General features: G+C 55.9%; 51 protein-coding genes and 6 pseudogenes (1 of these 57 running past the window's edge). 26 read left to right on the forward strand and 31 right to left on the reverse strand.

The genetic code is table 11. From position 1 onward, the window contains the following. Positions 1-166 precede the first annotated feature (166 nt). From BLS41_RS35570 to BLS41_RS35590, 5 genes are read right to left on the reverse strand one after another with little or no spacing between them, the layout of a single operon-like run. On the reverse strand, positions 167-694 hold the full coding sequence (locus BLS41_RS35570) for a cupin domain-containing protein (RefSeq protein ID WP_074773562.1): 528 nt from the start codon (positions 692-694) through the stop codon (positions 167-169). 26 nt (positions 695-720) lie between these two features. After that, on the reverse strand, positions 721-1,488 hold the full coding sequence (locus BLS41_RS35575; RefSeq protein WP_074770850.1) for an SDR family oxidoreductase: 768 nt from the start codon (positions 1,486-1,488) through the stop codon (positions 721-723). Then, entirely contained in the window at positions 1,481-2,578 is a 1,098-nt protein-coding gene (locus tag BLS41_RS35580; protein ID WP_074773565.1) for an aromatic ring-hydroxylating oxygenase subunit alpha, read from the reverse strand. Before BLS41_RS35580 ends, BLS41_RS35575 begins: the two co-directional genes overlap by 8 nt. A gap of 58 nt (positions 2,579-2,636) precedes the next feature. Further along, complete coding sequence (locus tag BLS41_RS35585) at positions 2,637-2,948, reverse strand: recombinase-like helix-turn-helix domain-containing protein (RefSeq protein ID WP_074773568.1); 312 nt, start codon at positions 2,946-2,948, stop codon at positions 2,637-2,639. A gap of 1 nt (position 2,949) precedes the next feature. Further along, complete coding sequence (locus BLS41_RS35590) at positions 2,950-3,264, reverse strand: non-heme iron oxygenase ferredoxin subunit (RefSeq protein WP_074773571.1); 315 nt, start codon at positions 3,262-3,264, stop codon at positions 2,950-2,952. Positions 3,265-4,219: 955 nt separating this feature from the next. Here BLS41_RS35590 and BLS41_RS35595 point away from each other — a divergent pair. After that, positions 4,220-4,417, forward strand: coding sequence for a hypothetical protein (locus BLS41_RS35595; protein ID WP_074773574.1), 198 nt, complete (start codon positions 4,220-4,222; stop codon positions 4,415-4,417). 621 nt (positions 4,418-5,038) lie between these two features. Here BLS41_RS35595 and BLS41_RS35600 read toward each other — a convergent pair. Then, positions 5,039-5,746 (reverse strand): FCD domain-containing protein, encoded by a 708-nt coding sequence (locus tag BLS41_RS35600; RefSeq protein ID WP_074773577.1) that lies wholly within the window; start codon positions 5,744-5,746, stop codon positions 5,039-5,041. Between the two features lie 190 nt (positions 5,747-5,936). Here BLS41_RS35600 and BLS41_RS35605 point away from each other — a divergent pair, with 190 nt between their 5' ends. The 4 genes from BLS41_RS35605 to BLS41_RS35620 all read left to right on the forward strand — a co-directional run bounded on the left by BLS41_RS35605 (position 5,937) and on the right by BLS41_RS35620 (position 10,229). Continuing rightward, positions 5,937-7,046, forward strand: coding sequence for a porin (locus BLS41_RS35605; RefSeq protein ID WP_074773580.1), 1,110 nt, complete (start codon positions 5,937-5,939; stop codon positions 7,044-7,046). A 20-nt stretch (positions 7,047-7,066) separates the two neighbouring features. Then, positions 7,067-7,948, forward strand: a complete 882-nt coding sequence (locus BLS41_RS35610; protein WP_083380279.1) for an alpha/beta hydrolase — start codon at positions 7,067-7,069, stop codon at positions 7,946-7,948. A gap of 132 nt (positions 7,949-8,080) precedes the next feature. Continuing rightward, entirely contained in the window at positions 8,081-8,833 is a 753-nt protein-coding gene (locus tag BLS41_RS35615) for an SDR family NAD(P)-dependent oxidoreductase (RefSeq protein WP_074773586.1), read from the forward strand. An 82-nt stretch (positions 8,834-8,915) separates the two neighbouring features. Further along, complete coding sequence (locus BLS41_RS35620; RefSeq protein ID WP_253189910.1) at positions 8,916-10,229, forward strand: MFS transporter; 1,314 nt, start codon at positions 8,916-8,918, stop codon at positions 10,227-10,229. 444 nt (positions 10,230-10,673) lie between these two features. Here BLS41_RS35620 and BLS41_RS40210 read toward each other — a convergent pair whose 3' ends face one another. Together BLS41_RS40210 and BLS41_RS35635 are read right to left on the reverse strand one after the other, a co-directional pair. After that, complete coding sequence (locus BLS41_RS40210) at positions 10,674-10,832, reverse strand: thiamine pyrophosphate-dependent enzyme (protein WP_366487268.1); 159 nt, start codon at positions 10,830-10,832, stop codon at positions 10,674-10,676. A 1,111-nt stretch (positions 10,833-11,943) separates the two neighbouring features. Further along, positions 11,944-12,330, reverse strand: a complete 387-nt coding sequence (locus tag BLS41_RS35635; RefSeq protein WP_074773596.1) for a winged helix-turn-helix transcriptional regulator — start codon at positions 12,328-12,330, stop codon at positions 11,944-11,946. Positions 12,331-12,531: 201 nt separating this feature from the next. Between BLS41_RS35635 and BLS41_RS35640 the strand changes: the two genes are divergently transcribed. Next, on the forward strand, positions 12,532-13,401 hold the full coding sequence (locus BLS41_RS35640; protein ID WP_074773599.1) for an SDR family oxidoreductase: 870 nt from the start codon (positions 12,532-12,534) through the stop codon (positions 13,399-13,401). 68 nt (positions 13,402-13,469) lie between these two features. Next, positions 13,470-14,632: pseudogene (locus BLS41_RS35650) on the forward strand (IS3 family transposase). A 38-nt stretch (positions 14,633-14,670) separates the two neighbouring features. Here BLS41_RS35650 and BLS41_RS35655 read toward each other — a convergent pair. The 7 genes and pseudogenes from BLS41_RS35655 to BLS41_RS39820 form a co-directional block, all read right to left on the reverse strand. Next, positions 14,671-14,997, reverse strand: coding sequence for a hypothetical protein (locus BLS41_RS35655; RefSeq protein ID WP_074773608.1), 327 nt, complete (start codon positions 14,995-14,997; stop codon positions 14,671-14,673). 39 nt (positions 14,998-15,036) lie between these two features. Then, positions 15,037-15,477: a MarR family winged helix-turn-helix transcriptional regulator gene (locus tag BLS41_RS40045; RefSeq protein ID WP_074773612.1), complete on the reverse strand. Its 441-nt coding sequence runs from the start codon at positions 15,475-15,477 to the stop codon at positions 15,037-15,039. 245 nt (positions 15,478-15,722) lie between these two features. Then, positions 15,723-15,943 (reverse strand): annotated as a pseudogene (locus BLS41_RS35665) (IS3 family transposase); the annotation flags it as partial. 337 nt (positions 15,944-16,280) lie between these two features. Continuing rightward, on the reverse strand, positions 16,281-16,556 hold the full coding sequence (locus BLS41_RS40050) for a transposase (RefSeq protein WP_366487182.1): 276 nt from the start codon (positions 16,554-16,556) through the stop codon (positions 16,281-16,283). Between the two features lie 223 nt (positions 16,557-16,779). Then, a pseudogene (istB, locus tag BLS41_RS35675) lies at positions 16,780-17,564 on the reverse strand (IS21-like element helper ATPase IstB). Then, positions 17,561-18,525: pseudogene (gene istA / locus BLS41_RS35680) on the reverse strand (IS21 family transposase). The pseudogenes istB and istA overlap by 4 nt, the downstream one beginning before the upstream one ends. 57 nt (positions 18,526-18,582) lie before the next feature. Then, a complete protein-coding gene (locus tag BLS41_RS39820) occupies positions 18,583-18,924 on the reverse strand; it encodes a hypothetical protein (protein WP_253189911.1) in 342 nt (113 codons plus the stop codon). Positions 18,925-19,443: 519 nt separating this feature from the next. Here BLS41_RS39820 and BLS41_RS38170 point away from each other — a divergent pair. Then, positions 19,444-20,429, forward strand: a pseudogene (locus BLS41_RS38170) (IS3 family transposase); the annotation flags it as partial. A gap of 271 nt (positions 20,430-20,700) precedes the next feature. On the opposite strand, the gene BLS41_RS35695 reads toward BLS41_RS38170, so the two are convergent. The 7 genes from BLS41_RS35695 to BLS41_RS35725 all read right to left on the reverse strand — a co-directional run bounded on the left by BLS41_RS35695 (position 20,701) and on the right by BLS41_RS35725 (position 29,859). Next, entirely contained in the window at positions 20,701-21,672 is a 972-nt protein-coding gene (locus tag BLS41_RS35695; RefSeq protein ID WP_074773621.1) for a WD40/YVTN/BNR-like repeat-containing protein, read from the reverse strand. A 32-nt stretch (positions 21,673-21,704) separates the two neighbouring features. Then, positions 21,705-24,065 (reverse strand): efflux RND transporter permease subunit, encoded by a 2,361-nt coding sequence (locus BLS41_RS35700; protein WP_074773624.1) that lies wholly within the window; start codon positions 24,063-24,065, stop codon positions 21,705-21,707. 62 nt (positions 24,066-24,127) lie between these two features. Next, on the reverse strand, positions 24,128-25,951 hold the full coding sequence (locus tag BLS41_RS35705) for a DUF1302 domain-containing protein (protein ID WP_074773629.1): 1,824 nt from the start codon (positions 25,949-25,951) through the stop codon (positions 24,128-24,130). A 67-nt stretch (positions 25,952-26,018) separates the two neighbouring features. Next, positions 26,019-27,377 (reverse strand): DUF1329 domain-containing protein, encoded by a 1,359-nt coding sequence (locus BLS41_RS35710; protein ID WP_074773632.1) that lies wholly within the window; start codon positions 27,375-27,377, stop codon positions 26,019-26,021. A 483-nt stretch (positions 27,378-27,860) separates the two neighbouring features. Continuing rightward, entirely contained in the window at positions 27,861-28,757 is an 897-nt protein-coding gene (locus BLS41_RS35715) for a phytanoyl-CoA dioxygenase family protein (RefSeq protein ID WP_216350654.1), read from the reverse strand. Between the two features lie 90 nt (positions 28,758-28,847). After that, a complete protein-coding gene (locus tag BLS41_RS35720) occupies positions 28,848-29,252 on the reverse strand; it encodes a Cif family virulence factor (protein ID WP_171910393.1) in 405 nt (134 codons plus the stop codon). A gap of 172 nt (positions 29,253-29,424) precedes the next feature. Continuing rightward, entirely contained in the window at positions 29,425-29,859 is a 435-nt protein-coding gene (locus BLS41_RS35725; protein WP_074773647.1) for a cupin domain-containing protein, read from the reverse strand. 476 nt (positions 29,860-30,335) lie between these two features. On the opposite strand from BLS41_RS35725, the gene BLS41_RS40055 reads away from it, so the two are divergent. Next, positions 30,336-31,307, forward strand: a complete 972-nt coding sequence (locus tag BLS41_RS40055) for a helix-turn-helix domain-containing protein (protein WP_074773652.1) — start codon at positions 30,336-30,338, stop codon at positions 31,305-31,307. A 185-nt stretch (positions 31,308-31,492) separates the two neighbouring features. Here BLS41_RS40055 and putA read toward each other — a convergent pair whose 3' ends face one another. The 3 genes from putA to BLS41_RS39305 all read right to left on the reverse strand — a co-directional run bounded on the left by putA (position 31,493) and on the right by BLS41_RS39305 (position 37,369). Further along, entirely contained in the window at positions 31,493-35,431 is a 3,939-nt protein-coding gene (gene putA, locus BLS41_RS35735; protein WP_074773657.1) for a trifunctional transcriptional regulator/proline dehydrogenase/L-glutamate gamma-semialdehyde dehydrogenase, read from the reverse strand. A gap of 203 nt (positions 35,432-35,634) precedes the next feature. Beyond that, a complete protein-coding gene (locus BLS41_RS35740) occupies positions 35,635-37,143 on the reverse strand; it encodes a cytosine permease (protein ID WP_216350655.1) in 1,509 nt (502 codons plus the stop codon). A 13-nt stretch (positions 37,144-37,156) separates the two neighbouring features. Beyond that, on the reverse strand, positions 37,157-37,369 hold the full coding sequence (locus BLS41_RS39305) for a hypothetical protein (protein ID WP_074773664.1): 213 nt from the start codon (positions 37,367-37,369) through the stop codon (positions 37,157-37,159). A 652-nt stretch (positions 37,370-38,021) separates the two neighbouring features. On the opposite strand from BLS41_RS39305, the gene BLS41_RS35750 reads away from it, so the two are divergent. The 3 genes from BLS41_RS35750 (at position 38,022) to BLS41_RS39830 (ending at position 39,781) form a co-directional block, all read left to right on the forward strand. Then, entirely contained in the window at positions 38,022-38,708 is a 687-nt protein-coding gene (locus tag BLS41_RS35750; RefSeq protein ID WP_074773668.1) for a type 1 glutamine amidotransferase domain-containing protein, read from the forward strand. A gap of 101 nt (positions 38,709-38,809) precedes the next feature. Next, entirely contained in the window at positions 38,810-39,139 is a 330-nt protein-coding gene (locus tag BLS41_RS40215) for a PilZ domain-containing protein (protein ID WP_366487270.1), read from the forward strand. Between the two features lie 351 nt (positions 39,140-39,490). Then, positions 39,491-39,781 carry a transposase gene (locus tag BLS41_RS39830; RefSeq protein WP_253189951.1) on the forward strand — a complete coding sequence of 97 codons (291 nt, stop codon included), beginning with the start codon at positions 39,491-39,493 and terminating at the stop codon, positions 39,779-39,781. Between the two features lie 324 nt (positions 39,782-40,105). Here the strand turns inward: BLS41_RS39830 and BLS41_RS35765 are convergent, their stop codons facing one another. Then, positions 40,106-41,005 carry a LysR family transcriptional regulator gene (locus BLS41_RS35765; RefSeq protein ID WP_074773676.1) on the reverse strand — a complete coding sequence of 300 codons (900 nt, stop codon included), beginning with the start codon at positions 41,003-41,005 and terminating at the stop codon, positions 40,106-40,108. A gap of 134 nt (positions 41,006-41,139) precedes the next feature. Here BLS41_RS35765 and BLS41_RS35770 point away from each other — a divergent pair, with 134 nt between their 5' ends. The 6 genes from BLS41_RS35770 to BLS41_RS38770 all read left to right on the forward strand — a co-directional run bounded on the left by BLS41_RS35770 (position 41,140) and on the right by BLS41_RS38770 (position 45,898). Continuing rightward, entirely contained in the window at positions 41,140-41,979 is an 840-nt protein-coding gene (locus BLS41_RS35770; RefSeq protein WP_074773679.1) for an inositol monophosphatase family protein, read from the forward strand. A gap of 48 nt (positions 41,980-42,027) precedes the next feature. Continuing rightward, positions 42,028-42,663 carry an NADPH-dependent F420 reductase gene (locus tag BLS41_RS35775; protein WP_074773682.1) on the forward strand — a complete coding sequence of 212 codons (636 nt, stop codon included), beginning with the start codon at positions 42,028-42,030 and terminating at the stop codon, positions 42,661-42,663. A 580-nt stretch (positions 42,664-43,243) separates the two neighbouring features. After that, the gene (locus tag BLS41_RS35785) at positions 43,244-43,672 is read left to right on the forward strand and encodes a hypothetical protein (protein WP_253189912.1); all 429 of its coding nucleotides are present in this window, start codon (positions 43,244-43,246) and stop codon (positions 43,670-43,672) included. A gap of 41 nt (positions 43,673-43,713) precedes the next feature. Next, positions 43,714-44,295, forward strand: a complete 582-nt coding sequence (locus tag BLS41_RS38765) for a hypothetical protein (RefSeq protein WP_143026491.1) — start codon at positions 43,714-43,716, stop codon at positions 44,293-44,295. A 516-nt stretch (positions 44,296-44,811) separates the two neighbouring features. Continuing rightward, positions 44,812-45,093, forward strand: coding sequence for a hypothetical protein (locus tag BLS41_RS35795; protein WP_074773700.1), 282 nt, complete (start codon positions 44,812-44,814; stop codon positions 45,091-45,093). A gap of 205 nt (positions 45,094-45,298) precedes the next feature. Next, a complete protein-coding gene (locus BLS41_RS38770) occupies positions 45,299-45,898 on the forward strand; it encodes a hypothetical protein (RefSeq protein ID WP_143026492.1) in 600 nt (199 codons plus the stop codon). 145 nt (positions 45,899-46,043) lie between these two features. Here the strand turns inward: BLS41_RS38770 and BLS41_RS35805 are convergent, their stop codons facing one another. From BLS41_RS35805 to BLS41_RS35820, 4 genes and pseudogenes are all read right to left on the reverse strand, one after another. Then, positions 46,044-46,649, reverse strand: coding sequence for an ATP dependent DNA ligase (locus tag BLS41_RS35805; protein ID WP_171910394.1), 606 nt, complete (start codon positions 46,647-46,649; stop codon positions 46,044-46,046). Next, positions 46,647-47,179: pseudogene (locus BLS41_RS35810) on the reverse strand (ATP-dependent DNA ligase); the annotation flags it as partial. The pseudogene BLS41_RS35810 and the gene BLS41_RS35805, both read right to left, overlap by 3 nt. A 639-nt stretch (positions 47,180-47,818) precedes the next feature. Next, entirely contained in the window at positions 47,819-48,298 is a 480-nt protein-coding gene (locus tag BLS41_RS35815) for a thioesterase family protein (protein ID WP_074773715.1), read from the reverse strand. A 34-nt stretch (positions 48,299-48,332) separates the two neighbouring features. Further along, positions 48,333-49,220 carry a LysR substrate-binding domain-containing protein gene (locus BLS41_RS35820; RefSeq protein ID WP_074773717.1) on the reverse strand — a complete coding sequence of 296 codons (888 nt, stop codon included), beginning with the start codon at positions 49,218-49,220 and terminating at the stop codon, positions 48,333-48,335. A gap of 212 nt (positions 49,221-49,432) precedes the next feature. Between BLS41_RS35820 and BLS41_RS35825 the strand changes: the two genes are divergently transcribed. From BLS41_RS35825 to BLS41_RS35860, 8 genes are all read left to right on the forward strand, one after another. Further along, positions 49,433-50,596 carry a thiolase C-terminal domain-containing protein gene (locus BLS41_RS35825; protein WP_074773720.1) on the forward strand — a complete coding sequence of 388 codons (1,164 nt, stop codon included), beginning with the start codon at positions 49,433-49,435 and terminating at the stop codon, positions 50,594-50,596. Positions 50,597-50,610: 14 nt separating this feature from the next. After that, complete coding sequence (locus BLS41_RS35830) at positions 50,611-51,009, forward strand: Zn-ribbon domain-containing OB-fold protein (protein WP_074773723.1); 399 nt, start codon at positions 50,611-50,613, stop codon at positions 51,007-51,009. Beyond that, positions 51,006-51,458: a MaoC/PaaZ C-terminal domain-containing protein gene (locus BLS41_RS35835; RefSeq protein ID WP_074773726.1), complete on the forward strand. Its 453-nt coding sequence runs from the start codon at positions 51,006-51,008 to the stop codon at positions 51,456-51,458. The genes BLS41_RS35830 and BLS41_RS35835 overlap by 4 nt, the downstream gene beginning before the upstream one ends. After that, positions 51,458-52,231, forward strand: coding sequence for an SDR family oxidoreductase (locus BLS41_RS35840; RefSeq protein ID WP_074773729.1), 774 nt, complete (start codon positions 51,458-51,460; stop codon positions 52,229-52,231). The genes BLS41_RS35835 and BLS41_RS35840 overlap by 1 nt, the downstream gene beginning before the upstream one ends. Before the next feature lie 57 nt (positions 52,232-52,288). Beyond that, the gene (locus BLS41_RS35845) at positions 52,289-53,338 is read left to right on the forward strand and encodes an ABC transporter substrate-binding protein (RefSeq protein WP_074773732.1); all 1,050 of its coding nucleotides are present in this window, start codon (positions 52,289-52,291) and stop codon (positions 53,336-53,338) included. 116 nt (positions 53,339-53,454) lie between these two features. Then, the gene (locus BLS41_RS35850; protein WP_253189914.1) at positions 53,455-55,161 is read left to right on the forward strand and encodes an ABC transporter permease; all 1,707 of its coding nucleotides are present in this window, start codon (positions 53,455-53,457) and stop codon (positions 55,159-55,161) included. Continuing rightward, positions 55,158-56,231: an ABC transporter ATP-binding protein gene (locus BLS41_RS35855; protein ID WP_074773740.1), complete on the forward strand. Its 1,074-nt coding sequence runs from the start codon at positions 55,158-55,160 to the stop codon at positions 56,229-56,231. The genes BLS41_RS35850 and BLS41_RS35855 overlap by 4 nt, the downstream gene beginning before the upstream one ends. A gap of 12 nt (positions 56,232-56,243) precedes the next feature. Continuing rightward, positions 56,244-57,038: an enoyl-CoA hydratase gene (locus tag BLS41_RS35860; protein WP_253189915.1), complete on the forward strand. Its 795-nt coding sequence runs from the start codon at positions 56,244-56,246 to the stop codon at positions 57,036-57,038. Positions 57,039-57,120: 82 nt separating this feature from the next. Here the strand turns inward: BLS41_RS35860 and BLS41_RS35865 are convergent, their stop codons facing one another. After that, positions 57,121-57,671, reverse strand: the 3' portion of a protein-coding gene (locus tag BLS41_RS35865) for a CaiB/BaiF CoA transferase family protein (protein WP_074773745.1). The gene runs 646 nt beyond the window's last position; only the last 551 of its 1,197 coding nucleotides appear in the window; its start codon lies beyond the right edge, outside the window — the gene reads right to left on this strand; its stop codon occupies positions 57,121-57,123.

Below are 57,671 nucleotides of genomic sequence, written 5' to 3' on the forward strand. Positions count from 1 at the left end.
TTTCGGGACAGAGGAGAGCATGCGGCATCTGCAGAGTTGTATCGCGTGAATTGACGTAGGCGTAAGCGGCTTTTGGCCCTTCCCGAGTCTCGAACCCTGTGATTAGGACTGGGCGGCAAGGTTACACATTCGAACAGCATCCACAGTTCCTCCTCGGGTACTTCGCTCAGCGCTTCAACTTCGCCAGCGGCGAATCCGGTGGATACGTCGGCGTGACCGGCTTCGGCGAACCGAGCATCACGCACATCAGCGCGTCTTCTTCGCCAATGTTGATTTCCGTGCGATACACGCCGGGCGGCACCGAAATCAGGTCGCGCTCGCCGAGTTCTGCTTCCCACGTTTCGCCGTCTTTCTCGCAGATCACTTTCATCTTGCCGCGCAGCACGAAGAAAATTTCTTCGACATCCATATGAATATGGCTCGGGCCGATGTTGCCAGCCGGGATCACCATCGTCGAAAACGTGAAGCCGCCTGCGGGCACCGTGTTCATGTCTTTCGCGACGCCCGTGCCGCCCGTGCCGACATAGCGCATTTGCGCGCGGCGATATTTCGGGTCGTAGTCGGCCTGGAACTTCAACGCGTCCCAGTCGTAGCGACGCGTTTCAAGGCGCGCTACGCGGCTGTCCAGCCATTGTCCAAAGCTCGCTTCCGCGGGTTGTTCCCACGATTTGCGTTCGATATCGGCATCCGCCATCTCTTTCTCCTTTCGATTCGACAAGATCAATTCATCACGAAGCCGCCGTTCACCGGCAGCAACTGGCCGGTTACGAAGCGCGCGGCATCGGACAACAGGAACAACACGGGCCCGGTCACATCGTCGGGCACCTGAGCGCGCGTCAAAGCGCGGCCTTGCAGGTAATACTGATGACGCTCGGCGGGCACGTAAGCGGTCGCTTCGACTTCGGTCAGGCCCGGCGCGATCGCATTCACCGTCACCTGATGCGCGCCGAATTCACGCGCCAGCGAGCGGGTCATCGAGATCACCGCGCCCTTGCTCGCGACATACGCGAGCAGTTTCGGCGCGCCCCACATCGCCGTATCCGACGCGATATTGACGATGCTGCCGCGGCCCGATTCGCGCAGAAACGGCAGCGCGGCGGTGCTCATCAACCAGACGCCGCGCACGTTGACGTTCATCACGGCGTCCCATGTGTCGACCGACAACTCGTCCGCGAACTTGCCGCCGGAGTTGGTGATTGCGGCGTTGTTGATCAGCGCGTCGAGGCCGCCGAGTTGCGCCGCGCCCTGCTCCGCGAATTGCTGGATGCTTTGCGGATTCGCCAGATCGAGCGGCAGATACGTCGCCGCATGTCCTTGCGCTGCGAGCGATGCCGCGAGTGCCTGACCTTCTTCATGCAGCACGTCGCCGAACACCACTTTCGCGCCGACCGCGACCAGCGCGCGGACAAACGCCGCGCCGAGACCGCGCGCGCCGCCCGTCACGAGGACGCGTCGGCCGTTGAGCGCTGCGAGCGCGTCGTTATGCATGGCTGTGGCCCGCTTCGGCGGTTTGACCGGCTTCCGCTTGCGCCTGAACTTGCGCGCGATGCGCGTCGAGATCGGCGAAATGCTGTTGCGCACGCTGACGCAGCATGCGGCGCACGCGCGTCATGCCGACGTCGTGCTGATAAAGGAACTCGTGTTCGCGTGCATTCGGCGCGAGGCTTTCCAGCACGTAGCGGTCTTGCTCCAGCACGTCCCAATGCAGACCTTCCAGACGATTGCGATACAGGAAGCGCCACGCGTCGCGCTGCCAGCCCTGCACCTTGCGGGTACGCCAGAAGTAGACCTGGCAGTTGTCGCCGTCGGTCGGAACCGCGAAGCCGATGATCCCGAAGCTGCCGCCCGGGCCGAACTTCTTCTTGTACGGAATCGCGAGGCGCATCCACAGCGCGCCGGTTTCGCCGAGTTCCACCCAGTCGAAGTTCACGTCGCGCTGGCCGACCTTTTCGAACATCAAACCGGTTTCGGTCTTGCGCACGCGCATGTCGGCCTGCTTGTCGCCTTCGGCCATCGAGTGCGACGTCGCGTGCAGATACGCGCCGTGCATCGGGTCCATCACGTTGTCGATGGCGTACTGGTAATTGCACTTCCAGTTCGACATGCACAGGAAGCTCGCGTATTCCTCGCCGACCAGCTCTTCCGGCAGCTTGAGCGGCACGGGTTCCTTATGCGCTTCGTCGCCGAACCACAGGAAGATCGCGCCGGCGTGTTCTTCGACCGGATACGACTTCACGCACCTGGTGCCTTCGAGCGGACACGCCGACACGGCCGGCACGCGCTGCACGGTGCCGGTGCCGTCCACTTCGATGCCGTGATACCAGCACGCGACGCTGCCGCCGAGGTTCCAGCCGAGCGACAGACGCGCGCCGCGATGCGGGCAGCGGTCTTCGAGCGCGCGGACCTGGCCTTCCTTGTCGCGCCACAGCACGATCTGGTCGCCGAGCCGCGTGATGCCGACCGGCGCGTCGCCGACTTGCCAGCTCGGTGCAACGGGATACCAGTAGTTACGCAGGCCTTTGTCCAGGTAAGACTGGATCGGGTCGGCTGAGCCTTGAGTTGTAGTGGGGGACGTCATAAGGAGACTCCGGATACGAAAGCGATGAAACGTGTTCGCGGTGTTCGAGGGGGCGCGCCTAGTCGGCGAGCAGGCGGAATTCGGCGGCGAGGCGCCCGGCGTCCCACGGCTGGCCTTCCGGGGTGCGGAAGCCGACGCGGTTCAGACCGTCCACGACTTCCTGCAACTCCATCGCGCCGGCTTCGAAAACTTTTTCGAGCGCATCGCCGAAGTCGTTTTCGTACTTGGTCGGTTCGGCCTTGCGGTTCTGCCAGACCATGTTTTCCTGCTGGCCCGGTTTCTCGATCACGCCCTTGCCGGCGACGTTGTTCGGCTGCGGCGCGAGCCACGGCTTCAGGAAAGGATTGAAGTTCACGGCTACCTCTCGCATGTCATGCCACCTTGATCTGGATTTCTTCGCCCGCAAGACGTACCGAGTACATCTTCAGGTCGCGGCCGCCGGGCTCTTTCAGACATTTGCCGGTGGGGATATGGAACACGGCTTCGTGCAGCGGACATTCAACGGTGTCGCCGTCGACAAAGCCCTGCGTCAGCAACGCGTATGCGTGGGGGCAGACGTTTTCGAGCGCGTACAGCTCGTCGCCCACTTTGTAGATGCCGATTTCCGTGCCGTCGAGTTTGAACTCGAGCGGCGCGTCTTCGGACAGGTCGCCGACATGGCCGGCGCAGCGCCATTGATCAGTCATTTCTCGCCTTCTCCTGAATCTCTATGTTCCACCTAAGGAACATCAGTTCGTGTATGGATAATTATAGGAGCGATGTTACGAGAAAAAAATAAATTTTTTCTAATTTATACGATAAAGGTCAAATCTTCGACTGGGATACGCAGACAGAGCCGATCGTTAAGTTGCGTGCCTGTGAACCGCGCAGCGCTGCTGCAACAAGCCTTGTTTCACAGATGCTTCGGTTGACCAATACAAATTTCTGCTAATTCATAGAGACGGGAGAATTTTAGATTGCGTCACGTTGCAGCCCCCACTGCCGCACTCCTCCTCGAGAAAGATGAAGGACTCGTTTTTCAGGTTGTCGTTCCCATTCGAAGCGCCTTGCGCATTCGGCAGCCTCCGGCGGAGCTGATCTGCGCCCATGAACTGGCAAGCGCTTAACCACTCCGCCTTTTTCTAGACACCGTCAGTTCTAGAGAACCAATTGATAGTTCGGCGTGCGTATTTTGAAGGGTACGTGGACGAAACAAACCGCAATTACTTCGACGAGTACATGCGGAATGAAATCGTGCCACTTATGAAGCAGTTCCCAGGAGCAACGTCAGTGCGGGTAAAGCGAGCCGACTCAGTGGAAGAAGATGGGCCATCGCTCTACATGACGTGCGAGACCACTTATCCATCAATTGATGGCAATGGAATTCGCTTTCGCTCAACCCATCCGGAAGAAATTGTGGGAAAAACTTGGTGATTTGATGCCGCTTTTCCGAGGCCGGTGCGGTGCGGTGCGGTGCGGTGCGGCTAAATTCTGGGTGGACATCAACACACATACATCAAAGACCACTTCGAAAGTAACGAGACGGGCAAACCCAACGCGCTGCTTCACATAGACACGGGTTTGAGGCTAGCTGTCGGCTAACCCTCTGCGCCCTAACTGATGCTCAGAGTAGACTGGGCTCGCGCGTTCTATGCAATCGGCATGTTGAACGTTGTACTCGGTATTCCGCTTGTGCTGGCCTTCATTCGCAGCAAGCCGAAGGCCGCGACCGTCGTGGTTGAAAAGAAAGTCGGCGAGCTCTTTCGCGGCGCAATGCAGACGCGCCACCTGCTGCTGGTGAGCATGAGTTCATCGCTGCTGGCTTACGATCTCCGCGCTGTTCGCGATCAGCATGCCTGATCCCCGGTGGGCGACCTATAGTTTCGTCGCCGTCAACTTCTGTCTTGGCTATCAAATTCCTGCCGTGGCGAGCACCGCTCAATACAACTCGCGTCCCGAACAGATTGCCAGTGCTTACGGCTTCATAAATGGCTTGTCGGCTCTGGTAGCCCAGTTAATGCCCCCTGATCATGGGCGCGGTCATAAACCTGGTGACGACAGGCGGCGGCGGGTACACATCAGCTGGCGGGTTCCCCTAGGCGCCCTTCTTATCGGCACGCAATTGTCGGTGTTCTTGTGGGGCCTCGTGCTCTGGCGGTCGGAGCGCTCACAACCGGAAGGGCGGGTCGCTTCTAGAATGGCCGGACCAGCAGGCGCCACGCGAAAGTTCATCCGTGGCGCCGGTCATATGCTGCGGAGGACAGCGATCGACCTCGAGTCCTTGACACACTGCCGGCGATCCGCCGGGCAAAGCCGGTGCCGGCCACGTCCATACCGCATGGACCTACTCCGCCGCGCAACGACATTGGGCAGCTGTCTCCGGGAGGCCTGCCAGACGCAGATTGAGCCGACTCAAGACCGGAAGCGCACCCGGTAGACGGCGAATGACCGGCTGACCGGATTCGAGCCGATTCTGCGCGTTTACTCGAACAACGGGGAAATGGCCTGCGCCGTTTCTTCAATGTGTGCCGAGAGCAATTCACAGGAACGGCGCACGTCTCTTCGCAACACCGCTTCCATTAATTCCTGATGTTCTTCGACAATGTTGCGAGCCAATACTTCTTGGGGTACCGTGCCGGCGATTCGCATGCGCCGGTAGCGTTCGGAATGCCGCACGAGTTGCTCATCGATTCGTCGAAGCCAATTCGATCGCGCGGCGGCCAGCAGAGCCGAATGGAATCTCCGATGTGCGCGCTCCCAACGCGTTCCGGCCTCGATGTCGCCCAATTGCGGCAACGGGGTATGGACGAGGCGGTAGAACGCCGCGCTGATCTCAGCCCCCCAATCTTCGTCGCCGTGCTCGATCGCATCTGTTAGCAACTCGGTTTCAATCGTTTTTCGCGTTTCGACAATATCGAGCAGGTCTTCCGCAGACATCTCCGACACCCGGAAGCCCCGTTGGCCTTCGACCGTTACTAGTCCGTCGCAACTTAGCAGCATCAGCGCCTCGCGGATCGGACTTATGCCAAGGCCATATCGCTCCTGCAGCGCTTGCGGACGCAACTTCTCTCCTGGCTGGAACACGCCAGCCAGAAGGTCATTCTCCAGAAATTCGAACGCCTGTTCGGACAGTGTCGCTTTGGACGCGTCGCCCGACCGGCTTGGTGATGCCAGTTGTGGTAGTGCCATGTGTATTCCTCTCGATTCTCGGACGAGGCGACGGGATCATCGCATAAATTTACACAAACGTCTGAATACACAGCAACTATATCTTTTTATATTTTACGTAAAATTTATATAGACGTGTTTTTTTGTAAACCTTATCGTTCGCCTCGGTCGCTCGGAGCGGCTTCTGATATTCGATAACGGGGAGAACGGAATGAAACGGTGGTTGTTTTCGTCGCTGTTAGGACTTGTCGTAACGGGGCCAGTATTTGCGCAAAGTAGCGTGACGCTCTACGGACTGATCTCCGAAGGTGTCATGTACACGAACAACTCCGGGGGAAAGAGCCTCGTGCAATTGGCCAGTTCGATCCAGCAAACGCCGCGGATCGGCCTGAAGGGCGTGGAAGATCTCGGCGGCGGGACGAAAGCCATCTTCACACTCGAGAACGGCTTCAGCGTGACCACCGGAAAACTGGGTAACGGTAGCCGTCTGTTTGGGCGCACTGCGGATGTCGGCATCAAGGACGATACATTCGGGACGATCACTGCCGGCCGTCAGTACGACGCAATCGGATTTGCGCTAGGGGCATTCGAAGCGGCGCAGCAGTTCGCCACCATTGGCGTCCCGATCGGCGAGGCCGACAACCTGTTCCGCACCTACGGTGTCGACAACATGGTGCAATACCAAAGCCCAACGATCGGCGGATTCCAGTTCATGTCGGCCTATGCGTTTTCGAACGAAGCCGGGGGCTTCTCCGATAACAACTCGATGAGCGTCGGCGTGTCGTACAACCGGGGACCGGTCGCTGCTGCCGTGGGATACATAGTTGCGCACCGGCCGAATGACAGCAACACCACCGGAGCGATCTACGGCGATTACGGATTCGATTCACCGTTCATCACCAGTCCCGGCGGAGCAGATGTTGCAAAGCAGCAGATGCTGGGAGCAGGCGCATCTTACAAACTGTCGACCTACCAGCTTTCACTGCTCTACACGCATACGCTGTTTGGATATCTAGATAACTCCCGTACCCTCGTTAGCAACTACGAGGCGACCGTCACCGACTATCTGACGCCGAGCTTTATCGTCGGTCTGGGCTACATCTTCACCAACGCGACCTACGCCCCGTCTTCTGCCAATCCCAAGTGGCATCAGGTCGATGCTGGGACCGACTGGTTCATCTCCAAGCTGACCGACCTCTACTGCACGGTTATCTACCAGAAAGCAGCCGGCAGCGCGCAATACGCAGAGATTTACGACAACGGCGCATCGTCTTCTCGCTCGCAGGTGTCCGCGATGATTGGAATCCGTCACAAGTTTTAACAGCAAAAAACAGATTATCTATGAAACTCAATACGTCGCGACGTCCGCTGCCACCCCAACCGCCCTTGCCGTTCGAAGCAGCGCTAAGTTACGAGCAGACGGTCCTCTTCTGGTCTAGCGAAATACCGACGGAAGGAATTCGGGTCCTTCGGGATTGCGTATATGGTCCGAATGAGCAGCACATCTATGACGTCTTCAGTCCGGCAGACTGCTACAACGCGCCCATCCTCGTTTTTTGGCATGGCGGCGGCTGGACCAACGGCTATAAGGAATACACCTCGTTCATGGCCCGGGCGGCAACCGATCTCGGCATCGTGCTGGTCGCCCCGACTTACCGGCTCGCACCAGCGCACAAGCTGCCGGCGGCGTTCGACGACGCCCTTGCCGTGCTATCCCATATCCGCGAGCACGCTGCCCGTTTCGGCGGCTCTCCCGATCGTCTCTACCTGTCCGGCCACTCAGCGGGTGGTCATCTGGCGGCGCTTGTGGCGCTCAGACAGCAGGACGCAGAACGGGCGGGTATCGATGCAGGAGCGATCCGCGCTTGCTTGCCGATAAGCGGAATCATGGACCTGCATCATCCCGAACCCGCGAAAGGCAGCATGGAAGAGCGCGTCTACTCAATGGTTCTGGAGAATGCCCTTGCCGACGCAACGTTGAGTCCCTTGTGCTGGACTGCTGGTAATCGGATCCCGATGTATCTCAGTTACGGCGAGTTCGACAGCGAACGCGTGATTCGAAGCAATCAGCGGATGGGCGCGATGCTCGCCGAGCAGCCAGGACCCTGCCATGTGGAAATGGAAACGGGACTTGATCACTTCGGCACCCACACCTCATTGCGGCATGCCAACAGCGCCTGGTACGGGCGACTGGTGAAATTGATCGAAAAGGATCTGGGCTAAAGGCTCATTGACATCGGGCCGGTAACGCCTTTGGGAACCGGTTCGCTTCGGTGTCCGGCCGACCGGCCGGAGTGCTATCAAACGGTCGCAGCAACTCGGACCAATTTTTTGTAACGTAAGAAGGAATTCATCATGAACTCAATCGACACGGGCGGCGCCGGCCTCCAAACCGCATTCATCACCGGGGGCGCCTCCGGCATCGGTCTCGCGACCGTTGAGGTTCTGGCCAGAGCGGGCTTCCATGTCATTGCCATCGATCGGAATGCCAGCGCCGTTGAGCAAGCCGTCGAAAGGTTGCGGGCACACGCTCTCAGCGTAGAAGGTGCAGTTGCCGACGTCTGCGATCGTCCGGCCATTCAACGCATCCTGGATGCGCAGGCACGGGTCGACGTAATGGTTTGCGCTGCAGGGGTATATACCCCGCGCTGTTTCGATGAAATTTCGGACGATGATTTCCAGCGGACGGTCGATGTCAACCTGCGCGGCGTGTTCGTTGGTGCTCAGGAAGCAGCGCGGCGCATGGGGCCGGGCGGACGGATCGTCACCATTTCGTCGCGTGGCGCACTCGGCGGGAAAGGATTCGCCGACTATGTCGCCTCGAAGGCGGGCGTGATCGGCCTGACCCGTGCCATGGCGCTTGAACTCAGACCGAAGCAGATTGCCGTCAACTCCATCGCCCCTGGATTTACTGACACGCCGATGACCCGCACCATGCCCGCGGACCAGTACGCCGCGGCGGCGGCGCTCGAACCGACGGGCTCAGCAGCCTCGCCTTTCGACATTGCACAAGCCATTGCCTTCTTCGCATCGTCGGCAACGCGCTTCATTACCGGGCAGACCCTGTTTGTCGACGGCGGTAAATCGCTTGGCGGCCTAGGCATCTGAAACAACGCCACCACTCTTTTTCGGCCCTGCGCCAGCAGGGGCGCGAAAAATCACCGCACACTTTTTCATTCATGGAGCGTTCGTGACACACGAACTCAAGGAATCGACCATCCGCAAGCTCACGGGACGCCTCATCCCGCTACTTTTCCTCATCTGGTTCGTCAATTACATGGACCGCACGAACATCAGTTTCGCGGCCCTGCAGATGAACAAGGAACTCGGTCTGACTCCACAGATGTTTGGCTTTGCAGCGGGGATCTTTTACGCCGGCTACATCCTCTTCGAAATTCCCAGCAACATGTTGATGCGTCGCTTCGGCGCGCGCGTGTGGATCGCGCGGATCATCTTCACTTGGGGCATCGTATCTGTGGGACAGGCCGCCATTCACAGTCCGTATCAACTGTATAGCGCCCGCTTCCTGCTGGGCATTGCGGAAGCCGGCTTTCTGCCTGGCGTGATGTACTACCTGAATTGCTGGTTTCCGGCAGACCACCGGGCCCGCGCAATCGGTCAGGTATATTCGGCCAACACACTGTCGATCGTCGTTGGTGCACCGCTCTCGGGCATCGTGATGGCTTACATGGATCAGATAGCGGGCCTTTCCGGTTGGAAATGGATGTTCATCATGGAAGGTGTCCCCGCCATCCTGCTCGGAGTGTTCACCTTCTTCTACCTGACGAGCCGGCCGGCCGACGCCAAATGGCTATCGGTTGAAGAACGGGAATGGCTGATTTCGAGCATGCAGCAGGATCAGGAGGTGGCCGAGAAGCTCGGAACGTCCAGTTTTCGCGCGGCGATGTCCGACCCGATCGTCTGGTTGCTGGGTCTTCTATACTTCTCCATCGGCATCGGCTTCTTCGGCGTATCGGTGTGGCTGCCTCAAGTGATCAAGCAAATGTCCGACCTGTCGATCGTGCAGGTGGGCTTCGTCAATGCTATCCCCTTCCTGATCGGAACGGTCGTCATGCTGATCAACGGCCGGCATTCGGACCGGACAGGCGAGCGCCGCTGGCACCTCACCATTCCGCTCGGAATCGGTACGATCGGACTGATCGCCAGTGCCATGACCCCGTCGCAACCGCTGCTATCGTTCGTGTTCGTGTGCATTGCGACTACCGGGATTGTTGGCGCATTTAGCGTATTCTGGACCGTCCCCTCCGCGTTCCTGACCGGTGCAGGAGCGGCAGGCGGTCTTGCGCTAGTGAACACCATCAGCGGGCTGGCGGGTCTCAGCGCGCCTTACCTGATCGGCTGGATCCGTGGCAGGACGCCAGACTTCTCGGCGGCGACGTTCGTGATGGCAGGCGGAATTGGGCTCGCCACGTTACTCGCCGCTTTTTTGCCCTACCCCGAGCGGGCGGGATTCAAGTCTAAAAAGCGACACGCTACGACATAAAGCTTCCGGTATCGGGAGAGAATGAGTGACGTGCGCGCCTCGATCACTGGAAAAACGCAGCCCGCACGTCGATCTCCATCCGGTCGCCACGTTCATCGGCATCGGCCATGAATTCTCGATCTCCGTAGTCGCATCAATACACTCCAGTGTTTGCGACAATCACACGCCCGAGATCGATGCCTCCGCGACTGCGGAGTGGCGCAATCCAAATACCGCGGCGAGCCCTGCGCTATCCTGTCGACCGTGTCGAAGCGGAAGTATTGCAACGCCGCGAGCTTGGTGAATGCGGAAAAATCGATAGCCGGCTCGTCGATCGTCATGCCCATGAAATTGTCCTGTAGCGTATTGGGCCTTCCCGAGCCATTCGCAACGCGCATCAGAATGTCGTACTTCCAGTTGTTGAAAACCAGATAAGCGACGGGGCGTGCGATAACGCTTCGCGGACTATAGCGCCTGCAGAGAATACTTTGCCGCGCCGTCGCCGATGAAGCAGACGACCGCTCGTCGTCCGCCCTGCCGAGACCCGCCGACTGCGGCCGGCATTCCGCAGCCAAGTGCGCCGCCCCGGACGGGTAGTACCTGTCTTCCAACTGCAGACGCAATCGCTGGCCAACCGCGTCGAACATACTCGGCACTTCGTTGACACCTATTGGCGAGCCCGTGTCAAGTGAGCAAACAGCAACCTCGGCTGCCTGAGCAGCCAAAACCGAATGCAGTACCTGAGCGCCCCCGTTTCTTCAATCCATAGCTGCGATGGATCGCGCCAGACACCCATCAGGATTAAGTGTGTGAAGCTGCCAGAAACCAAGAAGCTTCACAGATCCATAAAAACCGGACTTCTCGAACGCTACCCGTCCCCGAAAGCAAGAGATTTCCAGTTATCTGTAGCAACGTTTAATGTTCGGGCAGATCGAACGATGCGATTCTCGATAGAATCTGCTTGGACTGCGACTTCGGGTATCGCCCGCACAGTGAAGGTTTCTCAAAGCTAACAATAGCGCTGACAGATAGCGTCACTCTGAGGAACAATAGAATGCCTGCCATTGTGCTGCTAATGGCTCAAAATGTATTTTGTTCGTTGATGAGCCACCACACATTGGCAAGGACCGGACTACAATAGCTGCGCGCGAAGCTGTCGCCTCGCCCCATCTGCAGCTTCGCCGTTCGCCGTGTTCGCGGTCGATCTCCATCAGCGCACGTTTTTTTAGATGCCTAAGCCGCTCCTTCGAACGTTCGGCAGCTCCCGCAACTTTTCGAGATCGCGCGAAAACCTTTCCCTGACTTCCCTCAGCTGACGGTCGCCGCCAGCAGCGCCGCGGTGCGCTGCTCGGGCGCGGTCTCGACGCGGCTCAGTTCATCCGGGTCGGCGGTGACCAGTTGCTACTGCGTCGGTGGTGGACAAAAAACTGGTCAAGGAGCCTAGCGGCGTTGGCATGTGGCATGGAAAACCGCAGCGACCGGATCCCATGAGGCCGGCTGCTGTCCAATGCGGATGCCTGCGCTTCGTCCTATGCTCTCGCGAGGCCGAGACGAGAATGTGGCAACTTGTGCAGCTATACACAGGAAACGTCGGATATCAACGTACCAAACGGGGTGTCAAGCCGAAGTTCTGTCGCCTAACCCTTAGGTCATTGACTGCTTAGGGTGGCTCACGCTGGGCGTGCATCTTTCCGTATTATTTCTCGCCCTGTATCCCTAGCGCATTTCGTTCGATTCAAGACGGATAGTCAACAGCAACATTCTTGTCGTAGCGAGCGCGGGCTTCTTCGACCTCAGAAAGATGCTCAAGCGTCCATAGGTAAAGCGCCTGAAATGGTTTGTCGAGTGACGTGCCTAACGCCGTGATTCTGTATTCGACCGAAATGGGGGAGCTCGAGGTTACCTTTCTTTCGACAATTCCATTTCGCTCTAACCGGCGCAAGCACTGTGTTAGAGCTTTTTGTGTCACACCGTTTAGACGCCGCTTGATGGCATTAAACCGCAATGGGCCGTCGCGAAGGGCCGCTAGGATCAGCATCGACCATTTGTCGGCTATCTGGTCGATCATTACCCGGCTAGGACAAACAGTCGCCGGCATAGAATCCAGTGGGAGTTCTGACATTGTGGTTTCTCGAATGCTACCTAGTTGCTTTGCGGTGCCTAATTGACACCAAGTATCCTCAATATACCATAGCAACTTCCTCCTCTCGCCCTGCCCGGGCTCGGGCCGCGATGCACAGCGTAAGGCTGCACTAGATCCGGAACAGTCGCGGTTAATCGCAGACAATGGAGAGGTGTCTTATCCAAAAAAAAGGAAAACGCAATGATCGCTGTTACAGGTGCAAACGGAAATTTGGGTCGGCTCGTGATCAAGGGCCTCGTAAAGGTCGTTCCGGCCGATCAGATCGTGGCCTGCGTTCGTCGTCCCGACCAAGTTGACGACATTCGCGCTCTTGGCATTCAAATTCGCAAAGCGGACTATGATCTTCCGGAAACGCTTGCGAAGGCGTTTGACGGCATAGAAAAGGTTTTGCTTATCTCGGCTGTTCAGCCCGGTGAGAGATTCCGACAGCACAAGGCTGTGATCGATGCTGCCGTTCAAGGCGGGGTGAACTTGATCGCGTACACGAGCATGCTGCGCGCTGACACGTCCAGCCTTTGCCTCTCCGGCGAACATAGAGAAACAGAATTTTACCTAAAACGATCGGGGCTGGATTATGTGCTGTTGCGCAATGGATGGTATCTGGAAAACCATACCGACTCGCTGCCTCTTGCACTCGCACATGGCGCGCTCATCGGCAGCGCAATGACCGGGCGATTTGCCTCAGCCTCCCGTGGTGATTATGCTGGCGCGGCCGTCGCCGTTCTCACTCAGCCGGGCCACGTGAACAAGACGTATGAACTCGTTGGAGATAATTCCTACACGATGTCGGATTTTGCAGCGGAAGTCTCCAAGCAAAGCAGCAGGTCGATTACCTATAACAATCTGCCAGCCGCCGACTATGAGGCTGCCCTCATTGGCTTGGGGATTCCAAAGATGATTGTCGACGTATTGGTTGATGCAGATGTTAAGTCGTTGGACGGAGAACTGGACAGTCCGTCCCGTGAATTGGCTGCGCTTCTCGGCAGAAATACGACAACGCTTTCCGATGCGATCCTTGCCTCCCTGCCGACATCGATTACTTTAGGCTAAATGTAGTAATGGTCTAATAAATCCGGACACTGATTTAGGCGAGAATGCTCGCCATGGAGAGGTGTCTGATGCCGAAGCAACGTCGTTCGTTTTCCCCCGATTTCAAACTGCAAGCCGCTTGTCTGGTGCTCGACAAGGGCTATAGCCATATGGAGGCGAGTCGCTCGGTCGGCGTCGGCGAGACGGTACTGCGTCGCTGGGTGCACCAGCTTCAAATGGAACGTCAGGGCGTTACGCCGCAGGGCACGGCAATTACGCCGGATCAGCAACGCATTCAGGAACTCGAGGCGCGTATCGAACGCCTCGAGCGTGAGAAGGCCATTTTAAAAAAGGCTACCGCGCTCTTGATGTCGGAAGGCATCGAACGTACGAGGTAATTGTTCAGATTGGCGCAATCGAGTCGGTCGAACTGATCCGCGCGGTATTTGACTTATCGCGATCCTGTCTGTATGCGTACCGGGAGCGTGCCCGGCGCGCTGACGCCGAGCACATGGCACTGCGCTGCCGGGTACACGAGCTGTTCGTCGAGAGCCGAAGCTCTGCCGGCAGCCGCAGCATCATGGGCATGATGCGCGAGGAAGGTCCGGTGATTGGCCGCCTCAAGGTCAGCCGCTTGATGGAAGAACTCGGGCTGACCTGCAAGCAGCCGGGTCGCCATGCCTACAAGCAGGCCACGGTCGAGCGGATCGATATCCCGAACCATCTCAATCGTGAACTCGAGGTCGGTACGCCCAATCAGGTCTGGTGTGGCGACATTACGTATGTCTGGGCGCAGGGCGCGTTGGCATTATCAGGCTAGTGCTCGACCTGTTCACGCATCGGGTTGTTGGCTGGGCGTTCTCGACACACCCAGATGCCGATCTGGTCGTGCAGGCGTTGGAGATGGCCTATGAGCAGCGCGGTCGACCGCAAGGCTTGCTGTTCCACTCGGATCAAGGCAGCCAGTATGTAAGCAGGAAATTCCGTCAGCGCCTGTGGCGCTATCGGATTCAGCAGAGCATGAGCCGTTGTGGAAATTGCTGCGACAGCTCCCCGATTGGAAAGGCTGTTCCGCAGCCTCAAGACGGAACGGCTGCCGTCAGTGGGGTACGTGTCAGCGCAGAAAGCACACCGGGATATCAGCCACTACCTGATGCACCGATACAACGGGATACGGCCGCATCAGTTCAATGACGGACTGGCGCCGGCTGTTGCGGAAGAAAAACTTAACGCAGTGTCCGGGATTGGTTGACCACTACAAACCCCGTCTAGGCCTTTCAGCGTCGTAACTTAAAGACTATGCCGCCGCTTTCCGTGAAGCTTTCCAAAATGGAGCGCCAAACTTATTCCGATAGCCAGCGCCCCCAGTAATGCAGCCGAGGTAGCCGAAGTCGATCGGATATCAAAGTCCCGGAGTTTGAAAAGAAGCAGATAAGCAAATGCGATGTTTGCCCAGCCCCAAAGAAAGTTCACCATCGAGGAAGAATGACCCACCCCGATAGGCTTCGAGAAGACGCTCGGAAACGTCCTTCCGGTCAAACCCGACACCAGATGAGGTATCGCATTGGTCAAGCAAGCGCCGCCCAGAAAGTAGATGATGAGGTCGGTCAATTTCATGGCTGTGTGGTCTTCAGTTGGTTGGCTGCGGCCAATAGCTCACTGCATTTCGCCCAAGCGTTGAATGACAGGAAGCGCATCAAGTAGTACGGCGCGCTGGGCTGGATCAAGCTTGGCGACAGCGTGCGCTAGCCAAGTCTGTTTGGCCTTCGCAGTGTCTTCTCTCGACAAGCGGCCTTTATCAGTCAATTGGACGTTTAGTCTGCGGGCATCGGCGGCATCTTCTACCCGGCGCACTAAGCCCATTTGCTCCAATGGTGCAATGGCCACCGCCATAGACTGCGGCTTCATCCCCTCTGCCCTGGCAAGCTCGGCGGACGTCATTCGATCCGTCTGCGCCAAGCGCATCAAGACCGCATTTTGCGTCCATGTCAATTCATTCGAGCATGCCGGGGCGGCAGCTCGAATGCGACGAACAAGAAGCTGCAGCGCTAGTGCGAGGTCACGACTGTCGTGCTCTGGCGAACGATCTGATTTCATAATAACAATGAGACCACATGATCAGTTTATCTGTCAATACCCACGCATACAGCAGGTCCCCCGCACATACTGTGCGGACGCGTGCCGGAAGGCGAGTTCGACCTCTCGGTTTTACGTTTGCGGAATTTACCGGCGCGTCAGGTCGGATGGTGGTCTATGACCTAGGCAGACGGCGGAACAGCTGCTACGCGAGCTAACGATGCCCGTTGACGTGCTAATCATGTCCATTAATTCTGTCAGCGCGCTTGCCGCATTAATCGTCGCGCGACCTTTTCCGAGATGGATGCCTGCTGCCTGACCAGTACGGCGCGGATTGGGCGATCGCAGTAGCACCGGTAGTTAAGCTCGAAGATGTTAGCGATGACGCTACGTGTAGCTGCATAGTTGTCGGCCAATCACAGGCGTGCACGATGATAGAAGTAGGAACTGCATAGGTTTGCTTTAGGGCGTCAACCAGCTTCGTTTTTATATGAGCGCCTCCCGTTTGCGGAGGTTTTCGTTTGCTCTGACCACGACAGGATGGGTTGCAGCTTTATACATGGCCTCGTCCCGTTTGCCAAACAATCTGTTCTACCGCGAGCAGGTGCGAGATTCCATATATACATTCGGCCGTTCTGCGGCACGCGTGTGCCTGGCCCCAATGGATTTCGCCCGGCAACTCCTACTTATATCCACGGCTTCGAGAGCCCTAAGAACGCGCAGGTTTTGTCACAGAGGGTCCGACCTGTTTGCCATTGAATCAGATCACTGTTGTAACCCGTGAAGAGGTAGAGGGATTCCAAGTATTCGATCACATGCGTCGTTCATACCGGTGGCGCATACTCCAGACCTCGTGCGGGCACTACCCAGATTGTCCTCGCGATCTTGTTGGTAAGTGCGACGACCGCGATGTCTGTTCCGCGTCGGCCCTGAACCTCAAGTATCCATCGAGACAGCGTATCGGTATGCTTTATTGCCTGCTGGACCACGGATCTCGCACCATGTACCAGAAGCATTCGCAGATACCCGTTACCGCGCTTCGTAATACCGAATAGGCGATCCTTGCCGCCCGAGGAATGCTGGCGTTGAGTCAATCCCAATCAAGCCGTGAATTCTCTGCCATTCGAGAATTCTGTGGCACTTCCCGCTGCGGCGATGACTGCGGTTGCAATCAGCGGTCCAACACCGCGAATTTTTCCCCGTCGCTGACTGGCAGGCGATGCCCTGTGTACCTGATGGATCAACTCATGGTACCGGGATATTGAAACCTGACCCACATTTCGAGGTTTCGCCGCAGTAAATCTGACCCACCCGGGTCCTGTATCACGCAGCTACTTTGGTGCTTGCCCGCGTGCCTGTTTGTCCCGCCTTTCTCTTGTTTTTCAGTCGATAGCTCTCGCCGCTGATTTGCACGATATGCGCGTGATGTAACAGTCTGCCGAGCATCGCCGCCGTTAGCGTCTGGTCGTCAGCGAAGGCCGTCGCCCACTGCGTGAACGGCAGGTTGCTGGTCAACACGATTGAACCGCGCTCGTAGCGTTTGGCGACGACATTGAAGAACAGGTTTGCCTCCTCACACCCGAATGGCAGATAGCCGATTTCGTCGATGACGAGCAGCCTGGGTCCTATCACCGCGCGATTGAAGAACTCCCGCAAGCGGTTCTGCTGTCGGGCGGTGGCCAGTTGCATCATCAGGTCGGCGGCCGTGATGAACCGCGTCTTGATGCCTGCGCCGCGCGGTACGCGAGCGACGTCGCAATATGCGTCTTGCCGACGCCGGATGGTCCGAGCCGCACGACATTCTCAGCACGCTTGATGAACGCCAGACTCGCCAGCTCCTGAATCTGCGCATGTGGCGCGCCGCTGGCGAAGCCGAAGTCGTATTGCTCAAGCGTCTTGACACCGGGTAATGCCGCCAGCTTCGTCAGTACCTGACGCTTGCGCTGCTCGTGCGCGCCGAGTTCCGCTTGCAGAAGCTGTTCAAGGAAGTCGGCCATACTCGAATCGGTTGTTGCAGTGCGTTGTGCGAGCGGCGCCCAGTCAGTGGCGATACAGTCGAGCTCCAGTTGTGCGCACAGTCCGGCAATCCGTTCATGTTGCAGATTCATGCTGCGACCTCCAGCAACGCGTCATAGACCGCTAGCGGATGCTGCAGGCTCTCACGTGGCAGCACGCGGCGGTCGTCCGGCACAGCAAGCGCTGGCGTCTGCGCCGGCAGCGGCAGGAGTGCTGCCTGCTCAGCAGCAAGCCTCACCGCTGGACGCTCGCCTGTGGTCGCATGACGGCGCGTGTTGGCAACCTCTGCCAGCCGCCTGCCGATGTGCGCGTTGGCGGTCTCTACATCCAGCTTCAACCCTGACGACCTGAGCGTCTCGGCAAGCGGCACAACGAAGCTCTCCTTGAGATAGCGGTTGAACGGTTCGACGTTGCCCTTGGTCTTCGCGCGATACGGGCGGCACACCTTCGGCGTGAAGCCATAGGTTTCCGCCAGCGCCAGCAACTGCCTATTCCAGCGATGCTCGCCCTCGCCAAATGCATCGCGCCCGATAACCACCGACTTCGCGTTGTCAAACAGCACATGTTCCGGTCTACCGCCGAAGTAGACAAGCGCATCACGCAGGCAGTCACACAACGTAGTGGCGTCCTCACGCGCAGTGAACCGAACGAAGCTCGCGCGGCTGTAACCCATCGTCGCGACCAGCGCGAGCAATGGCTCGCGTCCACGCCGGATAACGGTGAAGTCGGCCTGCATCTGCTTGCCGGGCGCGGTTTCGAAACGCACCACCGGTTCGACTTCGGGACGCTTCTGCTTCGCGAACTACAGGAAGCTGAACCGTTGCCGGAATCCAGTGCGGCCGCGCGGCGGCGACGCGCTCCAGCAGGTAGTCCTTGAACGGTTCGAGCTTCGTTGCTCGCGGCTCACGCTGAGCTGTAACGGCTAGCCTGCTCGTTCCTCAGACAGCGTCGCACCGCGTTGCGCGATAAACCTGTTTGCCTCCCTATCTCACGCACCGCTGTCCCGCGCCGGGCCAATACCTTGACTTCCACTGCTTGCTCCTGAGTCAGCATCGGCGGCAAAAGCCGCCATCGTCTCCCAGGTGGGTCACATTTACTTCGGCGACGGGGTCATTTTACATCGGCGCTAACAAGTACGAGCCGCTCGTACATATCGCGCATCATTGATCGACTCAGTGCGGTCAGCTCATTGTGTCCATCGTCAATAATCGCCGGAAGCTGCTGACGCACCTTCAACGCCGTTTGCGCCATGACCACGCCGTATTCGGCAAGCAGGCCACGTATCTGGTTGATCTGCACGATACCGTCGCGCATGAGCAGGCTGCGGATTCGGTGTATGGACTGGACATCTTGCTGCTCAACTCTATTGACCGCAACGTAGCGCATGGTCGGACGGGATGCAGCCTCTACAATTGCTTCCGCATCGTTGCGATCATTCTTCTGGGATTTCACAACCGGTTTGAGGAATCGGGGCGCAATAATCTGGACATATGCCCCGTCGCAGAGAACCGCCGCGCCCAGTAATGCGGTCCTCCACAGGCCTCCATCACGATACGGCAACAAGGGAGACCGACGATGGATTCCAAAAGCTTGTTGCGGCTGACGCGCCGACTCAAAACCGGGTGACCGCGTTCGTCCACGCCATACAGCTAGAAGACATTTTTCGCAAGGTCAATGCTTAGCAACGCGACTTTCATGAGGGCCTCCGTTTAGTTGTGGACCACGAATCGCCCATACTGCCATGTCTTCCAGTGATGAGCGTTCATGTGCCGAAGGTGGGACGAGACCATTCCACTATATCCGGGCTTGTTGCAGCCTGATACGCTGCGAACCACCATGAAATCCGCTGACCCTTGCCTCACTTCTCCCACGAGCTCGAAGCTCATGAAGCGATTCAGGTTTGTCGTGAACATGCCTCGATTTCACGTACAGCAGGACATTTGTTAGTTTCCTGTTTGTACGGAGGATTGCATGTCAGAGAAATCAGTGCCGAAACGGCAATATATGGACGAATTCAAGGTTGAGGCCATCAGGCTCGCTGAAACAGTCGGACAGCATGAAGCGGCACGCAGGCTCGGGGTGCCAGTGGAGACGTTAGGGAACTAGAGCCGGCGTAGTCGCGATTCCGAAGACGGTGTCGCGACGAGCGGTCGTGATGTGATCGCTGCACGTGTGACGCGCCCCAATCAGCGAACTGGGGGCCCAGAACAGCCGGCTATTAAAAGAACTCCCCCGCGCGAAACTGGGTATCGGAGATGCCTCGAAAACCGACGCGTACTTCGCGAAGAAGTAGCAATGAGGTACTCCTAGATGGACGATTACCGCGATCAGCACTGCATGACACGGCTATGCCAGATTCTGGACGCTTCACGCAGCAGATAATGCCAGTGGCGCGTTCGTGAGCCCAGCGCGAGAACGCATCCGAACGCGGCCTTGGCTGCGGGGATAGCCACCATCCGTCGCACGCATCGTGGTGTGTATGCCCGCCGACGTGTCATGCGGCAATTGCGAGTCGAAGGTTGGCGGCGTAGCTTGCAGCACCAGGGCTTGCGCCCGGTCTACAGGCGCGCCTATCGGGTTACGACGGACTCGACGCACAGCCTTCCAGTAGCGCCGAACCTGCTCAATCGTCGTTTAGATGGCTAGCAGCCTGATCGCGCTTGGTTCAGCGACATCACGTTATCAGGACCGGCGAAGGCAGGCTGTATCTCGCTGCGATTCTCGATCTGGGGAGCCGACGCATTGCGGGCTGGTAAATTATCGAACGCATCAATGCCGAGCTGGTTTACCAGTCACTGCGCAGCGCGTGCTGACAACGCAAACTGGCACTGGGACTGCTGCTACATTCTGACAGAGGGGAGCAATATTCAAGCCGGGCATACCGAAAGCTGGGAGCCGGATTCAAGTCAATGATCTCCATGAGTCGTCGTGCCGATGCGTGGGACAATGCCCCGATAGGATTTCTTACCCCTATCGACCATGAGGCCGCGTTGAAGGCTGCATCATCCGCTGTACGTGGAAACGAGGCAGGGGCACTAAAGCATTGGACGCGTGCTACACACTTTCTGACCCGGACGCTCGAACGGGGTGAATGCCGAAATGAGTCTTTAGGTAGCCCCGAGGTACATTGAGCTGCCGTCGGCCGTTCTTCACAAACGACCGATTCCTTGATGTGTAGGCTGTCGGGGGCAGTCTTCCTATTCTCGATAGCGGTCATTCCTCGTGTGGTTAAGACGGTGACCTGCTTTGTGCCGCAACGACCCCGTCTTTTGAGAAATATATTGGCCTATGACCGTCCACGATCACGACCGCCGTCAACGCCGTCTTGCCTGTCGCCTCGATCGTTGAAAACCGCGCGTCCGCATTCCTCCCACCAAAACTGCGGCCATCAAGGGCAACCCCTATTATCTGATCCCCGATCGCAGCCAAGTCCGTGATCGAAGCTGTAGAACCAGTATCGATAGCCGTCCATGTATGACCACTATCGGTGCTTCGGGAAAGGTGGCCAAGAAGTCCTCCCACGATAATCGAATCGTCAGCAGCGACCACTCCTGTCCAAAGACTACCTTTGCTCCCGGTGCTTTCATAAACCCATGATGATCCGTTGTCATCCGATCGAAGCACTAATCCTTGCTCCGCAGAAACGAACACCGTACCCCGACGATTCCCGAAAACATGAAACAAATTGCGGTCAGCCTTTTCAGCGCCTGGGGGAGGCGGGAGTTTTACCTGTCGCCAATTCTTTCCACCATCGTCTGTCACCAGCATCAACGACCACAACCCAACGGCCACGCCGTGTCCGGCATCGCTGAAATAGACGGAATACAAAGGCTGATCGACCGAAGTATCGGAGCGCTCCAACGACCACGTTTCTCCTCCGTCGGTTGTACCCAATATCACGCCCCACTGCCCAACCGCCCATCCACGCTTCTGGTCCGCAAAGGAGACAGCGGATAGAGTCGCAGAAACTGGAACTGATTTTGCCTGTCGGAAGGTTTTCCCCGAATCGTCAGATAACAACACGATACCGTGTTCGCCGACAGCGACTATCCGCTTCCCGGCCAATGTTGCGTCCAGCATCATCTGATGTACTGGATCCGCCCACGGATGGGCAGCCGTAATAATGTCCGTTGCAGCTACGGCTTCGCTTGCGTAAGCAAATGCGATGGAAACCAACAAAAAATAAACCTTTCTTAGCATTTTGGCGCCCTGCCCTAATGGTGTCGTATTCTTCAGTGGCTCAGCACTCCCGAAACCTTAACGGGTGTCCTTCGGGGGAATAACTTCTCCAAAGTGACGACAAGAGCTGGAAGTGCCGTCATTGCCATTATCAAGTTCACTACAAACATGAAGGCGAGCAATTTTCCCATGTCAGCCTGAAACTTCAGCGGAGAGAAACTCCAGGTGACAACTCCAATTGCCAACGTGATAGCGGTAAAGATCGTCGCAACCCCGACCTCCAGCATTGAGCGCTCGACGGCCTCGCCTATCTGCTGGCCGTCCGCCATATGCAACTGAATGCGATTGTAGATATAGAACGCATAGTCGACCCCTACGCCAACCGCAAGCACCATCACTGGCAGCGTTGCGACAGTAAGCCCGATATCGAGCGCTTTCATGAACCAATATCCAATGAAAGTCGCAACTGTAAGCGGCAGACAGCAGGCTACCATTGCCCGTATGTCGCGATATGCCAGAAATACCAGAATCAGAATGGCAGCGTAAACATTCAGCATCATCGGTAGTTCGCTCTTCTGTACCTCGTCATTTGTGGCTGCCAACACCCCGGCATTACCTGCCGCAAGACGGATCGTCACACCAGGTTGCTGATGCGACGCTCTGTAACTCTTGACATCGTCCAATACACGATTGAGCGTGGTTGCCTTATGATCCTTCAAGAACAGATGCACCGCGGTCATAGTGCAATCCTTGTTCATATAACCCTTGACGCGTCCAATCTCCGCAGAAAGTCCACCGTAGTTGCCGGGATCAATAGGCACCACGTTCATTTTCGGATTCCCTTCGTTGTATCCCTCGTTATATTCGCGCAACATCGCTGGGAACGATTGAACAGAAACGACCCCGGGCTCGCTCTTCATTGCTGACGCGAAATCGTCTTCGAACAGGCCCACGGCCGGGTTATCGCAAGCTGCTCCCGTCGACTCGAAGACCACAGTTAGCCAATCCAGACCGACGTCGTAATTGCTCGATATGGAGACTGCATCACGATTAAATCGCGAGTCGGCTCGCAATTCCGGTGCCCCAGGTTGAAGAGTGCCAATTACCCGACCACTGCTTTGCCAGACCGCGATCACGAAGATCGCCAGCGTAATCGCCACCACCAGATATGCATTCCGCGGCTTTGCCACCAGCGAAAGCTTCCGAAGCCAAGCTGACCGTCGTTCGCGCACCTCTAATGCTTTTTCGGCATAAGCCTTACTGAAATTGCAACAAGACGCAGCCACGGGAAGCATGATCAGATTTGTGATGATCTTATATGCCACACCTAACGAGGCAGTAATCGCCAACTCGCGCACCATCGGGATAGGTATCAGGAGCAATGTCACGAAGGAAACGAAAGCCGTTACCAACGCCAGTACCCCCGGCACTAGCAATCCGCTGAAACTGCTCCTGGCAGCATCAAGCGAGTTCTTCCCCTGCGACAGTTCTCGGACAATATAGTTGACCTGCTGAACTCCATGAGACACGCCGATTGCAAATACCAAAAAGGGAACCAGTACCGCCAAAGGATCCAGGCCATAACCCAACAATCGTAGGGTACCGAACTGCCATACAAGTGATGTCAGCGAACAAAGTACCGGCAAAATCGTGAACCTGAACGATCTGCTATACCAGTACACGGCTATTGCTGTAAGAACCAATGCGATCAAGCAAAATCCAATGACACCTTTTGCTCCGTCAGCTATGTCTCCTATCTGCTTCGCAAATCCTGTGATCTGAACCTCATAGCCCGCATCTTCGAAAGGCTTGCGAATCCGGGCTTCCAGAAGATGATTAAAGTCCACATAGTCAAGTACCCGACCCGTAGCATCACGTTCATTTATCTCGGCGGTGATCATCGCGCTCGTCTCATCGTGAGACACAAGCGTACCGATGTACCCGCCATTTGATGCAGACCGCCTGATTACCGCAACGGACGCCGGCGTCAACTGGTCTGGAGTGATGGTACCGTCAATTACAGGACTCGCTCGAAAGCCATCTTCCGTGATTTCATTCACGAAAGAATTCGGCGTCCAGAGAGACTGCACGCCCTGCCTGTCGATATTCGGAAGGAATTCGACAGCCTGTGTCACCTGATAAAGTCGAGTTAGGCCACTCTGGGTCCAGATGGACCCATGTCTAGCCCTGACCACAACTGTAATTCTATTCGCTCCCAGAAGGTCGCCTTTGTACTTCTGGAAGGTTTGAATATATTCGTGTCCAATGGGCATCTGCTTTTCAAATCCCGCCTCCATGCGCAATTGAGCACCAAAAAATGCCATCACGATCGTGAACGCCAAAATCCCGAAAAGCACAAGACGCCGGTGTCCAAAGAACAGACCTTTCAGATAAAAAACAACGCGATTCAGCACGGAAACCTTCCTTCAAAAAGAGCGACCAGACAGCGTCGCGAGCCATCATCTCGCGACGTTTATCAGAAGTTGCGTGTCGCGAAAACACCTACGAAGTTGCGATCTGCATACGGCTGGCCGACTGTGTCGTGGCCACCAAAAAACAACGTGTAGTTAATGCCCGCCTGCCAAACAGTTGGATTCTGATTGAACAGGACGTATAAATTCAGAGACTTGGCACCCTGCATGTAGTTTGCGGTGAACGTCGGCGTATATCCATAAAGCGCGTCCGTAAATGTCACTCCTGGCGTTACTTGCCAACCATGAATCAAGGAACCGTCATACGTCCAGTTGAAGTCCACAGTGGCGCCAACCGAACTAGCGGTTCCCTGCGCGGCCACGATCGGATAGCCCGAACCAGATCCCTCGTTCAGCCATGTAAAGTAGCCTGATGCCGGAACCTGGGTAACAGTTTGCCCGTCAACCGAACGGGTTACGCCACTTGAACCCAAGCCTGGGTAATAAATCCACGTAAGCTCTGCTGTCAGAACGGCGAGATCTGCGTGCATTAACTTCAGAAACGGATATGAACTCGGAGTCAAATTCAACTGCCCGTTGATGTCATACTGCAGCTTCTTGCGGTCCTCCCATTGCTGGCAGGTGATCCCGCTAATTCCATTTGTATTCAGATCAAGCGGCCCTCCTGTCCCGAAACATCCAGAGAGAGCGACTGCATCGTGAGGGCGATACGACAGTTCAGTTCCAATTGCCCAGTCCCCCAGCGAAAAGTTAGCGCTTGCACCGAACAGTTGCCTATTTTCAAGGTACGACCATTGACTTGAACCGTTGGCCAGTGTGGAAAGAACTGGAGATTTGTCCGTGTAGTTCTCGTAATAGAAGCCAAAATTGGCATCTATACTCCGCGGCTTATAATTAAATTTGATCCCGAACTGCGGTTTGTATGACGACGGCAACGCTGTCGACACCGGGATGCCCAGTGAATTGTAGGGACTGCCGGCGTACTGCCCATTCACCAATCCGGCATTGATTGCTGACTGCGCACTACTATTTCCACTATTTGCGCCCCCAATTGTTCCAGCATCAACCCCTTGGACATTGAAGTTATTTGAGTTGACGGTAATGGGCGACGCACCGCGACCGAAGTTATTCGTCACGGACCAGTAGGTTCCTACCGCTGGATAACGATTTCCGTTCCACTGAAATTGGTAATAGGCTTCCGTGCTCAATCCGTCGGCGATTCCGGTCGCAAAACTCAGCATCGGCGCAGGCAGCAACGCCTGCTTTAGTTGAGTGCCAGGGATGAGCAATTTCTGAATATCTAACGAGTTTGTCGCATTAATACCACCCGTTGCAAAGTAACTCTCCCCCCAGTTGATCACCTGGTTACCAACACGAACGTGCGCTGATTGCGAACCCAACGTGAAGTCTTTTTCTGCCCACAAATCCAGGAGTTGTACAGGATAGACAGTCTGTGATGCTGCTGTACTCGACAACGGAGTGCGCGCGGTGTCGCCAGCAAGGAAATCGTACATCGCCGTGCCACGTACCATGAACTTCAGGCCCTCGCTAGGCATGGTAAGAAGGAGTTCACTGGTGGCACTGACATAAGTACTGAAAGCCTGGCCTTTGCGATAATTCAAATTTCCGTTCGAGCCAGACCCCCACTGATTTACGTTAGCTGCAGATCCGCATCCCTCTGCGTTCGGATCGCCAGTTAAAGAGCAGCTAGGATTCTTAGTGCGTATACCAGCACCAGCAGTGACGTTCGAGACCCACGACCCGGAAAGATCCCCGATACCCGTAGTGAAATCGTAGCCATACGCGTCCGCAGACATCGCTCCCAATGCTGCCAACGACACCGACACCCACGCCCCTGTAGTTTTCATTTTCTCGTCCTGTTAGCTAACCGACGGCTTTGAACTATTCCTTCTCAGCCGTCTTGGTTCTGCCTAATCAGCGTTCGCTGATTGCGCGGAGGTTTTCTGCCGTATAGAAATTAGGATTGAATCGGGGGTCACTGGAGGACTCGAAATAGTGGATGTCTTGGCCTGTTCCAACCACATTTTCATCTGCGACATAGCGTCCAGAGAGCAAGTTGTATTGAACAAATGGTTGAACATCACAGGTACCGCCCAACTCCCACACCGGAATCGGGTAGCCTTCCTTCGATTTCCACAGCTTTCCTTGACCGTCATAATCCTCGCCGACAAGCGCAAGATAGGTGTCTTCATCGAGATACAGAACTTTCTTCTGCGACGCGTGCCGCATGTTGGGCTTGAGCGTGGCCTCAACTACATACACCCGGTGCAACTCATACCGGCGGGCAGACGGATCAACCTGTTCGGGTTTAAAGACGTCAGCTACGGCCTTCTTGAAGTCGTACATTCCGAAGTCGTTATATGGAACGTACATCTCTTTTTCGCCCACCAACTTCCAGTTAAAACGATCGATGTCTCCGTTGAAAAGCCACGGCTCATCAACTGAATACTGATTCTCAAAGCCAATCTGAGGCGCGTCGTAGTTGTACGACGGCATGCGGCGGACACGACGTTGCCCTGCAAAGTAGTAGTAAGCCGGTGCGTCGCTACTTCCAAAACTGTACGACTGAACGGCTCCCTGTCCTGCGAGCGCAGCCGGCGCGATATACCCGAAGTAGATCGAGAATAGCTGATCGTCAGCCTTCACCGCATGTGTTCCTTGCCCGCCCCACGGGAAGAAGAGCGTTTGACGACTGGTGACATTGATCCAATCCGAACTGCCTGGACGAGGGGAAATCAGGGTGTTAGCTTTGTCCCACGTAACGCCTACACCCCGGTAACGGCTCAGGTAGTTCCAAATTGCCTCCTGTCCTGTTTTCGCCCCGGGAAATGGCAGTCCTGGAAGGACAGCGCTTTCTAGGTGGTCGCCGCTCGAATCCAGCTTCGCGCTCCCATTATTCTTTTTTATGTTGCTTTGGACCCAATCCGGAAAACTGCAGGTGCGGTGAGTCGGATACACGACCATCCGGTATCCCTTGACCTGCTTAAACAGGGCTAACTGCCCAGGAGACAGTTTGTCCGAGAACTTGTCCGCATTTTCGGAAGTTATTTCCAATAGAGGCTTTTCGTCCTTGTACTTCCAATACTGCCCTCGGACCTTGCCGTAGCTCCACCCGGCATCAGGGACGTCGCGCCCAGAGAATTGAGGAATCGCTCCATCTGAACTAGCTGCCGAATTCGCCCCTGTAATCGTTCGCGGTGAATTCGTTTGCGCAAGCACCGCTCCGGTCACAACCAGTGCTGATGCTAACCCTGCAAATTTAATACGTTTCATTTTGGATTCCTCATCTTATTACAGATTCCCTGTTTCACTACGGTTTCGCTAATGTCTTCATAGAGATGCAATCGTCTCTAGGTATTCATGTTTTAATTTACGAAAACAAAAAAAATTTCTTTATCCAAATTCGGCAATCAGATTCTTTTTCGCTTACTCCACCCATTACGTCTCTATTCAACATGGCCGCGTTTGATCCGCACCTGCGAGCGCAGGACTCCACGATGGGATCGCTCAAGACAAGTGATCCATTCGGCTCGATGGGAAATTTGAAGACGAGGTGCTATGGGCAGCTTGTGACGTAATCAAACGGACCGGGCCCGTTGCACCGAAGTGAAAGATCTCGCGTTCTCATAATCGTGAGATCGCACGATAGAGAAAAATACGGCAGGCCGTTCTGTCTTCAGCAGCGGATTTTCGTTCAACGTCGAATCTGTTCAGCCCGAATGACAGGGAAAGTCGCCCGTATATCGAACAACTTTATTAGTCGGCGCTATCCAAACCGAGATGTTCCGCCAGCTCTTTATAGTCGGAAAGCCACAAACTCCCACCCTGCATGCTGGCATTGTGGACAGAGCGGAAACCAAGCATTCCTTGAATTCTCTTCGGGAGCGTCTTCGCAATCTCGATTGGAATAATCATTGCCGAAGCCTCTTCTGGAACTAGCCAGTTCGGATTGAATGCAAACGCGATGCCCCGTCGAACTCGGTTCGGAGACTTATTCTCCCCGCCACCATGCACAACCTTTCCGCTGATCCATAGCGCTGATCCTGGCTCCATTTCCGCCGCAATTGTCTGGTCCTGCGAACCTCGATTACTGAAGTCATTCCACAGATGGCTTTTTGGAATGACACGCGTCGCTCCAATCTCTTCGGTATACTCGGAGAGGGCCAGAAGGAAGTTGGTCAAGACTTCGGGCGCACCAGCGCCAAACTGGCGGAAATACGGATACACCTCGAAATCGCGATGAAGTGGTTGGGGTTTCTGTCCAGGATAGATGTCGATAACCTGCGCCGTCGCGAGTAGAGCGGAGTCTGCAACTGGTTTGAAAAATGCGTCAACGCAGTCGAGAATTTTCTCGTTTTGGATAATCTCTTCGCGAAATACTTTGCTGATCGTCACCAGATTCGTCATTCGCTTCGTCTTATTACCGAAGAAGTCTGCGAAATGTTCGTCCTCGTGAACTGTCTTTCCACCGAGATCAATTCCCTCGATCTTACTGTCAATGTCGGCATTTAGGCGATCTACCTGCTCTTTGCTAAGCAGATCCTTAATGATGACACCGCCATCCAACTCGACGATCTTGATCAATTCATCTACCGGCGTTGTTACCGGAACCGTCAGCAATTTAGACATATCTTTTCTCAAAAAATGAAACACGCTTTTTCCATCGCAGAGCGCTTCGTACCCACGGGGTGATCGAGCAACATCGACTTAAAGACTTTTTTATTCCCGACGCTACCTCGCCATTCATGCACGCCACAGATCTCGAATAAACATGTCGGCGACAATCACCCAGCGGGGGTTGCTTTTGGCCCAAACCGTCAAGCTCTTAAAGCAGATAATTTCTTCGGTTTGTTTATCCTTAACTTTCCAGTCAATCCAAGAAGCCGCACAACTTTCCCCGACATCCCGGATATCTCTGGCTCGGACATTAATAGGAATAGTCGCGTCGATGATTTCTGCGAATCGCTTATATATTGCGGTACGTCCCTCAACGGTTTCTGCTTCACCTTCTCCACCTATTACTGCAAATGGATCGAAGAGCTCTACGACACCATCAATGTCACCGTCTTCCCATCTGTTTTGTATTTCCACCAGCGCCGCTTGAATCGCCTTGCTAATTTGGCTTTCCACGGAATCATGGGTATGCATCGAACTTACCTCGTTCATGTAACCGAAATTCGGTTCGACTTCAAATATCTCTACCCGAATACTTAAATCAACTTTGGGAGGTTCACCGCCTGTCACGGGTGGCGAACACGACCGCTTGTGCGCAGATATTGGCGATTACTCCCGTGGGCTTCCGTAGTAGCAGCAGATATTGCTAAGCTTCAGCTTGCTGCGCTTCCCAAAGCAATTTTGCTTCGCGTGGACCGAACGGAATCTTCCCACCCGCTTCGTCGATCCAAATGACGTTGCCGTGCATCGTCAAAAAGAACTCCGTATCGTCTTTCAGGTTCGTCCTTGGATGCACGGCACCCGCATACTCATAGATGTAACCGGGGCCTTCGGCGGCATAGGGTTCGTGAACAACAATGCGCCCATACATCTGCCAACCTTCCGCGCACCCTTCATGCATATGAGGGCTAAGCGACGATCCGGCCGGACCGAAGAACAACACAGTCCACGTGTCGCGCTCCAAGTCAGTGTGGATAAGCTTCCATTTAACGCCGCCACTGTGAAATTTTTCTGGAAAGTCGAGCCATGGCAACGACGCCGCAACCACCCAGTCGGTAGGCTTTTGTGTTTCGACATTCATTATGTAATCCTCTATAGATTGTGGGCACACCACCGGATCAACCCTCGATTTAAGCCGTCACGCAACGACCAATCGCGACTTTCTGCTTCCGTACAAAATTTGTGGTTAGCAACGAATTCTTCTAGGCATATCAGCATTCCCTATACGTGTGAGGTATCACGCTGATGTCATGCAATTTACCTGCTAAAAACTGGTAGCTGTATCCGCTTTTGGCAAATCGTGTATGCACTGTCACACACCGCAGAGTTCGCCCCATTTCGGTGAAACCAAGTGTCACTTTCCCCAAAATGCGGATCCGAAGTGGTGGTTGCCCCGATTCTCAAACCTGCTGAAACCTGGTTGTATACGGGGCAGGCTGTTGATTTGATTCGCCGCCTCGCCAAGCGCCTTGCCTACAGCACCGAGTCATACAATGAGCCTTAGTTGGCCTGCCTTTTGCTTTGTAGTTGTAGCCCCATATTGAAGTTGAGAACCTGATGACTTCCCTGCAGTCACCCCACAATCTTGAATATTCTGTTTCCGAGTCCGCTCATGTGAGCGAGCACGCCGCAACGTTTCGCGGGTGGGCAGACAACAAAATGCACCAACTCGCGAAATACAGTCCGTTCAAAGGAGTGATGCGCGATCATCAGGCGACCTCTAATGTCAGATTCAGTTCAGAGCGCGTCGAGACTCCGGCCCTTGAGCAGATTGGCCAGATACCCCTCGATAAAGTGGTCTTCGCACAAGGGGTAAGCCAAGAAGAAGTATTGGTCAATGGCAGATTCGTTGGGCCCGACACTATCTATGTTGCGTCCGGCAAAAGTTTACATGCTGTGACCAAGAGTGCTGTCTTGACAAATTGGCTGATGGTCGATAAAGATTTTTTCTTTGAAACGCTTACGCCCGAGCGCTCGGTTTTTAGCGAAGAACTGCCCTTCGAGTTTTTTATCCGCGCTGGTGAAAGCCAATGTTTTGCTCTTGAAAGCGCATTCGAAGAGCATTTTGAATCGCTTAATTCGACAACCTCACCTTCAACTAATACTCAGTTATCCGGGACGAGAATTCTTGGCTGCGCAAATGCAATTTTGATGTTTGCATTGGAAAGTGAACGATTGCGTCTAGGTTCTAGCACTCGAACCTATATCGTCGAAAGAAGTTGTCAGCTTTTCTTAGAAAATGTTCAGAATGAGGACTTTGGAGTTCTCGATCTTTGCAACCACTTGCGTGTGAGTCGGCGCACCCTTCAATATAGCTTTGAAACTATCTTGGGCCTCTCTCCCATAGCGTATATGCGATCCGTTCGCCTGAATATTGCGCGCCGGTCGTTGCTTGATGTTTCGCTGGGGAAGATCCAAGAAGCCGCATTAGATGCGGGTTTTAATCATTTGGGAAGGTTTTCAAAATACTATTCGGATTTCTACGGAGAACTTCCATCTGAAACCGTCAACCGAGCCTTAAACGCATGACGATACACAGGATGAGGTCGGGCGCTTACTATCACTAGTTGCGCGACCGAGCGCGCGACTTAAAGGCCGTCGAGAATATTCTTGACGGCCTTGGCCACAAAACTGGTGCTTTCGCACGTGGGAGTGGAGATTAAAAGTTCATTGGCGGTTCGAACGCCCGCCGTTCGCTCTTAAACTAAATTCCGTCAGCCGATTGTCATCAAATTCGCATTACCGCCGGCCGCTGCCGTATTCACGCTGACCGAGCGTTCCGTCAGCAGACGCTCGAGTGCGTAGTCTTTATCGCCGCTTTCCAGCGCGCGCGCCGCGACGCCCTGCACCGACACGATCGGTCCCGAACGCTTCGCGATTTCCTTCACCAGCGCGAGCAGTTCGTCGCTATCGCCTTCGAACAGCACTGCGTCGAATGGCGTGTCGGCGCTCTTCTTCACGCTGGCATGCGACTTCAGCGACGCGGGCAACTGCGCCACCAAGTGTTCACCGGCCGCGCCTTCGAACAGCGCACGATTTCCCGTAGCCAGCGCGGCCGCGAACTGCACGCGCGCGCCGCTCGCCGTCGACGCAATACACAGCACCGCGCCGCGTGCACCGAGCGTATAGGTGTTGCGCTCGCCGGTCGGCCCGGACAACACCGCCGTCGCGCCCGCCGGCACATGCGCCAGATAACCGTCGCAACGTGCAGCCAGCTCGGGCTGACGTTCGGAGATCAGCCAGTCGCGCAGCGTGGTGAGCGCGGCGGTCGGATTGTCGCCGTTTTCGGTCGAGCGCGGGGGTTCCGCGACCAGCGTCTGAGCCAGCGATTTCGGCAAACCAGCCGGACGCGTCGCCAGCAGACGTTGCAGATACAGCGCGCCACCCGCCTTCGGACCCGTGCCCGACAGACCTTCGCCGCCGAACGGCTGCACACCCACCACCGCGCCGATCACGTTGCGGTTCACATAAATATTGCCGACGTGCGCGCGGCTGATCACGTGCGCGATCGTTTCGTCGATCCGCGTATGGATGCCGAGCGTCAACCCGTAACCCGTCGAGCGGATCTGTTCGAGCAGCTTGTCGAGCTGGCTGCGGCGATAGCGCACCACGTGTAGCACCGGGCCGAACACTTCACGCTTCAGTTCGTCGATGCTGTCGAGTTCGATCAGCGTCGGCGGCACGAAGGTGCCCTGTGCGCAACCTTCCGGCATCGGCAGTTGCTCGACCTTGCGGCCCTTGTCGCGCATCGCCGCGACGTGTGCGTCGATGCCGCGTTTCGCGTCGAGGTCGATCACCGGGCCGACGTCGATCGACAGACGGTCCGGATTGCCCACCGCCAGCTCGCGCATCGCGCCGGTCAGCATTTCAAGCGTGCGGTCCGCCACATCGTCCTGTAGACAAAGAACGCGCAGCGCGGAACACCGTTGACCGGCAGAGTCGAAAGACGATTGCAGCACGTCCGCGACCACCTGCTCGGCGAGCGCCGACGAATCGACGATCATCGCGTTCTGGCCGCCGGTTTCCGCGATCAGCGGAATCGGCTTGCCGTCCGGGTCGAGCCGGTTCGACAGCGTCTTGTTGATCAGACGCGCGACTTCGGTCGAGCCAGTGAACATCACGGCGCGGGTGCGCGCATCGGCCACCAGTGCCGCGCCGACCGTTTCGCCGTCGCCCGGCAGCAGTTGCACCGCGCCTGCCGGCACGCCGGCTTCGCGCAGAATGCGCACGGCTTGCGCGGCGATCAGCGGCGTCTGTTCAGCGGGTTTCGCGAGCACCGTGTTGCCGGCTGCGAGCGCGGCGGCCACCTGGCCCATGAAAATCGCCAGCGGGAAATTCCACGGGCTGATACACACCACCGGCCCCAGCGGACGATGCGTGTCGTTCGAAAACTCTTCGCGGATTTGCGTCGAGTAGTAGCGCAGGAAGTCGATTGCTTCGCGGATTTCCGCGACCGCGTTCGCCAGCGACTTGCCGGCTTCGCGCACCACGAGGCCCATCAGCGTGTGCATTTGCGCTTCGAGCAGATCGGCGGCACGCGCGAGGCAATCGGCGCGCGCGTCGACCGGCGTTGCCTGCCAGATCGGCGCGGCGGCGACCGCATGCGCGAGCGCGGCGCTCACATGTTCCGCGGTCGCTTCGACCACCGTGCCGACGAGGTCGCGATGATCGGCGGGATTGCGAACGTCGCGCGCATTGCCGACCGCGATTTCGTTGTCTTCGAGCATCGGCGCCGCGCGCCACGGATGATGCGCGCTAGCCAGCAACGCCGACGACAGCGACGCCAGCCGATGCTCGTTCGACAGATCCAGCCCCATCGAATTGAGACGCTCGCTGCCGAACAGATTGCGCGGCAGCGGAATCTTCGCGTGCGGCGCGCCGAGCGGGACGATCTTCGACGCTTCGTCGACCGGATCGGCGATCAGGTCCTTGATCGCGACGTTTTCATCGGCGATACGGTTCACGAACGACGTGTTCGCGCCGTTTTCCAGCAGACGGCGCACGAGATACGCGAGCAGCGTTTCGTGCGTGCCGACCGGCGCGTAAACGCGGCACGGACGGTTCAGCTTTCCGGCCGACAGCGGGCCCGTGACTTCCTCGTACAGCGGTTCGCCCATGCCGTGCAGGCACTGGAACTCGTACTGGCCGGGGTAGTAGTTGTTGCCCGCGAGGTGATAGATCGCCGACAGCGTGTGCGCGTTGTGCGTGGCGAACTGCGGATAAACCGCGTCCGGCGCGCCGAGCAGCTTCTTCGCGCACGCGAGGTACGACACATCCGTATAGATCTTGCGCGTGTAGACCGGATAGCCTTCGAGGCCGTCCACCTGCGCGCGTTTGATTTCGGTGTCCCAGTACGCACCCTTGACGAGGCGAACCATGATCCGGTGACGGCTGCGGCGCGCGAGATCGATGATGTACTCGATCACGAACGGGCAACGTTTCTGGTACGCCTGCACGACGAAACCGATGCCGTTCCAGCCCGCCAGTTCCGGGTCGAAGCACAGCGCTTCGAGCAGATCGAGCGAGATTTCGAGGCGGTCGGCTTCTTCGGCGTCGATGTTCAGGCCGATGTCGTAACGGCGCGCGAGGATCGCGAGCGAGCGCACGCGCGGCAGCAGTTCGCTCATCGTGCGTTCCTGCTGCGAGCGCGAGTAGCGGGCGTGCAGTGCGGAGAGCTTGATCGAAATGCCCGGGCCTTCGTAGATGCCACGGCCGCCGGCAGCCTTGCCGATCGCGTGAATCGCCTGCTCGTACGATGCGTAATAGCGCTGCGCGTCGGCTTCGGTCGTCGCCGCTTCGCCGAGCATGTCGTACGAGTAGCGGAAACCGCGCGCTTCGTATTTGCGGCTGTTGGCCAGCGCTTCGGAAATGTTCTCGCCGGTGACGAACTGCTCGCCCATCAGGCGCATCGCCATGTCCACGCCCTTGCGGATCAGCGGCTCGCCGCCCTTGCCGATCATGCGCGTCAGCGCCGACGACAGGCTCGTTTCGCTGTTGGTCGTAATCAGCTTGCCGGTGATCATCAGGCCCCAGGTCGCGGCGTTGACGAACATCGACGGCGCCTGGCCCATGTGCGATTTCCAGTCGCCCTTGCTGATCTTGTCGCGGATCAGCGCGTCGCGCGTCGCGCGGTCGGGAATGCGCAGCAGCGCTTCGGCGAGGCACATCAGCGCGACGCCTTCCTGGCTCGACAGCGAGAATTCGTGGATCAGCCCTTCGACACCGCCGCCCTTGCTCTTGCCGCGCAGCGTTTCGACCAGCTTGCCGGCCAGTGCCTGAACGTCGCCAGCGAGATTCGCGGGCAAACGCGCCTGACCCAGCAGAAACGGCACGCACTCCGGCTCCGGACGGCGATACGCCGCCGTGATCGCCGCGCGCAGCACCGACTGCGGTTGCACGTTCTGCGCGAAATCGAGGAACGGATGCGATGCGCCGTCTTTATCGCCGTCTACCGCAACGCCGTCGGCGAGGACGGCTGAGCCGATCACAGTTGATATCTCGGAAGGATGCTGCCCAAGCTCAACCTTTTCGAGGTACGCAAAAATCGCCTGCTTGATTAACCAATGAGGTGTACGGTCTAGGCGTGTGGCGGCATCTTTCAGCCGCGTGCGCAGGAGGTCGTCAACCTTGACGCCAAGGGTGGTGTTTGCCATTCGAATTTTTGAGAGCGACCGTGATATTTAAAATTGAAACGACTCGAGCTTCATCGACATAAAATTTTATTCAACTTACGCCCGGTCCGTATGCTTACCCAACACTTTTAGACAATACCCGTAAGCACCACTGTTTCTTAGCCATAATCGGCAACTCTAATATCGCGCTATCAACTGCTAACCCTCCTTCAGGACGACGACTGTTAAAGTGAAACAGTAACCGCCCCGCTGGCTGGATTATCTTCCAGCGTTGCTACGCTCACCGAACCACGTCTGTCAGAATAACTACCTTTTCCCAATGGGACCGTGATTAGCCTCATACCAACGTAATAAAGAGCGCCGGAAATTACGACCACAGGAATAGACGCGCCAAGATACTTGAATGGCTCTGCCATCGCGCTAGTCACCGGGTTATACAACCACAGGTAAATTGCTGCCGCGACGAATGTCACGGCAACAGCAACCCAATTAACCCCGCCCCAGAACTCATATTTGCTTTCTCGCGTCGCGAACAAATGAGCAAGATCCAAATGCCCCCGGCGCATTGCAAAGTAGTCCACAAGGGTTACGCCTGTTACCCCGACGAACATTACACCGTTGTACGACAGGAAGCTCATAGAAGCGGTCAAAAGCCACTCTGTCTTAAAAGCCAAATAGATGCCAGGCAGCAGCATGACAGCCAGGAGCAGCTCCCATCGTATTCTTGAGAAGATTTTTATCTGTTGTATAGATACCCCGGCAAGATAAACCATCACTACCATCGTCGAAACATTGGCAATCAATACGACTCCCATGGTGAGACTGCCAACCAATGGTCCAGCCAATGTAATCATCCACACTGTTGGATCGTTGGTACCGGCACTTATAGAAGCCAACGCTGCAACCGTCGATACGAGGGCTGCGCCCAGCAATCCAACACCAATAATCGATGGGCCCACAATATGAGATCGATTTTTCACCAAGCGCGTGAGACCACCTATCACGGGCCACCATGTCAATGAATTGGACATTCCGAGCTCAACAGCCAGCGCTAGTCCTCGAGTAGGATCCCGCGTAAGCATATGATCGACCGGAACCTGGCTTGTCCATAATGTGTGCCACCCAAATCGGTAAACAAGAATTCCTAGCATCATGGCCGTGATGAGCATGTGCAACGGCCCAACGTATCCATTGAGTCGCTCGAACATCTTTGGTCCTTTACTCGCAATCAACCAAACGAGTAACAGCGCTACGAGTGCAAAGCAAACCACCAGCTTCTCGTGACCGTTCCCGGTTAAGCCAGACTTGCTAATCGTTGCAACAATATTTGCTGCACCACGGGCCGTGAGAGCTTCGACGACGAAGGACCACCCTATCAAAGTGGCTAGCAATCCAAATAAAGGTACGACGATCCCTCTATAGCCAAACGAAGATTTAGCGGCATCGATGACATCCGTCCCATATCTGTGACTGGCCGCCCCGGATGCGAGGCCAACCGTAGCCATACCGATGATCAATCCGATCACGTACCCCATGACACCAATGCGCCAATCACCAACGAATGGCAAGAATCCGCCCATCAGAAAGGCCCATGTGGCGGCACTGAACGCGCAGCACGTCCATAAGAACGAACCGTAGGTCCCGTACACCCTCTCAGTAGCCAGAACTGGTAGTCGGCCTGAAAGAGCTTCTTGTTCTACAGAGAATCCGGATTCCGGGATTGAATTGCTCACGATGAGAACCTCATTATGATGCGATGTAAAGTGTGAGAATCCAAAGAGCAGCGCCAAAAATGCTCCAGATAAACCCTTCGACAAGCAGCGGCCTACTTTCATTCGAAGGCATAGTGTCAAACCGATCGCCTCCGCTCATCTCATTTATTTGCTTCACTAGATCTTGATTCAGCTTAAACCCATGCTCTTCACTGCTTTTTGAAACCGCAAGATTTAGTATTTTCATGTTTGACTCTTTGCTCCTCTCTCCAGCCCCTCGTCCGTGACGAGTCGTTGTCAAAATTGAAGACTTCGTACGATTGTCCACTCGACAGCCTGCGGTCTAGCTAGTTGCCAACGGTGCTTCGACCTCGTCTGACCATCTTGACTATCCGGGGACCATCATGCAGTTAAGAAAAATTCCTGTGTATCCACAATTGGCAAACAGTCCTGAACTCGCGCAGCATCCCATGCAAGCGGCCCTAAAACGACAAGAATCGCATACCATTCGATTTGACCCTAACATTTATCTGAGAAAAAATTATGCTCCCGAGAGCCGCTCTGGGTACGGACGGATGCCGCGTCGTACAACGAAGCTCATCCACTCTTAAGGTCATTACATCGGGGATTGCCAAAACCGGATAGGACAAGTGCGCCAAATGAATTAACTTCGGCGTAACACTAAATCGTATCCATAGCCTCGATCATTCGTTTTCGTCGCAAAAAAATAACGCAGCGACTGCATAATTGCAGATTAATAGGATAATTGACGAGATTTATAAAGAAGAATCTCAAATCTGAAGTGATTCTTGTTAACTCAATTTTTTTGTAAGTTTTGCTCCGACTGAATCCGGTACCCCGCTACTTGATATTGAATTTATTCAAAATAAAGGATTGGCATGACCATTTTAATCGTTCTCACGTCGCACGATACGTTGGGCGACACGGGCAAAAAGACGGGCCTATGGCTTGAGGAGTTTCTAGCTCCATTTTACGAATTTACCGACGCGAACATTCCTGTGCGACTTGCCACGCCCGCGGGAGGCATCGCGCCGATTGACCCACTGTCAATTGAAATGATCGAAAGTACGGATCTGTACCGTCGCTTCGCGAACGACGCATCTTTAGTAAAGCTGTTGCAAAACACAGAGCAGCTCGAAAAGATTGATGCACAGGAAGTTGATGGCGTGCTCTACCCGGGCGGCCATGGTCCTCTCTTTGATCTACGAACTAATCCTCACTCTATTCGCCTGATCGAAAGTTTGTTCCGTACTGGTAAGCCAGTGGCTACCATTTGTCACGCGGGTTGCGTATTGCTCGATGCAAAGGCTACGTCGGGTGCCCCTCTCGTGAACGGAAAGAATTTGACCGCGTTTAGCGACAGCGAAGAAGTTGCCGCGCAATTGGCCGAAGTCGTTCCATATCTTGTGGAAACGGAACTAAAGAAACTCGGGGCTAACTACTCGAGAGCTCCTGATTGGAATGAGTACATCGTTCGCGATGGACAGCTATTGAGTGGGCAAAACCCTGCCTCTTCTAGAGGGGTGGCAAAAGCGCTAATCGAGGTACTTGGAATTAAGGTCTAACGTAAGAAAAGCTCGCAGTTCAGCGCCGCCCCTGGTAGTCAGGGTCGGCGAGAATCGCGCCCGCGAGGAATGGAGATCTAGCCTTGTCAAATGTATTTGACTTGCGTCGGGAAATACGAACACCGATGTTATTCCCACCAACTTTTCTGAACCGGGATGGTAGAGGACTGGCGCAGGTTGCTAATCTCAGTTCGCACGGGGCGCTCCTTTGTGCTCGGAGCGCCTTATTTTTGCCTGGCGATACGATTGCAGGCTGGCTTCAATCGCTAGGCATCGACGGTGATGAAAAGTTTCTCGTTGTCGTACTCAACGTGCGCTGGGCGCGGTACGACCGCAAGATGGGATGGGATCGGTTAGGCTGCGCGCTACAACTGACGGATGAGCACTCCTTGCCTGCCCTCCGACATTTAATAGAAAATGCCGGCCCGTAGCTGAGGTCGGTCGAAATCGGCGAAGGCGAACGCATTAAGCAGCAGTACGATCCAGATAGAATCGCTGCGTAAATGCGGCACTACGTCGCCTGCTGGCCGAATATGGTGTGGTCACTGCGCAAACGGCATTGAAAGTACGGCAGCAACTTCCGGCGATTATTGACGATGGACGCAATGAACTGACCGCATTGAGTCGATCAATGATGCGCGATATGTATGAGCGACTCGTCCTGCTGGATAAGCAGATATCCCAGTACGATGAGTTGATCCGTCAGGTACGTAAGACATCTCCTGTCAGCCAGCGACTGGAGAAAAATTTGTGGTGTCGGACCGCTGATCGCAACCGCTGTCATCGCTGCAGCGGGAAGCGTCACAGAATTCTCCAATGGCAGACAGTTTGCGGCGTGGCTGGGCTTAACCCCACGCCAGCATTCCTCGGGCGGCAAGAATCGCCTGGTTGGTATCACGAAGCGCGGTAACGGCTATCTTCAAATTTTTCTGGTACATGGCGCGAGATCGGTGTTTCAGCAAGCGATAAAGCATACGGACACGGCCTCTCAATGGCTACTAGAGGTTCAGGCGAGACGCGGAACAAACATCGCAGTCGTGGCACTCGCCAACAAGATCGCCAGCACAACCTGAACACTGCGCACACGAGGTTTGGAGTACGCACCACCAGCATGAGCTGGAGCACTTAACCGGATGCTGGCAATCGATTTACCTCTTCATTGGTGCACAAGTGATCTAATTCAATGGCAAAACAGGTCGGACCGTCGGCGACAAAACCTGCGCAGTCTTACGGCTCTCGAAGCCTTGGATATAAGTAGGAGTTGCCGGGCGAAATCCATTGGGGCTAGGCACACGCGTGCCACAGAACGGCCGAATGTATATATGCAATCTCGCACCTGCTCGCTATAGAACAGATTTTAAGCCAATCGAAGGCCAGGATAGCGACAGCGCCAAGGGCTAAGCCAGCAGGCTTTTCACTACGTTCACCACTTCCTCCCTGAGCCAGGCATGCGCGCGATCTCCGTTATATCGCGCGTGCCATGTACTAATCACCGGAAGCAAAGGCACGGAAACAGGTAGTGGTACCGTGTGAAGGCGCAAGGCCTTCGCCATCTCGGCGCAGGCCCGGATTGGCACGACCACCATCAAGTCTGAGTTACTAGCCATACAAAGCCCTGCCGCCGCAGTGGGTGCCGATGCCACGACCCTGCGCTTGAGGTCCAACGCCGAGAGCGCGTCATCCACCGGGTCCCGCAACCTCCCACGCCGCGACACGGTGATGTGCTCGGCAGTTGCGTAGCGCTCCGCGTTCAGTCGTCGTCCCGCCAGCGGGTGCCGCGCGTGCATTGCGACAGTTAATGTGTCGTGGCCCAGTACGGCGTGCATCACATCTGGCTGCGTCGGCGTTGCTGCACCGAGATGCAAGTCCACCTCATTTTGTCGTAGAGCGGGTGTCTCGTCGCCTGCTTCGGCCACCAATCGCAGTTTTGCCCCCGGTGCCGTTGTACGCAGACGGCCAAGTAGTCGTTGCCCCAACACGCACGCCAGAGCGTCGTGGCACTGCACGGTGAAAATCCTCTCGATCTGAACAGGATCGAAGCTGCGCTGTTGCGCCATTACTGCGTGCGCACGCGTCACGATCGCGTGAATTTCCTCCCGAACCGATTCGGCATAAGGAGTCGGCATCATGGTGCGGCCCGCCCGCACCATGATCGCGTCGCCTGTCATGTGCCGGATACGGTCCAGCGTGCGGCTCATCGCGGGCGAACTGACATGCATTCGATGCGCCGCACCGCCGACGCTGCCCGCTTCGAGCAGCGCATCAAACGCGACAAGTAAATTCATATCCAGTTGCATATAAGTTATCTAATTGTTGCCGAGAAGTAACTTGATGTTAATCCGTTCAACGTCGAAACTGAAGTCATGCCGCTCGCGATTGATACGCCGGACCAACAACATGACGGGAACGTATGGACAACATTGAGGTAACTATGTCGACTGCGGCACGGCTCGCGGACGAAGCGGCGACTGTGGGGCGTGACGACGCCCTGATTGCCGCGACAGTGGCGGCGGTGAAATTGACTGGCTCCGAGATGCTACGCCATTTCGATACGCAGGCACGCTCGCCGACTAATCTTCCAGATCTGGTCGGCGCGATACACGCCAATGATCGACGTTCACTGGAAATCGTGCGCAGCCTGCTTGAGCGTGCGCGGCCGAAGGCTGGCTGGGTGGAGGACGAACTCGAAGGTGGGAGCCTGCCCGATAGCGAATGGTGGATTGTCGATCCCATGGAGGGCAATATCAATCACGTGCAGGGGCTCGCCCAGTGGGGCGTCAGCGCAACGCTGGTCCGCGATAACGTGCCCGTGATGACAGCTGTCTACGAGCCGGTAGCAGGACGCCTCTACACGGCGGTGCGTGGCCACGGCGCAGCTTATGCAAATGAGGTGCCGATGCGCGTGTCGGCCAAAACCTCGCTCGAAGCAGCAATCGTGACCACGGGCCAAGCGAAGCCCGGCGAGAGTGCGGAAACGTACCGGCGCATCGGCGAATCGATCACCGCGATGCTGCAGGCGGCGTTGGTCGTGCGGATGACCGTCCCAGCTACATTCGAGCTTGCGCAGGTAGCCGCCGGCAACATCGATGGATTCTGGCAATTCAGCAACGTCCGGTCCGGACAGGTAGCCGGCGCGTTGCTCGTGTCCGAAGCGGGCGGTGTGGTCAGTGATATAGACGGTCGACCGTGGACGCTGGCGAGCAATGACTTCCTTGCCAGCGCGCCTGGCACGCACAACGAATTCGTCGCGGCACTCAAAAACGTCGCCTGATCCGGGCTTCTATCAACGCTACAACTGGCACTATTCAAAGGACGAGTCATGAAAATCAGCATTCTGGGCGCAGGACGCGTGGGCGCAACCCTGGCGGCCGCGCTGGCGGGGAAAGGCCATGACATTACAATTGGTCATCGCGACCCGCAGACTGCCGAAGTGAAATGGCAAGGACCGCCGGTACGGCATGCATTCATCGCCAACGCCGCAGCAGCCTCGCCGCTTATCATCAATGCCACTCCGGGCGACACTGCGCTCGCTACCCTGACCACGCTGAGCAATGCGTTGACTGGAAAAATCCTCGTGGATGTCTCCAACGCGACGACTCGCCTCCCGAACGGCATGCCCGGCGGGTTGCTTTATCCCGGAAGCAGCCTTGCTGAACAACTCCAATCGGCCTTGCCTGACACACACGTCGTAAAAGCGCTCAATACGATGATATTTAGCCTTATGGCGGCGCCGCAAAGTTTGTCAACGCCCGCCCAGGCATTTTTGAGCGGTAACAACAATGAAGCCAAGATGCAGATGCGGCAGCTACTGTTGGACTTGGGCTGGCAAACTGACTGGATCGTCGATCTGGGTGGGATCGAATCAGCGCGAGCGACGGAGGCGCTGATCCTGATGGTCCCGTATCTGATCAAGGCGCAGGGGTTCAAGCCATTTGCAATGTCGGTATCTTACTAATCGTGTGTGCGCCTTGGGAGTGACTGCCTATTCTGGGCGGGTAAAGCTAACGCCTGTCGATCGGCTACGCCAATACCGTCCGGTTACGAATGACTGGCGTCAGGCCAATTGTCGTCATCTTCGGTACGGTGCCTGGTGACCGCGAGGGCCGAATTCCCGTCTTGCGGTGCGACTAAACGAACGTCCGTTGTACCTTGAAGGCTGCCCCATATGTCGCGCTGGGACCACCCGCCGAAGAGGGTCCGCCCCTCGACCTTAGAGCCTGAATCGCCGACAATCCGCAGTAGGCGAATAAACTTTGATGGATCGGATGGACTCTTGGCAAACTCAACTGGCTAGAAGGGTATTACTTTTGACCGTTCTCGCGGCGGTCGCACTCGCGCCAGTCATTCGATGGCGTATGAAGCTCCGGACTTTGGTGCTAGGTGTCGTAGGAGCGCTTCTGATTCTCCCCGTTCTGATATTTTTGCTCGTTGCACTCAGTCTAGGCAGCACCGTTTAACCCTTTCAACTCGCGCGTCGGCAGTAGCACTGCGACTGCGGGTTTTCTATCACGACGTTTTTCAAAGAACGAGGCCGCATGGAAACCGATTGGAATCTGTTACGTGAAGCAATGAAAGCCGCGATCGATAGCTGTGAGGCCTTAGAGGTCGCTGGATATGCTGAGGAGCACCGAGAACGGTCGGTCGTAATAAATGGACAACAAGTGAGCATTCAAGAGTTCTTGACCAGCGCTTGGGCACTGCCCGAGAGCGTGCGTTATGCAGTAATTCGGCAGCGACACGATGCGGGGGCTGACGCTCCGTACATTCCGGAAGCTGCAAGGATCCTTGTGGCGGTGGCCGCTGCATGCGCGGAAATTATCGGCGCAGGGAAAAATCCCCTGGGGCCGATGGATTGCGAACAATGGCCGATTGGTACCGAAATCATTTCGATCCCAACATTAGGTTGGCCATCGACGTCCAAGAGAGGTCGCCTCGCTAAAGCGATTTTTCTGCGCTGTCCATAAGCTGCGTAGCGCAAGAGCAAAGCATCGGATTACAAGGATCGGTGAGTAAAAATAATGTGATTGACCGAACTGTTCCCGTACCGCGCTTTCTTGTCCAGTGGCGTAACACGCGACGCTCCATCCTTGCAATTATCACTTTCGCAAGCGTATTAATCGGGCTGATACTGCCGACAGACGTACTAGATCTTGTACCCGCTCTCCGAGAGTTCTGCCATTCGATTAATCGTCTTTTCCCTGTCGTAGGAAACTATGCCGCAAGGTCTAATTTTCCACAAGTGACTGAGCTCTATTTCTCAACTCACCTTCTCCTCGGCCCACTGGCTAGCGTGTGGGCTCTCACCGCTCGTGATTTAGAAAAGGAGCGTCGCTTTCGTGAGGCCGGATTCGGGATTAGTCAAGCGCTGACGTTTCTTCTTGCTATCGCGCTCGCTATATGGGGATTACGTTTCGGCTATTTTTCAAATCCTGGCTACGACTTTAGAATAGCTCCAATTAACTCTTCGCGCGTGGCGTTGGCGTTTTTCGGCTTCTTTATCGCTGGAAGTGGTCCGTTCATGTTTGCTGCCGCCGTGTATCGAACCTTTGCAGTTCTTTTTATCAATAATTATAAGGAAAACGCATGAAAGTTGCCCTCGATCCGTCGCATATTTCCTTCACACTTATAGATAGATGAGGATGAGCTGTCTCGCTGAAGCAGCTTGTGCATCTCGCGTCCATAAGCGGGGGATCGCAAGGCAGCGGAATGTCCGCTTTAGAGAGTTGAAGTAGTCTGCTGTGGGTCGACTTCGGCAAGTCGTCGTGGGACCGGGCGCGGCCAGTTTGAGACGTTCGACATCGTGGCCAAAATCGCTGACAATCGACGCCGAAAATTATCTTTTAAGTCTCGCTCCACTTCATGCGCCATTTCACCTATCTGGCATCGGGAAGCGACATGGGCCGCTGGACAAAAGTCTTATTTTGCGGGGCGATAGTCGTCTTTATCGCTTCGATTGCAATTGGCGTCGGCTTGTTCAAATGGCAGGGAGTGAGCTACGAGTTCGTGCGGGATTCCGGCCCCTCTCCCAGATTAGGACCATTGATGCACCCGTGAGAGCCAAAGTAAACTGCTGGATCACGTCCAAACCTGCTCGTTGTGCGCAATGGTCGACGAAACAATGGAGACGCAGATGATATTTTTTGCATGCTCGATGATAGGCGTTGGCGCATTCGAGAGTCTATGGCGCGATAACAACGGCCATCAATTGTGGGTGGACGCAGGTGTGCTAACTGAGAAAGAAATTGCGGTGCTTCGCTCTACAGGAGCACTCGTCACGAGTTTTGCGGGCCATGCTCGCGCGGGAGACGCCGAGGAAATGGCGTGCGCCGTTGCCGTAATTCAAGAGCACCACCCCGCCGAACCGATTTGGATCGAGGCCATGTGAATTGAACGGTAGTTTTCTCGTTCGAGGTGTTCTGCGTTCGTTATTACTCAGCCCCGGCCGCCAGCTGCCATTCGACATAGACGTTCACATCGTCGACAATTAAACGCCGGGTTCGCACCGGCAGCGATCTCAGGCTCTCGCGCTTTCCAAAGTAGCCAGTTTAAGCACGAGCATTCATCCGCCATTCATAAAGGAAGTCAAGACGATGATTGGCCTAACCAAATCGAATAATTTGTCGGCGCTGATATTTTCTTCCGCTCTGGTGGTGATGTCAGGTATTACGCTAGGCGCATCTTCCGATACGATCGACGCCGCCGTACCTAAACTGGGCGGAGGCAACATCGAATTTGCAATCCCATCCGCTTTAAGGCCAACAGTTGGCCTCGGTTTTTTCACCCTGTCGACAGATCTCCCGGGTTTTCCTCACCCGGACTATTCCGGTACGCAGGCACGCAGTGTTTTTCTGATCGTGCGTACACGTCCACCGTACGGAACATTAGCGACAGATATTCTCAGTGGGCGACAAGCTAACCTGAAGGAACTGCCTGAACAAGATGGCTACCGGGTGTTCATCGAACATGTTCCGGGGGCGACCGTAACAATCAGACATTATCTTTTCTACGACGAACACCATAATCCAGTTGTCGTTAGCGATCCGGGGGAATGGAGTCGTTCCTATGGCTTGGAGCACGCCTTCGGGGAGGGGTACGAAATAAAAGCAATTATCAACAAAGAGTACGGTGTCGATTTCAAAAAAATCGATAAAGACACAATGAATTTTTTCGCTTCGATGATCCGACGGTAAGAAAATGGTCCGGCCGGTGTCGACTGGCTCGATACTCCGTTTCAAAATAAAAGCGTGCTCGGGCAAGGCTGGTGTTTGATGCGGCATGTTCGGATTGCCCGCGATAGCCGCAATGACAGTGGGTCGAAAGCAATTGTGTGTCCGTTTAGAGGAGAGGTGAAGGTCCGTTGTGGGCGGCGGATTCAACCGGTCGAGCAACGATTTGGTTAAGTCGCTCCGCTGTAATCCCGCTATCGGGGTCGACGACCCGCTCGGGGTGCGTGACCTTGAGCCGGGATGATGGGGCGGCCTTCAGCGCTGCTCCACCCTGCCGGACGACTTGGCTAGCCGGCTTGTCGACGCGCAATCCCTTGAACGACGCCTGACGGATCAAGCCGTTTCCGGTCCACTCGGCAAATTCGACCTCGGCAACTAGTTTGGGTATAACCCACCGCTCGCTGCCAGCGGCACGCCGCGGCCTTCGGCGTGACTTCGATTCGACAACGTCAAAGGGCACAACGTTCTCTTCGAGGGGCGCCAGACGACTCCACAAGTCACTGGCTGTTCGTGCGCCCCAGCCGGTGCCGACGCATCCGGCATCATGTAGCAGAGCGCCGTCGTAGTAGCCAAGTAGCAGACTGCCGACTTCGCCGTCCTTGCCTCCCTGTGCAGTAAAGCCACAGACAACAAACTCCTGCCGCAAGCGGCATTTCGCCTTCAACCAGCTTTGTGTCCTTCCGGACTCGTACGGCGCGTCCCGACGCTTGAGCATTAGTCCCTCGAGACCCAGCTCCGCTGCCGCCTCGAACATTTGCGCCGGCGGTGCCTCGAAGCTCTGGCTGAAACGTATCTGATCACCTTCGTTTTCGAGGAGTTGCGAGAGCAACGCGCGCCTGGTCCATAGTGGCGCCCCCTCAGGTCTTTGCCGTCAAGAAACGGCGCGTCAAATAGGAAAAATACGATGCTTTGTTTGTCAGCCCCGTCGATTGCATCCTGAAGAGCGCCGAAGTTGGGTAGCCCATTGCGCAGTACGACGATTTCGCCGTCCAGCCACGCGGTGGTGACAGGAAGCCGCTCGACTTCAGTTGCCAACCCGGTCAGCTTCTTCGTCCAGTCGTGACCGCCGCTCGTGAAGAGCCTTGCGCGGCCTTTTTCGACTCGAGCGAGCATTCGGTACCCATCAAGCTTCGCTCCAGTTATCCAGTCGCCGCCCGACGGCAGCCTAGCCGCGAGCGTAGCTTTTTGAGGTACAAGCTTGTCGGGAAGGGATGCCCTTATCGCAGCAGACAGGTCCAGCTTCATTCCGCTTTCCTTCGGGTGTCACTCGTTTCTAGGCTCCCGGTCTCCAATGAGGCCAAGCAGTTTGACCGTGATGCTGTCGGAGAGCGCCTTGATAACGTCGCATCGAGCAAGCGGCTGCGCCTACTCATTCCGCTTCTTGAACAGCGTCCATTGGTCTTGCTTGTCCCTTGCGACAGTCGCTGACTGTACAGCGCTCTGGACTTGCCTGTCAGCGCCTCCCGGAATTTCGGAACTGACGGTTAGGAACACGATACATACGCTGTCGCAATTGACCTACCTTTTTCGTCCATCCGAGCGAGTCCAGTGCGCAGTGAGCAACGTCACGCTGCCAAAGACAAGCACCGAACAGACGAGAACCAGTTTTCGCCCAAAACGATCGGCTGCGGGGCCGCATAGAAACGCCGCCGTCGCAAGGCCAGCGAGGCCCGCTGCGAACAAAGGTTACATTGACAGCGATGGGTACAACCGTACCCGGCCACAATTTTACGCGTGGCGATCTACTTAAGCCGCAAGAAAGGATTTCTTATTCAAGACCAAGATGAATTTCTAAACTCGCAATCGAACGCATCGCCCCCACCAAATGCTCGCTACCACGCAATCGTCATCAGTCAAGTTTTTGCTCGACAAATCGTGTCAACCTTAGCTCGATATGGCGCGGCGCATATTCAGTCGTTTAGCGTATTTCGCCACTTCCGGCGCGTTTCGGTGCTCACAGATCAGCCGCTCCAAATTTCCGCGCACCGGCTCTGGAAACGGAGTAACCCGTCGAGTCGAGAGATCCACGTGTATCGACAGCTGCTCCATCGTCGCAGCGAGATACCGATCGCGCGTTTGAAACAACTCGAATAGGACAATCAAACGTTTTTCATCGCATTCCAGCAACCTGAGTTGCAGGCGCAACGGATCACCCTTCAGCACTTCGCGGTGATAACTTGTGTGAAGTTCTACTGTATAAATTCCGGAGCCCGACGCCTCTGTATAATCCAAGCCGACTCCACACTCCTGCAATAACTCGAAGCCTAACCGGTCAAACACTGCAACATAACACGCCGCATTCATATGACCGTATGCGTCAATCCAGTCGGATTCCACGATCAATTCGAGAGAAGGCAAAGGCATCGTATTAATTCGTATTATAAAAGATGATTACAGATTATCTAAGCGTCGAAATCAGCCATCGACGAACCGTGGCAACAGCAGGGTCGTTCCACATTCGTTCCGGAGCAACGAAGTAGTACCCCCCAAGTTGGGTCGAGACGCCGGGAATTACTTCGACCAGTTCACCCCGAGCAATCGCATCGTTAGCTACGAGATCGCTGACAAGCGCGACGCCCTGCCCCAGTTTTGCGGCTTCCATCGTGAAATGGCCGTGCCACAGTCGTGGTCCGGTCAGATGAGGTATGTCCGTCACGCCAATTGCAAGCAGCCAGTTCTCCCACTGATCGCTCGAACGCTCATGAAGCAGCGGCATGTCGACAATACCCTGGGGCTCGCTCACGTTCGGAAATCGCGATACGAGGATAGGACTCGCAACGGCAAGGATTCGTGGACGCGCGAACAGCTCAGAACGCAACCCTTCCTCCTGAACCGGATCTTCCAGATAAATAATTTCGGCATCGGCTTCATCCTTTTCGAAATCTGGTCTCGACGCGGTAGGCTGAAGAATCAACTCGCGCCCGTTCAGAGCCGCCTCCAGATCCGGTAAGCGCGCGAGAAGTTTGTAAGAGGCGAGGCCCGCCATACAGCAAACGTGCAACGCATCACCGCTGCCGTGGGACAACTCCGAGCACGCGTCGGCTATTAAATCCAACGCGCGCTTGGCCTTCGCGGCAAACCGTTCCCCCTCCCGCGTCAGTTGTAACCCGCGCCCGAACCGCTTGACCAGACGCGTGCTAACCGTGTCTTCCAGATTCTGGATATGCCGCGATATGACGGTGTGCGACACCGCCAGTTCATCTCCGGCTGAACGAATACTTCCGCTTCGGCTAAATGCTTCAAATGCACGTACCGCGATCAAGGAGGGTAGACGTCTACGGTGCATGAACGACTCCAAAAGAGCGAGGAAACCCTTAGCCAAGGTCAACTATGGTTCAGATTTGGCGAGTATAGCGATTGAAAAATCCACGCAAAAATTATTTATTGTGCTTTTTTTGCACCAATTAAAATTATTGAAGCTGCTTGTCGGACCGCCCCCCCACGGACAAATATTTGCTATGGACGAGAGTTCGTCGCAATCATGGATGTGGAGTCAACATGGATATTTCGGGTCGGGCTGCGATCGCAGGTATTTTTGAATCACCGAGGCGAAGCGCTCCTCAGATGCACCCTTACGCTCTCCAGATGGAGTGTGTGTTGGGGGCACTCAGTGATGCCGGGCTAACTCTCAACGATGTTGATGGACTTTGTGTTGCATCGGGCGATTGGGCCGAAGGCGGCGGTGTTAATAGCGTGACCGAATTTGCTGAATACGCTGGAATTCGACCGACCTGGTTTGATAGCACCGATGTTGGGGGATGTTCATACATCGTTCACGCGGGGCACGCCGCTGCGGCCATTGCAACCGGATTGGCCAAAGTCGTTGTAATCAGTTATGCCGCTACCCCACGCTGGTGGCCTCTCAACACCCCCTCTTTCGATCCATTCGTTCTACCCGCTGGACCTGGACAGTTCGAATTGCCGTACGGTCCCACCCTTATTTCTACGTATGCGATGTACGCGCAACGTCACATGCATTTGTATGGAACAACGGCAGAGCAACTCGCCAGCGTCGCGGTGACGTTCCGCCGCCACGCCGCAGGAAATCCGCACGCGCGTCTGCGTGACGTCATTACAGTCGACGACGTCCTGAATTCTTCGATGATCGCATCGCCTCTGCACAAACTTGATTGCTGCGTGGTGACAGACGGGGGAGGTGCAATCGTGATGACAAGCCGGGAGTTCGCTAGAGACTGCAAGAGAAAGCCCGTCTATCTCTCCGGATTTGGATCTGCCACCGTACGCACCCAGTTGAGTCAGATAGACAAAGATATCAAGACGCCAGCGAGCCTGTCCGGACCAGCTGCATTCAAGATGGCAGGCATGAAACCTGGCGATATCGACGTCGCACAACTGTATGACGCGTTCACCATCACGCCCTTGCTGGCACTCGAAGATCTGGGCTTCTGCGCAAGAGGAGAAAGTGGCCCCTACACGGCGGATGGCAACCTTTCCCTAGGAGGCCAGTTGCCAACGAATACGGACGGTGGCGGACTCGCATCGAATCATCCGGGCAAACGCGGCATCTTCACGCTGATCGAAGCGACACGTCAGTTGCGTGGAGAGGGGCCGGGAGTACAGGTACCCGATGCAGAAGTAGCGCTCGCGCACGGGATCGGCGGCACGTTTTGTGCCGCCGCGACCGCCATCCTGACCATCTAAAGAGGCCGCTTGTCATGAAAGACAAAATCATGCCCGTGATGGACGCAAACAGCGAGCCCTACTGGAAAGCTGCACGCGACCGTCGATTGCTGATCCAGCGCTGCGCGCGAACCGGGCTGTTTCAATGGTACCCGCGTCAACATTGCATTCACGACACCACCTTTGTACCTCAATGGGTCGAGGCTTCAGGATTCGGCGTGGTGTTCTCGTATTCCGTTATCTTTCGCGGCGGATTCGAAAATGAACCCTACATCTGTGCGCTAGTGGAATTGCAGGAAGGCGTCCTGATGCTTTCCCGACTGGAAGGAATCGCACCGGAGCGCGTTCGCATAGGACTCGACGTTGCGGTCGACTTTCTTCGCATCGACGATACCGTCACCCTACCGATCTTCAAGCCGAGAGATAAACCATGAACGCAAATGTAGGACTCCGAAACATTTATCCGGGGCACATATATAAGTCCAGCCGCATAACCGTAACCGAAGCGCACATCGTGTTGTTCGCCGGCTTGAGCGGCGATTTCAACCCGCTCCACATGGATGCAACCTCAGCCTCCGACAACGGATATGGACGCCGGATCGCGCACGGCATGCTGGGTCATAGCATCAGCACCGGCCTGAGATCGGGAATGGACGACTGGAAGATTGTGGCCTTTCTGGAAACACGTCGAAAGTTCGTCGCGCCCATCATGATCGGCGACACGATTCATTTTCGGGCGACTGTTGCCGAGGCTAGACCTAGCCGGTCGGGCAAACCTTTCGGCGTAGTACGCGTGGAGATAGAGATGCTCAATCAGGCGGACCAGGTAGTACAGAGCGGTGAAGATACGTTCGCGGTTCTGGACGACGGGGAGAGTACGTAATGACGGCCAATTTCATCACCATCAGACGTCTGGATGGCAAAACCGCATTCGTGACAGGTGCCGGCGGCGGCATAGGCCACGCTGTTTGTCAGCGCCTTGCCTCTGAAGGCGCGCGAGTCATCATGGCCGACCTCAATGTCGATCGACTCAAGGAAGATGCCGCAAGGCTTGCGAAGGAGCACGGTGTGACAATTGAAGCTGTCGCCCTCAATGTCTCCGATCGCTCGTCCTGGGAAAACGTTTCGCGCTCTCTCGAATCCAGCCATCAGCAAGTCGACATTCTTGTCAACGTAGCCGGCATTGTGCGTGACCGTTCCCTGACGCGGATGTCCGATGACGAATGGTCTTCTGTCATCGACGTGAATCTTCGCGGCTCATGGCTAGGGTGTCAGTTTGCATTCGAATGGATCGGAAAGCGCGGCTGGGGTCGGATTGTCAACGTCGCTTCAACCGCAATTTATGGATCGTTCGGTCAATCAAACTATTCGTCATCGAAAGCCGGCGTCGTTGGACTGACGCGCGCTGTCGCATTAGAGGGCGCAAAGCGAGGAATTCTCGTCAATGCAGTCGCACCGGGCATTGTGGAAACATCCATCCTTGCCGATGTTCCCAATGACATTCTCGAGCGCTGGAAAGAACAAATGCCTCTTAAGCGCCCAGCCCAGCCGCACGAGATCGCGTCCACGATCGCCTTTCTCGCGTCGAACGACGCCAGCTACATCACCGGCCAGACGATTGTGGTCGATGGTGGCGCAACAACTGGCGACTACTGAACACCGATTCGCACAATTCCAAAAAACTGTCTATTTAAATCCACGCGGAGAATCACCATGGCTCAATACTCCAGAAGAGACGTCCTGAAACTAGGCGGTGCGATCGCAACTGTCGCGGGTCTCACCTCAGCAAAATTCGCATTCGCCGCAGAAACACCTGCCGCGGCCAAACTCTATATCGAAGCAAAAAAAGAGGGCGAACTCAATCTCTACTGGGGTTCGTACGAACAGAAAACGATTGAGGCGATTCGCGACGCTTTCATCGCTCGCTATCCCGGCATCCGCGTTAATTTGCTGCGCCAGGGATCGCAGACCGTCTACACGCGCCTTCGTCTCGAACTACAAAGAAATGCGCCCAACTGCGACTCACTCGGCACTACCAATCTGCTGCACTACACCGAGTTGAAAAAGATTAACGCTCTGCTTCCGTATGTACCGGAAGATGCCAGATTTCTGCCCGAGCAGTTCCGTCAACTCGACCCGGACAACATGTACCACATTGGCGCGATCAGCCTCACCGCAATTAACTACCAGTCGCAACGCGTCAAAACTGCACCGGCATCGTGGAAAGCGCTTCTCTCGCCCGAATATGCTGGAAAAATTACCGTCGGAAGTCCGGCGGCGTCCGGCGATGTGGCGCATTGGGCATTGGCCATGCGCACCAAATTTGGCGATGGATATCTGCGTGACTTCGCCAAACTCAATCCCAAAGTGGGTCAATCAAATGTCGATACTGTCACGGATATTCTCGCCGGCGAACGGATCGTTGGCGCAGGTGCCCCAGTGTCGTATACGCTGGCACAAAGGGCTGCCGGTCAACCCATCAACGTACAGTGGCCCACGGACGACACCATCCTGAATCTGGGATTGACCGCGATCCCTGCCAAAGCACCTCATCCCAACGCGGCCAAGCTCTTCAATAACTTCCTGTACTCGACTGAGGTCTCCCAGATCCTGTCTAGAAACCTCTGGCCGACTCTCCGCACTGATGTTCCCTGGTCCGACGGGCAATCGCTGGACAAACTGAAGTGGTACCGCAACAAGACAGACAATCTGGAAAAGCAGATGGCCGATACCGTCGCGCTCTGGCAATCCATTTTCTCGTAGTCGACGGACAAATCGTCCGTCACCGCCTTCGCCCCAATTTCGACTCACGACCCATACGTATGGCTACAATCAAATTAAACCGTCCGACTGACCAGACACGAGGTATACGGTTCCGAATGCCGTCCATCGGCGCCGGTCTTGCTATCGTGCTGATCGCATCGGCCGCACTCGCGATGCTCATTGTCTATCCGGTCGGTTGGGTCATCTCGAATGGCTTTCATGATGACGTGACTGGGGCGCTCTCGTTAGCCAACTTCACCCGTGTGTTCGGATCCCAATCGCTGCTGCAGCCGATCCTGAATTCCGTCCTGCTTGCTCTGTCGACCGCATTTTTCTCCACGCTGATCGGCGTGCCGATGGCATGGCTGGTTTCGCGTACGGACATGCCGGGGCGCACCCTCGTCAAGTTTCTGACAATGGGCGCTCTTATCACGCCTTCATTCATCGGCGCACTGGGTTGGATACTCCTCGCAGCCCCCAACTCCGGGTGGCTAAATCATGTCTGGCGGATGCTGGCGGGCGCTAGCAGCGAGCCTTTGCTGAATATCTACTCAATGGGGGGCGCCATCTTCGTCTGCGCGGTATACACCGTCCCCTACACGTTTACCATCGTTTCCAGCGCGCTTGAGAACATGGCGGTTGAGCTGGAGGATGCCGCGACCACATTGGGCAGCGGTATTCTGCGCACGATGCTGACAGTGACGATCCCGCTGGTGATGCCCGCCGTAATGGTCGGCTTTATTCTCTCTTTTATTCAAGGCGTCACCCTCTTTGGTGTTCCTGCCTTCCTCCTTACGCCTGCACATATTTCAGTCGTGACGACCCGACTTGCCGATATGTATGAGGCTTTCCCACCGCAACTGGACCTTGCTGCCGCCTATTGCATGCCGCTCCTGGCGCTGACCGCAAGTCTCTTCTATTTGCGTAAGCGAGTTCTGGGCCGGCGTCGGTACGATCTGGTCGGGGGTAAGAGCCGCGGCACCCGCGTCGTCAGGCTGGGCAACTGGCGTTGGTTAGCAATCCTGCTGGCGATGTTTGTACCCGTAGTGACGACTTTTCTTCCCTATGCGGCTATTCTCATCGTGTCTCTAAGCAAGGCGTGGGGACTTGGACCTTCCGCAGAGAACCTGACACTCCATTGGTATCGGTGGGCTCTCCTCGACAATCAGCAAACTCTTACTGCAATCGTCAATTCTCTAAAGGACGCCACACTTGCCGCAACTGGGTGCATCATTCTCGGTACCGTCATTTCGTACATGGTCGAACGGCGCCTGTTCAAAGGCGCAATATTGTTGGGCGCTGTTGCAACGGTTCCTATCGTCATTCCAGGCATTGTTCTCTCGGTTGGATTTTTCTCTGCCTATACGCAACCTCTGTTCGGTTTATATGGAACCTCGACTCTATTGATCCTCGCGTTCGTCGCGACTTTTCTACCAATCTCTTATTCACACGGCGGGTCGATCCTCAAAGGGATCAGCCCGGACCTGGAGCGCGCCTCGCGCATTCTGGGATCCGGCCAGGTTCAGGCTTTTACCAACATTACCGCTCCGTTGATGGGACCCGGCCTGATTTCCGGCTGGCTTCTGGTGTTTATTCCGATTATGCGCGAACTATCGGTCGCGATATTTCTGGTAACACCGCAGACCAACGTGATGACAACGCTGATCTACAACTATAAAGACGGTGGAAACTACGAGGCCGTCTGTGCGACAAGTGTGGTTCTCCTGATCGGCACGATGTTGATCGTCGCTCTTGCCAATTCCATTTCACGAGCGAAACGTCGCCTCAAAACCATCAATCGCAAATCGGATTCACAATCATGAAAAGCATTCGCATCAAAGGATTGCGCAAACAATACGAAACTTATACCGCTCTTGCAGGCATCGATCTCGACGTCGAACAAGGTGAACTACTCGCGCTATTGGGGCCCTCCGGGTGTGGAAAATCGACGACACTCCAACTCCTGGCCGGCTTCGACCAACCTACGTCGGGTGAGATCTGGATCGGTGACAAGAAGTTGTCTGCCCCTGGACAGGTGGTTCCCCCCGAGCGGCGGAATATATCTCTCGTATTTCAGAGCTATGCCGTGTGGCCGCACAAAACTGTCGCGGAGAACGTCGCGTACGGGTTGGAAGTCAGACGCACGCCCGCACGCGAGCGCGACGAACGACTGAAACAAGCTCTGGACATGGTCCGACTGACCGCGCTGCGAGACCGCTACCCATCAGAACTGTCCGGCGGTCAGCAACAGCGTGTCGCGCTCGCGCGCGCCCTCGTCATTGAGCCCAGTGTGCTTCTACTGGACGAACCACTGTCCAACCTCGACGCGCACCTGCGCGAAGAAATGCGGTTCGAGATCCGACGGGTTCACGATCTACTCGGCTTAACTACGGTGTACGTGACCCATGACCAGTCCGAGGCACTTGTGACGGCGGACAAGATAGCCGTGTTGAAGAACGGCGTCATACAGCAACTCGATACGCCGCAGAACGTCTATGAGCGCCCTTCGAACTCTTTCGTCGCCACGTTCATCGGAGCAAACAACGAGCTGCCCGGCACATTGACCGAAACAGGTTATCTGAAAGTCGGCGAGCAAATCCTGAACGCCGAAAACCGTAGCACCGTAGGTAGCGGAGGCGATGTCTGTCTCTGTATCCGTCCGTCTCGGGTGAAGCTGACTGAACCATCAAACACTAACGGACCGAACGTCTTGCGTGGCAAGGTAAAGCGCGTCGCTTATCTCGGCGAATGCAGCGACGTCGTCGTGGACGTCGTCACCGGGCACTCCGTCAGAGCGTTTGTGCCCCCGAAAGAGAGACTCGTTCCCGGCCAGGAGGTCGACGTGCATCTTCCGGTGAGCGAATGTCAGATTCTCGATGCAACCAAATCGTAAAAGGAGAAGTAGGTGAATCAAACGAAGAATGAGATCTTGCAAAAGCGCGAAAACGGCGTTCACTGGATCATGTTTAACCGGCCCGAGTCAAGAAATGCAATGACTGTTGGCATGGAGCAGACGATTATCGAAGTCTCACGTCAGATCAATGAAGATCCGGAAGTGAAGGCTGTGATCTTCACCGGGGCGCCCGCGGATCGCCCATCTTTTATGGCCGGCGCGGATTTCGATTCCCTAAAGAAGGCGACCACGCCAGAAGAATTCGTCAAGCTTGAGCGGAATGGCGAAGCTGTTCAGATCGCGGTCGAGCAAATCAAGGTGCCTACCATTGCAGCCATGGCCGGCGCCTGCGTGGGAGGCGGCGCACTACTTGCTGCCAGCTGCGACGTGCGAATCGCCAGCCCGTCCGTCAAGTTTGGCCTTCCGATTGCGCGCACGGTAGGTAATTGTCTCTCTGTACAAAACTATGCGCGGCTCACGTCCACTCTAGGTTACGCACTGACCAAAGATATGATCTTTTCCGCCCGCCTGCTGACTGCAGACGATCTGCTTGGCGTCCACGCCATTCGGGAAATTGTCAGTGACGCTGACCTCCATAGCAAGGCCGAGGAGATCGCAGAGCAACTGAAGACCCTCGCACCACTGACCCTCTATGCCACCAAAGAGGCGCTACGCAGGCTTCGGGATCAGCCTGTCGCGGCCATTCCTGACGATGACCTGATCTCGGCATGTTACGCGTCCAGCGACTTCCGCGAAGGCGTGGCCGCTTTCATGGAGAAACGTAAGCCCCGTTGGCTCGGTCGCTAATCCAATTCTCGTCTCTCCCTCGCAACGCATCAATGCAAAACGCCCCGCTTTCGCGGGGCGCATTTACTTTGGCTTCCCAACTTCAGATTACCTTCTGACCCCTCAAAGTCTCAACGGTCTCCTCCGATCGACCAAGTTCTTTCAGGATTTCGCCAGAATGCTCACCCAGTCGCGGGGGAACGCCTTCGCTACGAAGGTCGACATCGAGCATATGGAACGGGGAGCCGACATAATGGATGCCCGATTTTGGTGGTACTTCCACGAGAATGCCACGGTGCGCTACCTGAGGATCATTGACGACCTCAGGAATGGAATTGATGGGGCTGCACGGTACGTCGGCCGCTTCCAGAATACTCAGCCATTCGTCGCGAGTGCGTTCTGCAAAACGCGCTTTGAGAAGGGGTTCGAGGTCCGCGTGATTTTCAGCTCGCATCGAACCATGCTCGAATCGTGGATCGTCCATTAGCGGCTCCAGCTTCATCGCGTGACACATACGCTCCCATTGCGGTTCGGTATCGACGCAAATGGCAATTGGCAAGTCCGCCGTGTCGATCGCCTGAAACGGCGCGATCAACGGATGGCGGCTGCCCAAACGGCGAGGAATATCACCCGTATTCATATAGCGCGATACTG

The sequence above is a fragment of the Paraburkholderia fungorum genome (genome assembly GCF_900099835.1).
In the GTDB taxonomy this organism is placed as follows: domain Bacteria; phylum Pseudomonadota; class Gammaproteobacteria; order Burkholderiales; family Burkholderiaceae; genus Paraburkholderia; species Paraburkholderia fungorum_A.

What these genes read in the sequence shown, in the direction of transcription:
- BLS41_RS35595 (WP_074773574.1), top strand. Translation starts at nt 4,220, where the DNA reads ATGTTGAACGTTGTACTCGGTATTCCGCTTGTGCTGGCCTTCATTCGC.
- BLS41_RS35765 (WP_074773676.1), bottom strand. Translation starts at nt 41,005, where the DNA reads ATGCAACTGGATATGAATTTACTTGTCGCGTTTGATGCGCTGCTCGAA.
- BLS41_RS35830 (WP_074773723.1), top strand. Translation starts at nt 50,611, where the DNA reads ATGAAAGACAAAATCATGCCCGTGATGGACGCAAACAGCGAGCCCTAC.
- BLS41_RS35855 (WP_074773740.1), top strand. Translation starts at nt 55,158, where the DNA reads ATGAAAAGCATTCGCATCAAAGGATTGCGCAAACAATACGAAACTTAT.
- BLS41_RS35815 (WP_074773715.1), bottom strand. Translation starts at nt 48,298, where the DNA reads ATGCCTTTGCCTTCTCTCGAATTGATCGTGGAATCCGACTGGATTGAC.
- BLS41_RS35835 (WP_074773726.1), top strand. Translation starts at nt 51,006, where the DNA reads ATGAACGCAAATGTAGGACTCCGAAACATTTATCCGGGGCACATATAT.
- BLS41_RS35840 (WP_074773729.1), top strand. Translation starts at nt 51,458, where the DNA reads ATGACGGCCAATTTCATCACCATCAGACGTCTGGATGGCAAAACCGCA.
- BLS41_RS40055 (WP_074773652.1), top strand. Translation starts at nt 30,336, where the DNA reads ATGACTTCCCTGCAGTCACCCCACAATCTTGAATATTCTGTTTCCGAG.
- BLS41_RS35635 (WP_074773596.1), bottom strand. Translation starts at nt 12,330, where the DNA reads ATGTCAGAACTCCCACTGGATTCTATGCCGGCGACTGTTTGTCCTAGC.
- BLS41_RS35720 (WP_171910393.1), bottom strand. Translation starts at nt 29,252, where the DNA reads ATGCATACCCATGATTCCGTGGAAAGCCAAATTAGCAAGGCGATTCAA.
- BLS41_RS35710 (WP_074773632.1), bottom strand. Translation starts at nt 27,377, where the DNA reads ATGAAACGTATTAAATTTGCAGGGTTAGCATCAGCACTGGTTGTGACC.
- BLS41_RS35605 (WP_074773580.1), top strand. Translation starts at nt 5,937, where the DNA reads ATGAAACGGTGGTTGTTTTCGTCGCTGTTAGGACTTGTCGTAACGGGG.
- BLS41_RS35575 (WP_074770850.1), bottom strand. Translation starts at nt 1,488, where the DNA reads ATGCATAACGACGCGCTCGCAGCGCTCAACGGCCGACGCGTCCTCGTG.
- BLS41_RS35580 (WP_074773565.1), bottom strand. Translation starts at nt 2,578, where the DNA reads ATGACGTCCCCCACTACAACTCAAGGCTCAGCCGACCCGATCCAGTCT.
- BLS41_RS35845 (WP_074773732.1), top strand. Translation starts at nt 52,289, where the DNA reads ATGGCTCAATACTCCAGAAGAGACGTCCTGAAACTAGGCGGTGCGATC.
- BLS41_RS35655 (WP_074773608.1), bottom strand. Translation starts at nt 14,997, where the DNA reads ATGAAATTGACCGACCTCATCATCTACTTTCTGGGCGGCGCTTGCTTG.
- BLS41_RS35695 (WP_074773621.1), bottom strand. Translation starts at nt 21,672, where the DNA reads ATGCTAAGAAAGGTTTATTTTTTGTTGGTTTCCATCGCATTTGCTTAC.
- BLS41_RS35585 (WP_074773568.1), bottom strand. Translation starts at nt 2,948, where the DNA reads ATGCGAGAGGTAGCCGTGAACTTCAATCCTTTCCTGAAGCCGTGGCTC.
- BLS41_RS35615 (WP_074773586.1), top strand. Translation starts at nt 8,081, where the DNA reads ATGAACTCAATCGACACGGGCGGCGCCGGCCTCCAAACCGCATTCATC.
- BLS41_RS35640 (WP_074773599.1), top strand. Translation starts at nt 12,532, where the DNA reads ATGATCGCTGTTACAGGTGCAAACGGAAATTTGGGTCGGCTCGTGATC.
- BLS41_RS35805 (WP_171910394.1), bottom strand. Translation starts at nt 46,649, where the DNA reads ATGCTCAAGCGTCGGGACGCGCCGTACGAGTCCGGAAGGACACAAAGC.
- BLS41_RS35850 (WP_253189914.1), top strand. Translation starts at nt 53,455, where the DNA reads ATGCCGTCCATCGGCGCCGGTCTTGCTATCGTGCTGATCGCATCGGCC.
- putA (WP_074773657.1), bottom strand. Translation starts at nt 35,431, where the DNA reads ATGGCAAACACCACCCTTGGCGTCAAGGTTGACGACCTCCTGCGCACG.
- BLS41_RS35820 (WP_074773717.1), bottom strand. Translation starts at nt 49,220, where the DNA reads ATGCACCGTAGACGTCTACCCTCCTTGATCGCGGTACGTGCATTTGAA.
- BLS41_RS35705 (WP_074773629.1), bottom strand. Translation starts at nt 25,951, where the DNA reads ATGAAAACTACAGGGGCGTGGGTGTCGGTGTCGTTGGCAGCATTGGGA.
- BLS41_RS35795 (WP_074773700.1), top strand. Translation starts at nt 44,812, where the DNA reads ATGGTCGACGAAACAATGGAGACGCAGATGATATTTTTTGCATGCTCG.
- BLS41_RS35610 (WP_083380279.1), top strand. Translation starts at nt 7,067, where the DNA reads ATGAAACTCAATACGTCGCGACGTCCGCTGCCACCCCAACCGCCCTTG.
- BLS41_RS40045 (WP_074773612.1), bottom strand. Translation starts at nt 15,477, where the DNA reads ATGAAATCAGATCGTTCGCCAGAGCACGACAGTCGTGACCTCGCACTA.
- BLS41_RS35825 (WP_074773720.1), top strand. Translation starts at nt 49,433, where the DNA reads ATGGATATTTCGGGTCGGGCTGCGATCGCAGGTATTTTTGAATCACCG.
- BLS41_RS35600 (WP_074773577.1), bottom strand. Translation starts at nt 5,746, where the DNA reads ATGGCACTACCACAACTGGCATCACCAAGCCGGTCGGGCGACGCGTCC.
- BLS41_RS35590 (WP_074773571.1), bottom strand. Translation starts at nt 3,264, where the DNA reads ATGACTGATCAATGGCGCTGCGCCGGCCATGTCGGCGACCTGTCCGAA.
- BLS41_RS35725 (WP_074773647.1), bottom strand. Translation starts at nt 29,859, where the DNA reads ATGAATGTCGAAACACAAAAGCCTACCGACTGGGTGGTTGCGGCGTCG.
- BLS41_RS39305 (WP_074773664.1), bottom strand. Translation starts at nt 37,369, where the DNA reads ATGAAAATACTAAATCTTGCGGTTTCAAAAAGCAGTGAAGAGCATGGG.
- BLS41_RS35785 (WP_253189912.1), top strand. Translation starts at nt 43,244, where the DNA reads ATGGAAACCGATTGGAATCTGTTACGTGAAGCAATGAAAGCCGCGATC.
- BLS41_RS38770 (WP_143026492.1), top strand. Translation starts at nt 45,299, where the DNA reads ATGATTGGCCTAACCAAATCGAATAATTTGTCGGCGCTGATATTTTCT.
- BLS41_RS35770 (WP_074773679.1), top strand. Translation starts at nt 41,140, where the DNA reads ATGTCGACTGCGGCACGGCTCGCGGACGAAGCGGCGACTGTGGGGCGT.
- BLS41_RS35570 (WP_074773562.1), bottom strand. Translation starts at nt 694, where the DNA reads ATGGCGGATGCCGATATCGAACGCAAATCGTGGGAACAACCCGCGGAA.
- BLS41_RS35775 (WP_074773682.1), top strand. Translation starts at nt 42,028, where the DNA reads ATGAAAATCAGCATTCTGGGCGCAGGACGCGTGGGCGCAACCCTGGCG.
- BLS41_RS35750 (WP_074773668.1), top strand. Translation starts at nt 38,022, where the DNA reads ATGACCATTTTAATCGTTCTCACGTCGCACGATACGTTGGGCGACACG.